Below are 46,030 nucleotides of genomic sequence, written 5' to 3' on the forward strand. Positions count from 1 at the left end.
CCACCCCACTCACCCCCCACCCGCACCCGCACCCGCACCCGCACCCGCACCCGCACCCGCACCCAAAAATACGCATCTCAGATACCAATTAAGGTAAGGAGCCCCCGTTGCTTTCCGAGAAGTCGACCGCGACCGTCCGCGCCACCCTCCCCGCCGTCGGGGCGGCCATCGGCGAGATCACGGAACTCTTCTACGCGCGACTGTTCACCGCCCACCCGGAGCTGCTGCGCGACCTGTTCAACCGCGGCAACCAGGCGGCCGGCCTCCAGAAGCAGGCGCTCGCCGGCTCGATCGCCATGTTCGCCACCCACCTCGTCGAGCGCCCCGACACCCGACCCGACGTCATGCTGAACCGCATCGCGCACAAGCACGCCTCGCTCGGCGTCACGCGCGAGCAGTACGCGGTCGTCCACGAGCACCTCTTCGCCGCGATCGTCGAGGTGCTCGGCGAGGCCGTCACCCCCGAGGTCGCCGAGGCGTGGGACGAGGTCTACTGGCTGATGGCGAACGCCCTGGTCGCCATCGAGGCCCGGCTCTACGCCGAGCAGCAGGTCGCCGCGGGTGACGTGTGGCGGGAGTGGCGGGTAGCCGGCCGGATCGAGGAGACCGCCGACTGCGCCACGTTCCAGCTGGTCCCGGCGGACGGCGCACCGGCCCCGGACTTCCGGGCCGGCCAGTACGTCTCCGTCCAGGTGGCACTGGCCGACGGCGCCCGGCAGATCCGCCAGTACAGCCTCTCCACCGCGCCCGGTTCCCCGGTGCGCGCCATCACCGTCAAGCGGGTCCACGGCGGCGCCACCCCGGACGGCGAGGTGTCGAACCACCTGCACGCGCACGTCCGGGCCGGCGACACCCTGCGGGTCTCCGCACCGTACGGCGACCTGGTCCTCGGCGACTCGACCGCCCCGGTGCTGCTCGCCTCCGCCGGGATCGGCTGCACCCCGATGCTGTCGATGCTGGAGCACCTCGCGGAGACCGGGCACCGGGCGCCGGTGGTCGTCGTGCACGCCGACCGCTCCCCCGCCGACCACGCACTGCGCGCCGACCACCGCCGACTGACCGGCAAGCTCGCCGACGCGGCCGCGCACTTCTTCTACGAGCAGGGCGCCGAGGAGGGCGACCGCACGGGGCTGGCCGACCTCGACGCCCTCCCGCCGCTGGCCCCGGGCACCCGGGCGTACCTGTGCGGGCCGCTGCCCTTCATGCGCGCAGTGCGAGAGCAGCTGCTGGCGCGGGGGGTCCCGGCCGCCGACATCCACTACGAGGTCTTCGGCCCTGACCTCTGGCTCGCGTCCTGACCGTGCGCCGCTGTGCCGCGCCCCCGCCCCAGGGGGCGCCGGCACCACCCCCTCATTCTCACGGAACGTGTCCGAATCGGCTCGCACGGTAACCGAACGAGGTTTGCCGGAACTTCCACTTCCGGTAGACCCGCCGTACGAGGCGGTGCGCGTCCGGCGGCCGCCACGTCGGCGAAGGAGGCCGCGATGTCCCAGCCCATGTCCGCGGACGGGTTCAAACGGGCGCTGGTCGGCGAGGGCCTGACGGTGGTGGAGGTGGGCCACTGGCGCACCCACAACCGCAACCACAAGGGCCCCTGGGGCCCGGTCCACGGGGTGATGATCCACCACACGGTCACCCGCGGCACCGCGTACACGGTCGCGCTCTGCCGCGACGGCGACAGCCGCCTGCCCGGCCCGCTCTGCCACGGCGTGATCACCAAGGACGGCCGGGTGCACCTGGTCGGCTACGGCCGCACGAACCACGCGGGCTCCGGCGACCACGACGTGCTGGCGGCGGTGATCGCCGAGAAGGGGCTGCCGCCCGACAACGAGCGCGGCACCGACGGCAACCGCTACTTCTACGGTTTCGAGTGCGAGAACCTCGGCGACGGGGAGGACCCCTGGCCGGCCGTGCAGCTCGACTCCATCGCCCGGGCCGCGGCCGCCGTCTGCCGCCACCACGGCTGGACGGAGCGCTCGGTGATCGGACACCGGGAGTGGCAGCCGGGGAAGGTCGACCCGCTGGGCTTCACGATGGCCTCGCTGCGGGCCCGGGTCCGCGAGCGCCTGAAGTGACCGGGCCCGTGAGCGGGCCCCTGAAAAGCCCCAGGGCCACGGTGTCGGACGGGACCCTCAACCCGCCCGGCACCGCAGCCCGGAGTTGCTTCGGCCGAAGGGTGTGCGGTCCCTGCGGCCGGTGGGGAGGCCACCTGCGCGGTCAGGGCAGAACGCGCGGCGTACCTCGCTCCGTCCTCCTGTGCGGGGAGGGCGGAAGCACGTCGTATCACCTTGCGACGACACGAGCATTGTGGACTAGACCATTCTGTCCTGTCCATCCAAGAACAGGGACCAGCGGCCCGTCACTTCCTCCAACATACGCGGCGCACCCCCGGTCTGGGTATTCCCCACGGCGATTCTCCCAGCGAAAGCCCAGGTACCCTCGGCCATGTGCCCTCCATGAACGACCTCGTACGCCAGCACACCGCGCTCAGTGAGACCGAGCTGGAGTGGCTGCACATGCTCGTCTCCGAGTGGCAGCTGCTCTCCGACCTCTCGTTCGCCGACCTCGTGTTGTGGGTGCCCACCCTGGACGGCACCCGGTACGTCTCCGTCGCGCAGATGCGCCCGAACACCGGGCCCACCTCCTACCAGGACGACATGGTCGGCCACCTGGTGCCGCGCGGCCGCCGCCCGCTGCTCGACGCGGCGCTCGACGAGGGCCGGATCGTGCGCGAGGGAGACCCGGAGTGGCGCGAGGAGGTGCCGGTCCGCGTGGAGTCGATCCCGGTACGGCGCGAGGGCCGGGTCCTCGGGGTGATCGCCCGCAACACGAACCTGCTGACGGTACGGACACCGAGCCGGCTGGAGCTGACCTACCTCCAGTCCGCCTCCGACCTGGCGCAGATGATCGCCGCCGGAACGTTCCCGTTCCCGGGCCAGCAGGTCGACATGGACGCCTCGCCGCGGGTCGGCGACGGGCTGATCCGCCTGGACGCCGAGGGCGTGGTCACGTACGCCTCCCCCAACGCGCTCTCCGCCTACCACCGCCTGGGCCTGGCCTCCGACCTGGTCGGCCAGCACCTGGGCACCATCACCGCCGAACTCGCCCCCTCCCGCGGACCGGTCGACGAGGCCCTGGTCAAACTGGCCAGCGGCTGGGCCCCGCGCGAGACGGAGATCGAGGCGAACGGCGGGGTGATCCAGCTCCGGGCGATTCCGCTCAAGCCCAAGGGAACCCGGATCGGTTCTCTGGTCCTGTGCCGGGACGTGACCGAACTCCGCCGCCGCGAGCGGGAGTTGATCACCAAGGACGCCACCATCCGGGAGATCCACCACCGGGTGAAGAACAACCTCCAGACGGTGGCGGCGCTGCTTCGCCTGCAGGCCCGCCGGATGGACTCCCCCCAGGGCCGCGAGGCACTCAACGAGGCGGTGCGGCGGGTCGGTTCGATCGCCATCGTCCACGAGACGCTGTCCCAGAACCTGGACGAGCGGGTGGAGTTCGACGAGATCGCCGACCGCGTGATCGCGATGGTCGCGGAGATCTCGCCGGGCAAGGTGGACTGCCGGCGGCTCGGCCGGTTCGGCATCCTCGACGCGGAGGTCGCCACCCCGCTCTCGATGGTGCTGACCGAGATCCTGCAGAACGCGCTGGAGCACGCCTTCGCCCCGGGCGAGCGCGGCACCGTCGAGGTCTCCGCGTCCCGCAGCGGCCACGGCCGCGACGACCAGCGGCTGCTGATCACCGTGCTGGACGACGGGCGCGGCCTGCCCGAGGGGTTCGACCCGCAGCGGGCGGGGAACCTGGGCCTGCAGATCGTACGGACCCTCGTCGAGGGCGAGCTGGGCGGCAGCTTCGACATGCTGCCCGGCCCCGACGGCGGCACCAAGGTGGTCCTGGACGTCCCGGCGACGTCCCAGAAGTAGCGGCGGAACCGGCCTCCCGCGGGCCGGTCACGCAGTGTGATCATGGCGGTTCCGCCGGCCGCCCCCGCACAGCACTGAGCCCCGGACCGTGGTGACGGTCCGGGGCTCAAGAGCACGTTGCTGAGCGCTACGGGTGCTACGCGCTGCGGCTCGAGGCTCGAAAGTCGATGTCAGGCGCTGGCGTTGCGCGCCCGGTTGCGAGCGGCGCGGCGCTTCATGGCGCGGCGCTCGTCCTCGCTGAGGCCGCCCCAGACGCCGGAGTCCTGGCCGGACTCGAGCGCCCACTGCAGGCACTGCTCCATGACGGGGCAGCGGCGGCAGACGGCCTTGGCTTCCTCGATCTGCAGCAGCGCAGGACCGGTGTTGCCGATGGGGAAGAACAGCTCGGGGTCTTCCTCACGACAAACGGCGTTGTGACGCCAGTCCATGGCTGCTACCTCTCTTGTGTGTCTTGCACGGTGCTTGTGAATGTGAACGCTTTCACGAATCCCTACGCGAGGGAAGGGCCGACGCCCAGGTGTTCCCTGGTGCGGTCCGATTCGTGGAGGGGTTCTGGCGGTTATGGGGGCCGGTTGTGCGGGCTGTCCCGATCGCCATGTAGAGATTCGCAAACCTCGGACGGGGATACAACCCCTTCCGGAAAGTTTTTTTTGATTCGTCGGTGTCGACTAGGTCACAGCCGTACTTCTATGGGGTGGACCCGCGCCTAAACGTTCGACTGAAAGGACTTTGGGCTCTTCTACTCACACAATCACACGCAGTGCACGGCGTACGCCTGTGAACCGCACGCTCGTACGCAGTCCGAGGTGGTCCCCGTCCATCTGGAAGGGAAGGGGTGCCTTCGAATGCAAGGTGAAGTCCGTCAGATCGTGCAGAGAGACCGCATGCTTGCCCTGCGGACCGCGCTCAGGAGTCGAGGTCAGGAGCTGCGTCGCGTACCGCGCGATCGCCGGAGTTGACAAACGGTCCAGGCCAAGCACGTCAAGTGCGGTGTCGAAGGACGCCTCCGGGGACGCATACAGGGGCTTGTTGCCCAAATAGGTCCACGGTGACGTATTGCACACTATCGACAGCACCAGGTCACGAACCGGCTCCGCGTCCGGCCGCTCCAGCGTGATCGTGCCGTGCCGCCGGTTCGGCTCCTCCAGGAACTGGCGCACGAGCTGCCGTACGTACAGGGCGTGCGTCGAGCGCTTCCCGCGCTCCCGCTGCTGCTCCACCCGGCCCACGACCCCCGCGTCGAAGCCGAAGCCCGCGCAGAAGGTGAACCAGCGCGCCGGCACCGACTCGTCCTCGCTCCCCGGCGCACCCGCCGCCAGGCCCAGCCCCACGGTCCGCTCCCGCCGCTCGCGCAGCGCGTCCAGGATCGCGCCGGTCGCCTCGACCGGGTCGTTCGGCAGCCCGAGCGCCCGCGCGAACACGTTGGTGGACCCGCCGGGCACCACGGCCAGACCGGGCAGCCGGTCGGGGTCCGGCCCCTCGTGCAGCAGTCCGTTCACGACCTCGTTGACCGTGCCGTCCCCGCCGAGCGCGACCACCAGGTCGACGTCGCCGCCCTGCGCCGCCTTCCGGCCCAGGTCGCGCGCGTGCCCCCGGTACTCGGTGGTCACCGCATCCAGCTTCATCTCGCTGGCCAGGGCGTGGATCAGGACGTCGCGCACGCGCGCACTGGTGGTGGTAGCCGCCGGATTGACCACGAGGAGTGCACGCATGAGCGCCAGATTACCCACCCGTCACCCCGGCGCACAGGCGGGTCGCCCGCCGCCCGCGGCTACCCTGCTGGGGTGAGTACGAAGCAGACCCCCACCCCCGCGGAGCCCGCCGCCCCCGGCCCGGTACCCGCCCGGCTGACCGCCGCCGCGGCACTGACGGCCTTGGAGGGCCTCGCGCTCGCGGGCCTCGGCGTCTGGATGCTGCTGGCCGGCGTCCTCGGACACGTCGACTCGGTCCAGCAGGCGGAGACCGGCGGCGTCACGCTCATCGCCCTCGCCGCACTGCCGCTCGCCGCCGCCCGCGGACTGCGGCTGCGCCGCAAGTGGAGCCGCGGACCCGCCATGATCACCCAGGTGATGGCGCTGCCGGTGGCCTGGACCCTGTACCAGACCGGCGGGGCGATGATCGCCGCCGCGGCCGCCCTGGCCGCCGCCGCCGGCACCGTCGCATGGTTGCTGGTCCATCCGGAGACCACCCTGGCCCTGACCACGACGGCGACCGCCGGGGCCGAGTAGGACCAGGAACGACGGGTCCCGGGACGGAACGACGCGACCCGGGAACGACGGATCCCCCGGGGAGGAGCAGTCCTTCCCGGGGGATCCGTCGTTCCGGGACCGTCCGGCCCCGGACGCGTACGCGTCGGCCCTCACTCCTCCACGAGGAGCTTGTCCCGCAGCTGCGCCAGCGTCCTGGCCAGCAGCCGCGAGACGTGCATCTGCGAGATCCCGACCTCCTGCGCGATCTGCGACTGGGTCATGTTGCCGAAGAACCGCAGCAGCAGGATCCGCTTCTCCCGCGGCGGCAGTCCCTCCAGCAGCGGCTTGAGGGACTCGCGGTACTCGACCCCCTCCAGCGCCTCGTCCTCCGCGCCCAGGGTGTCCGCCACCGCCGGGGACTCGTCGTCCGTGTCCGGCACGTCCAGCGACAGCGTGCTGTACGCGTTGGCCGACTCCAGACCCTCCAGCACCTCCTCCTCGGAGATGCCCAGCCGCTCCGCGAGCTCGTGCACCGTCGGGGAGCGACCGTGCTGCTGGGAGAGCTCCGCGGTGGCCGTGGTCAGCGCCAGCCGCAGCTCCTGGAGGCGCCGGGGGACCCGTACGGCCCAGCCCTTGTCGCGGAAGTGCCGCTTGATCTCGCCGACCACCGTCGGGGTGGCGTACGTGGAGAACTCGACCCCGCGGTCCGGATCGAACCGGTCCACCGACTTGATCAGGCCGATGGTCGCCACCTGGGTCAGGTCGTCCAGCGGCTCGCCGCGGTTGCGGAACCGCCGCGCCAGGTGCTCGACCAGCGGCAGGTGCATCCGCACGAGCCGGTTGCGCAGCTCCGCCCGCTCCGGGGAACCCTCGGGGAGCCCCCGCAGCTCGACGAACAGCGCCCGCGCCCCACTGCGGTCGCGGGGGTCGCTCGCCGCTGCCGCCACCTCGTTCTCGGATTGCTCGTTCTCGCTCATAGGGCCCGCCCGTCGCTCCGCCGAGTCCAAAAAGCCGTCGTCCGCGGGGTGCGGCCGGGCGTGCTGCTGCTCCGGGATGCCCCCGCCGGCGGCATGCGCCACCCGTGGCCGCCCCCGGAACCCGTCCGGAGGGACCCCCGCGCCCCGCACCGGGGCCTCCTCGCCGCTCACGCCGGACCGGGTCCCGCGCCGCGCTGTTTGTAGAGGCTGATACTGACCGTGCGGTCCTCGGCGACCGTCGACTCGACCTTGCCCGCCAGCGCGGACAGCACGGTCCAGGCGAACGTGTCGCGCTCCGGGGCGCGCCCGTCCGTGGTCGGCGCGGTCACGGTCACCTCCAGTGAGTCGTCCACCAGCCGGAAGACGCAGCTGAGGACGGAGCCGGGGACGGCCTGCTGGAGCAGGATCGCGCACGCCTCGTCGACCGCGATACGCAAATCCTCGATCTCGTCGAGGGTGAAGTCCAAACGTGCCGCGAGGCCGGCCGTGGCCGTACGCAGCACCGACAGGTATGCACCCGCGGCCGGCAGCCGGACTTCGACGAAGTCCTGGGTCCCGGGCTCGCCCGCGATCTGGGACACCCTCACCTCCAAGGTGGTACGAGCTGAAGTTCGCCGGTGACGCTATCGCGATCCGAGCGGTCGTGTCGCGGCGCCCCCATCCCGCGGACGTGACTGATGGTAAGCCCACGGGTACGCACAGTGGCTAGGGGTGTGCGGTCCCAAATCGGGGGAACCGGCGGAGGGTTGACCTACCCCGCAGCCAGGGGCCTCACACGGCCCCCGGAACACGGTCCCGGAGCACGGTCCCGGAGCACCGTCCCCGGACCGCCGGCCCGGACGTACCCGAGAAGGTCACGGCTCACACCAGGACGCAGTCCACGTAGCACCAGCGCCACGTCTCGCCCGGCTCGTGGCTGCGCATCACGGGGTGGCCGGTCTCGGCGTAGTGGGCCGTCGCGTGCCGCAGCGGCGACGAGTCGCAGCAGGCCACCTTCCCGCACTCCAGACACATCCGCAGCTGCACGGGGTCCGTCCCCGCCGCCACGCACTCGGCACAGGTCATCCCCTGCGGCACGGGCTCGGGGCGCGGCAGTACGGGAAGGTGGGGGCAGTCGCTCATGTTTGCCAGCGTACGTCGGTACGGTGGCAGCGCCGTCGCTGTACGGGGCCGGCGGGGTCGGGCGGGTGGAAGGAGAACGGAGCCGCGATGGACGCATTGCCGCTGGTGTGGCTGGTGGCGGGGAGCGCCGCGGTCGCCGGGATCGCCCGCCGGACGCCCGTACCGGCCCCGCTCCTGCTCGTGGTGGTGGGGCTGGCCGTCTCGTACCTGCCCGGGGTCCCCTCGTACGGGCTGGACCCGCACATCGTGCTGCCGCTGCTGCTGCCGCCGCTGTTGTACACGGCGGCGGTCGACTCCTCGTACCTGGACCTGCGGGCCAACGCGCGACCGGTGGCGATGCTGTCGATCGGGTACGTGCTCTTCGCGACGCTGGTCGTGGGGTGGGTGGCGTACCTGCTGGTGGCGGGGCTGCCGCTGTCGGCGGCGCTGGTGCTGGGCGCCGTGGTGGCGCCGCCGGACGCCGTGGCCGCCACCGCGATCGCCCGCCGGCTGCGGCTGCCGGGCCGCATCACGACGATCCTGCAGGGCGAGTCCCTGGTGAACGACGCCACCGCGATCACCGCGTACAAGGTGGCGCTCGCCGCGGTGGTCGGGGAGAGCGCCGGCTGGGCGGGCGGGATCGCCGAGTTCCTGCTGGCCTCGGTGGGCGGGGTGGGGGTGGGCCTGCTGCTGATGGTCCCGCTGCACTGGCTGCGCACGCATCTCCGCAGCGCCCTGCTGCAGAACACGCTGTCGCTGCTGATCCCGTTCGTGGCGTACGCGGCGGCGGAGCGGGTGCACGCGTCCGGGGTGCTGGCGGTGGTGGTGGTCGCGCTGTACCTCGGGCACCGCAACTGGCAGGTGGACTTCGCCACGCGGCTCCAGGAGGAGGCGGTGTGGAAGATGGTCGCCTTCGTACTGGAGTCCGTGGTGTTCGCGCTGATCGGCCTCCAGCTGCCGGTGGTGCTGGATGGGCTGGGCACGTACCAGGGGGCGGACGCGGCCTGGTACGCGCTGGCGGTGTTCCTGGTGGTGGTGGCCGCCCGGTTCGTGTGGGTGCTGCCGGCGGCCTTCGTGCCGCGGCTGCTGTCGCGCCGGAGCCGGACGCGGGCGCCCGCGCCGGACGACCTGTCGGGGAAGTCCGCGGTGGTCGTGGGCTGGGCGGGGATGCGCGGGGTGGTGTCGCTGGCGGTGGCCTTCTCGATCCCGCTGGCGCTGGAGGGGGGCGAGCCGTTCCCGGCCCGGAACCTGATCCTGTTCCTGACGTTCACGACGGTGATCGGCACGCTGGCGGTGCAGGGCCTGACGCTGCCGCTGCTCATCCGGGTGCTGCGGCTGCCGCCGCCCGACGCGCAGCAGCAGACCCTGATGGAGGCGCAGGCCCAGAACACGGCGTCGCTGGCGGCCGAGAGCCGGCTGGACGAGCTGCTGGAGGAGCCGCGCAACGCGCTGCCGAAGCCGCTGGCCGACCGGCTGCGCACGGTGCTGGAGCGGCGCCGGAACGCGGTGTGGGAGCGGCTGGGCGCGGTGAACGCGGAGACGGGCGAGTCGGCCGACGACACCTACCGGCGGTTGTCGCGGGAGATGATCGAGGCGGAGCGGGAGGTCTTCGTGGACCTGCGCGACAAGCGGCGGATCGACGACGAGATGCTCCGTACGCTGCTGCGCCGCCTGGACCTGGAGGAGGCCGCGGCGTACCGGGAGTCGGCGGACTGACCCGCCTGCCGGCGCGCCGGGCGAGCCCTGCGCCTCACGCGCCGGTGATCACGGCGGCGAGCCGCGTCCCCCGGGGAAACGCGCCCTCGGCCGTGAGCGCGGCGAGCCCGTACAGCAGCTTCGCGACGTAGACCCGCTCGACCCGCATCCCGTGCCGCTCCTCGAAGTCGGCGGCGAAGGCCTCGAGTTCGTCGCCGGTGCGAGCGTAGCCCCCGAAGTGGAACCGCCCCTCCAGCGCCCAGCTCCCCCGCGGCCCGCCGAAGGCCGCCGTCTGCAGGGCCCGTACCTCCGCCCCGAGGAAGTCACCCCGCAGCACGGGGACGCCGAGCGCCCGCTGGTCCGGGGCGAGGCCGGCGGCCAGGCCGGCGAGGGTCCCGCCAGTGCCGCAGGCCACGGCCGCGACGTCGACGAGGCCGCGCAGCTCCGCGCCGAGCTCCTGGCAGCCGCGGACGGCGAGGGTGTTGCTACCGCCCTCGGGGAGGACGTAGGCGTCCTCGGCACGGGCGTCCCGCAGCAGCCGCGCGAGCACGTCGGGCTCGGCCTTGCGCCGGTAGTCGCCGCGCGGCACGAAGTGCAGCCGCATGCCGTCGGCGGCGCAGCGGGCGAGGGAGGGGTTCAGGGGCCGGTCGGCGAGTTCGTCGCCGCGTACGACGCCCACGGTCGCGAGGCCGAGCAGCCAGCCGGCCGCGGCGGTGGCGCGGAGGTGGTTGGAGTACGCCCCGCCGAACGTGACGAGCGTGCGGCGGCCCTGCGCGGCGGCCTCGGCGAGGTTCAGCGAAAGCTTTCGCCACTTGTTGCCGGGCGGGTACAGGTCCATTGGCCCACGTACGTCCGTGTGCCACGGAACGGTGGTGTGGATCAGGTCGTCCCGCTTCAGCAGCAGCCGGACGCCGTACCGCTCGAACCGCTCGTCATGAATGTCCTGCAGCGGGGACGGCGGGCGCGGCTGCAGGAGCACGTCAAGGTTCGGGGGGCGGTTCACCCGTCCAAGTTACTGCGCCGACGTGGGCTCCTGGGTGGTGTGCGGTCCGGTACCGGCAGCCGCGGCTTGGGGCGCGCCCTCCGTGCGGGCCGCGGGTACGGGGCCCGGCGCGGTCGGGCCCGGGCTGCGGACCAGCAGGAACGTGAGCGCGGCGCCGAGCAGTCCGAGGACCGCGGAGGCGAGGAACGTGTCGCGCAGGCCCGTGACGAAGCCGTGGTCGATCGCGGTGGCCAGGCCGGGGTGCCCGGCCGCGACGGCGGAGCCCTGGCCGGAGGCGAGGGGGCCGGCCAGGTCGGCGGCGGGGCCGAGGCCGCGTTCCAGTCCGTTGTGGAAGATCACCCCGAGGACGGCGATGCCGAGGGCCATGCCGAGCTGTCGGGCGGTGTTCATCGCGCCGCCGGCCATGCCGGCCCGGGCCGGGGGCACGGCGGCCATGGCGGCGGAAGCGAGCTGCGGGGTGGAGGCACCGACGCCGAGACCGGTGAGGACGAGGCCGGGCAGCAGGCTGAGGGCGCCGTCGCCGGGGTCGAGGAGCAGGGCCTGGGCGGCGGCGCCGGCTCCGATGAGGAGGAGGCCGGTGCCGATGGTGACGCGGGGCGAGCGGCCGTGCAGGAAGCGGCCGGCCGCCGCCGAGACCACGAACGCGGCCAGGCTGAGGGGCATCAGCACCAGGCCGGCCGCGACCGGGCCGAGCCCGCGGGCGGACTGCAGCCAGAGGGAGACGTACAGCAGGTAGGAGAACGCGGCCACGGACAGCAGCAGGGCGGCCGCCATGATCCCGGTGAAGACGGGGTCGCGGAACAGGGAGGGGTCGACCATGGGGTGCGCGGACCGGGTCTCGACCCGGAGGAAGGCGGCGAAGGCGGCCGCGGCCACCGCGAAGCAGGTCAGCGGGAGGGTCCCGGTCCAGCCGTCCTCGGCGACCTCGATCAGGGCGTAGGTGAGGGCGGCGGAGCCGAGGGTGAAGGTGACCAGGCCCGGCAGGTCGAAGCGGCCGGCGCGGGGGGCCCTGGACTCGCGTACGGAGCGCAGGGTGACCAGGACGGCGAGGGCGGAGAGCGGCACGTTGACGAAGAAGATCCAGCGCCAGCCGACGTGCTCGCTCAGCAGGCCGCCGAGGATCGGGCCGGCGGCGGACGCGGCGCCGTTGACGGCGCCCCAGATGCCGAAGGCGACCGCCCGGTCGCGGCCCTGGTAGTGGGCGCTGAGCAGGGCCATGGTGGTCGCGAACATGGCGGCGCCGCCGATGCCCTGGACGGCGCGGAAGCCGATCAGCAGGACGGGGCCGTCGGCGAGGCCGCAGGCCAGGGAGGCCAGGGCGAAGACGACGAGGCCGCCGGTGTAGACGCGGCGGCGGCCGATCCGGTCGGCGAGGGAGCCGGCGCCGAGCAGGAGCCCGGAGAGGGCGAGGAGGTAGACGTCCATCACCCACTGCAGGTCGGCGAACCCGGTGTGGGTGTCGGCGGCGATGTCGGGCAGGGCGACGGTGACGATCGTGACGTCGACCAGCAGCATGAACGCCCCGAGGCAGACCGCGGTCAGCGGCGCCCACTTGCGCATGGCTCTCTCCTCGATGTGGTGGATGTCGTGCTTGCAGTGAAGGTCGTGCGTGTGGTGGGCGGGTCGCGGGTGGGTCGAGGGTGGTCCGCGGTGTCCCTCCCGGGGCCCGGGGGCCCGGTGCGCCGGGGTGCGCTCGTCCACCGTCGGGGGCCGGCGGCCCGCGGCCGCGCCGGGCGGGTTCCGGTGACGGATTTCGACACGACGGCGGCTGTGATGATGGATTCCATGAATCCGAAGGAGTCGGTGCGGGACGATCCGGTGCTGGACGATCTGGACCGTCGGCTGGTGCAGGCCCTGATGATCGACGGGCGGGCCTCCTTCACCCGCCTCTCCGAGGTGCTGGGGGTGTCCGACCAGACGGTGCAGCGGCGCTACCGCCGGATGCGCGGCGAGGGCCTGCTGCGGGTGGTGGGACTGCCCGTGGGCAGCCGGGTGGGGCTCTTCGAGTCCTGGCTGCGGGTGCGGTGCGCGCCGTCGGCGGCGCGGGCGGTGGCGAAGGCGCTGGCCCGGCGACCGGACATCGCCTGGGTCACGATCAGCGGCGGGGGCGGGGACGTCCATGCGATGACGCGGGCCCGGACCCGGCAGGACCGCGACACGCTGCTGCTGGACCGGCTGCCGCGGACCGAGCAGGTGCGGGAGGTCGGGGCGCACACCATCCTGCGGAAGTTCTTCGGGGGGCCCGATCCGTGGCCGGGGGTGGACTTCCTCTCCGTCGCGCAGGTCGCCGCGCTGACCCCGCCGGCCCCGGAGCCCTCCCCCGGCCGGTACGCCCTGGACGCGGCCGAGTCCCGGCTGATGGCCCTGCTCGCCCAGGACGGCCGGACGCCCCGTCCGGCGTTGGCGCGGGCCACGGGGCTGTCGGAGTCGACGGTCGGCCGGCGGGTGGACCGGCTGGTGGCGGAAGGGGCCCTGTTCTTCGACCTTGAGCTGATCCCGCGTCATTTCGGGTACGAGACGGAGGCCACGGTGCTGCTGACCGTGGACCCGGCCCGGCTGGCGGAGGTGGGGACCGCACTGGCCGGCCACGTGGAGGTGCCGTTCGCGGCGGCCGTGACGGGGTCCGCGAACCTGCTCGCGGTGGTGGTCTGCGCGGACACCCTGCACCTGTACACGTACCTGACGGAGCGCCTGGGCCCGCTGCCGGGGGTGCGGCAGCTCGAGGTGATCCCGGCCCTGCGGAGCCTGAAGCGGGCGGGGATGCTGGTGACGGACGACCGGCTGACGGACCCGCCGACCGCCGGTTCCTGGAGCGGCGCCTGAGGGCGGGGGGCGGGCGCGGTTCGGTCGTCGGCCCGGTACGCGTACGGGCCGCGGGGCCGCCGGGCCGCCGAGCGGACGCCCGCGGCCCCGGCGGCGCGGGGCGCGTACGGGTCCGGGCGCTCCGGGAGGCCGTGGCGGGCCGTGCGGAACAGGATGGAAGTCCGGGGCGGACCGGGTGCACGGGCCCCCGGCTCTGCTAAATTGTTCAGCAGATTGGTCTATACCACCAGAGCCCACCCCACTTCCTTCTCAGATCGGCAGGCCCAGCGTGGAAGTTGTCATCGTTCCGGACGCCAAGGCTGGCGGCGAGCTCATCGCGGAGGCCATGGCCGCCCTGGTCCGCCGCAAGCCCGACGCCCTGCTCGGCGTGGCGACCGGCTCGACCCCGCTGCCCGTCTACGAAGCCCTCGCCGCCAAGGTCCGGCGCGGCGAGGTGGACGCGTCCCGTGCGCGGATCTGCCAGCTCGACGAGTACGTCGGCCTGCCGGCCGGGCACCCCGAGTCCTACCGTTCCGTGGTGCTGCGCGAGGTCGTCGAGCCGCTCGGCCTGACCGAGGCCTCGTTCATGGGCCCCGACGGCTCGGCCGAGGACGTCGCGGCCGCCTGCGAGGCGTACGACCGCGCGCTGGCCGAGGCCGGCGGCGTGGACCTGCAGCTGCTGGGGATCGGCACGGACGGGCACATAGGCTTCAACGAGCCCTGCTCGTCGCTGGCCTCGCGCACCCGCATCAAGACGCTGACCGAGCAGACCCGGGTCGACAACGCCCGGTTCTTCGACGACGACATCGACCAGGTCCCGCACCACGTCATCACCCAGGGCATCGGCACGATCCTGGACGCCCGGCACCTGGTGCTGCTGGCGACGGGCGAGGGCAAGGCGGAGGCGGTCGCGCAGACCGTCGAGGGGCCGCTGTCGGCACTCGTGCCCGCGTCCGCGCTGCAGTTGCACCGGCACGCGACGGTGGTCGTGGACGAGGCGGCCGCGTCGAAGCTGAAGCTCGCGGACTACTTCCGGCACACCTACGCGAACAAGCCGGACTGGCAGGGCCTGTAGCCCCACCCGCCCCGCAGGCCGGCCCCCGCCCGGGGCCGGCCTTCGCCGTTCCCGGCCCGGCCGCAGCTGCTGCGGGCCGCTGCTCTGCGGGGCGGTTCCCCCACCTGCCCTTCCCCCGATCCCCGGAGCGGGCCCCGGGGAGGCCGGGGCGCGGCGGGTGCCGGCGGCCGCACGGGCCGGAGGCCGGGCCCCCGCAGTAAGGGTCCGGCCTCCGGGGTCGGGGGTCAGAGGGCGGCGACGGCCTCCGCGGCGGCCCGGGCACAGACCCGTGACGCCCCGTACGTGGCGACGTGCACCGCCCCCCGCGGCGCGGCCATCGGCAGGCCCATCTCGACCACGACCGCGTCGGGCCGGACCGCGAGCACGGCGTCGAGGGCCTCGCCCATCCACGGGTGCCGGTGGGCGTCGCGTACGACCACCACCAGCGCGCGGTCGCCGGCGGCGGCCAGGATCGCCGCGGCCGCGCCGGGCCCGTCGGCGTAGGTGTCGCCGGCGACGTCGCCGAGCAGCTCGGACAGCTCCCCCACCAGGCCCCACGGCGTCTCGTCACCGACGGCGATGTTCGCGACCGGCGACAGCCGGGCCACGTACGGGGCCTTGACGGTCACCTCGGCGGTACGGGTCAGCCGTACCGCCCGCCGGGCCGCGACGAGGCCGATCCCCGCCGGGCCGGACGCGCTCCCCTCCTCGCTGGGCGCGCCCGGCACGGCGGCTCCGGTGGCCCGGGCCCGCCGGGTCCACCCCGCGAGGGCGCGCACCCGGGCGGCGGCGTCGGCGAGCCGCTCCTCGGGCAGCGAGCCCTCGCGTACCGCCGCCACCAGCGCGTCGCGCAGGCGCAGGACGGTGTCCTCGTCGGCGAGGCCGCCGCCGACGCAGATGGCGTCGGCCCCGGCGGCGATCGCGAGGACGGAGCCGCGCTCGATGCCGTAGGTGCCGGCGATGGCGTTCATCTCCATGCCGTCGGTGACGATCAGCCCCCGGTAGCCGAGCTCCCCGCGCAGCAGGCCGGTGAGGATCTGCGGGCTGAGGGTGGCGGGGCGGGTCGGGTCGAGGGCGGGGAGCAGGATGTGCGCGCTCATGACGGCCTTGGTGCCGGCGGCGATCGCGGCCCGGAAGGGCACCAGCTCGCGGGCGTACAGGGTGTCGAGGTCGGCGTCGATGCGCGGCAGCGCGTGGTGCGAGTCGACGTTGGTGTCGCCGTGCCCGGGGAAGTGCTTGGTGCAGGCGGCGACGCCGGCGGCCTGGAGGCCCTCGACGTACGCGGCGGTGTGCCGGGCGGCGAGGTGGGTGTCGGCGCCGAAGGACCGTACGCCGATGACGGGGTTGTCCGGGTTGGAGTTGACGTCGGCGGACGGCGCCCAGTTGAGGTTGACCCCGCACTCGGCGAGCCGGCGGCCGAGCTCGCGGGCCACCTCGCGGGTCAGGTCGGTGTCGTCGACGGCGCCGAGGGCGAGGTTGCCGGGGAAGGACGAGCCGGCGCGGACCTCGAGGCGGGTGACGTCCCCGCCCTCCTCGTCGATGGCGACGAGGACGTCGTCCCGCTCGGCCCGCAGCTGCGCGGTGAGCGCGGCCAGCTGTCCGGGGGAGGCGATGTTGCGGCCGAAGAGGCCGACGGCGGTCAGGCCCTCGCCGACCCGGCGCAGCAGCCAGTCGGGGGCGGTGGTCCCGAGGAAGCCCGGCTGGAGCACGGCCAGGGCGTCGCGCGTGAGCGTGTCGACTCGGTGGTCGGTGAGCGTCATCGGGAGCGGTTATCCCTTCACTGCGCCTGCGGTGAGGCCCGCGGCCATCTTGCGCTGGACGATGAGGAAGAGCGCGACGATCGGCACGGCCATCATGGTGGAGCCGGCCATCATCGGGGCGAACTCGGTGCCGTTCTTGGTGATGAAGTTGCTGAGCCAGACCGTGGCGGTCTGGTTCTGCTGGCTCATGAGCATCAGGGCGTAGAGGTACTCGTTCCAGGCCTGGATGAAGCCGTACACCGACGTGGCCACCATGCCGGGGGCCAGCAGCGGGAAGACCACGCGCAGGAAGGCGCCGGTGGGGGTGCAGCCGTCGACCATGGCCGCCTCCTCCAGCTCCTTCGGGATGTTCACGATGAAGCCGCGCAGGGTCCACACGGTGAAGGGCAGGATGAAGGTCAGGTACGTGATGATCAGACCGGACAGCCTGTCGTACTGGCCGAGGTCGTTGAGCAGCAGGAAGACCGGGATGATCATCGCGACGAGCGGGACCATCTGGACGGCCAGGATGCCGACGATGACGACCTTGCGGCCGCGGAAGGCGAACCGCGAGATGGCCAGGGCGGCCAGCATGCCGACGACGATGCCGATGACGACCACGACGCCCGACACGACCAGCGACCGGCCCACCGGGCCCCAGAAGTCGGCGATGTCCAGGGCGCGCCGGAAGTTCTCCAGGGTCCAGCTCGTCGGGAAGAAGTGCGGGTTCGGGTCGATGGCGTCCTTGGCCGGCTTGAACGCCGTGTTGAGCATCCAGTAGACGGGGAAGCCGGCCGTGACGAAGACCAGCAGGCCGAGGAGGTTCCAGCCGAGCTTGGCCTTCTTGAAGCCCTTGGACGTGCGGGAGCCCGCGGACTTCGTGAGGCCCTTGCGGCCGGCTGCGCGCGGGGTCGCGGTGGTCGAGGTCACTCCACCTCTCCGATCTTGAGCATCTGGCGCATGTAGGCGGCGACGACGCCGAGCAGGAGCAGGACGGTCACGAGGGCGATCGCCGAGCCGCCGGAGTAGTCGTTGACCACGAAGGCCTGCTGGTACGAGTACGTGGTCAGGAGCTGGAACTCGGCCTCGGGGTTGCCGTTGCGCATCACGAAGACCTGCGGGAAGACGCCCATGTCCCAGATGACCGACAGGGTGGTCAGCATGACGATGACGGGCTTCAGGATGGGCAGCGTGACGTGGCGGAACACGCCCCAGGAGCCGGCGCCGTCGAGGCGGGCGGCCTCCTCCAGTTCCTTGGGCACCTGGGTGAGGCCGGCGCTGAGGGTGATGACCACGAAGGGCACGGCGCCCCAGACGACCAGGAGCATGATGACGGCCAGGCCCTGGGGGCCGCTGGCGAACCAGTTGTGGCCGACGAAGTCCACGCCCGGCAGCTTGCTGAGGAGGTAGTTCAGGACGCCGTAGTCGGCGTCGAAGAGCCATTTGAAGATGGCGGTGGACACCAGGATCGGCATGCCCCAACTGGCCACGAGCGCGACGTTGATCAGCGTCTTGACCCAGCCGGAGACCCGCTGGAGGAGCAGGGCCACCGCCATGCCGAGGACCATGGTGAGGACCACGGCGCCGACGGCGAAGAGCACGGTGCGCAGGACGACTTCCCAGAAGACGCCGTCGCCGAGGACCTTGGTGAAGTTCGCGAAGCCGACCCACTCGGCGTCCTTGAAGCCCCAGAGCTCGGACTTGCCGAAGCTCTGGAACGAGAGGGACACCAGGCGGTAGAGCGGATAGCCCATGACCAGCACGATGACGAGCAGGCAGGGGGCCAGCAGCGCCCAGGGGGTGGCCGCGGAACCCTTGCGGCGCGGCTTGCCCGGCGTACCCGCGCTCCCGGCCGCGGCGCCTGTGGAGGTCGGCTGCTTCGCCGGTGGCAGATCGGCGGTGGTTGTCTGTGCGGCACTCATCGCGCGCTCCTCGGGGGTCCCTCTCTGGTACGGGCAGCAGGGCCCCGCCGGTGAGGTGGCGGGGCCCTGCCCAGTCAGGTCACTTGGTGTTGATGACCTTGTCGATCGCGGCGTCGGCGGCCTTGGCCGCGTCCTCGACCGACTTCTTGCCGGTGCCGATCTCCTGGAGCATGGTCTGGAGCAGCTTGGCCTTCTCGACCTGGCCCCAGCCCGGAGCGGTGGGGACGAACCAGGAGGACTCCGCCGCGGTGGCCGCGACCTGCGTCTTCGGGTCGGCCTTCAGCGGGCCGAGGTCCGTCTTGTTGTTGGGGAGGTTGCCCTTGGCGATGAGGCCCTTCTGGCCCTGGGCGCCGGTGAAGGCGTTGATCCACTCGCCGGCGACGTCCTTGGCGTCGGACTTGGCCGGCACGGCCAGGTCGGAGCCGCCGAGGAAGACGGGGAGGTTCTTGCCGTTCGGGCCGGGCATCACGAAGTTCTCGAGCTTCTCGGCGAGCTTGCCCACCTTGTCGCTCTTCGGGTCGGCGGCGGTGGCGCCCTCCCAGGCGGCGGCGAAGATGGTGGCCGCGTTGCCCTGGCCGAAGACGACCGGGCGGTCGGCCTCGTCCTTGGTCTTGTCGGCGTGCATGTACTTGTCGAGGATCTCCTTGTACTGCTTGAGACCCTTGAGCGACTCGGGGGAGGACAGCGAGGCCTTCCACTGGCCGCCCTCGTTCTTGGCGATGGCGCCGCCCGCGTCGTAGACGAAGGACATGGCCGCGTACCAGTCCGGCGACGGCTGGTACCAGGCGCTGAACTTGGCGCCCTTCTTCTTCTGGACGGCGTCGAGGGCGGCGGTCAGCTCGGCCCAGGTCTTCGGGGCGGCCTTGACGCCGGCCTCGGCGGCCAGGTCCTTGCGCCAGGTGCCCACGCGGCCGCCGGCGTAGTACGGGACGCCGTAGGTCTTGCCGTCGTAGGTGACGGACTCCTTGAGGGCGTCGAGCCACGCGGCGGAGTTGTCGTACTTCGAGGCGTCGATCTCGGAGAAGGCGCCGGTCGACATGTAGCCGATCATCTCGGAGTTGCCCATCTCGACGACGTCGGGGGCCTTGTCCGTCGCGAGCACGGCGTCGAGCTTGGCGTTCTTGTCCGGCCAGCCGTAGTACTCGTGCTTGACCTTCAGACCGGGGTGCTTCGCGACGACCGCGTCGTCGGCGGCCTTCACGAGCTCGGGCCAGTTGTTCTGGGCGTCGACCGTGAGCCAGACGGTCAGCTCCTTGGCGGCCGACGGCTTGTCGCCGCCCTTCTCGCCGTCCGAACCACCGCACGCCGCGAGACCGACCACCATGCCCGCGACGCCGATCGCCGCGATGAGCTTGCGCTTCACGCCACCCTCCTCAGGGATGCCTGCACTCCCCCTGCCCGCCGCGTGAAATACGCCAAGTACTGCCGTGGGGCCGGGATCTGATCCATATTGGTTTAGACCAGTAGCCTGGAGCTTGGCCTAGACCTTTGGGGGTGTCAAGGGTCTAATAAACCAGGTGCGGCTCCGTTACCGGACCGACACCTCAGGGAGGGGCGACACCCGTGCTCCGGCCCGTGTCACGATGTGACCGCAACAAGACGGAGGAGCCGGTGACGGCGACGAGACTGGAGTCGGGAAGGCAGGCGGCCATGGCCACCGAAGGGGCGCTCACGGAGCCCGACGGCGGGGCAGCTACACGCACCGCGCGCGTGCCCAAGTACTACCGACTCAAGCGCCATTTGCTTGAAATGACCGAAACGCTCCCCCCGGGCACCCCGGTGCCCCCGGAGCGCACCCTCGCGGCCGAATTCGACACCTCCCGGACCACCGTCCGGCAGGCGCTCCAGGAGCTGGTCGTCGAGGGCCGCCTGGAGCGGATCCAGGGCAAGGGCACCTTCGTCGCGAAGCCGAAGGTCTCCCAGGCGCTGCAACTGACCTCCTACACGGAGGACATGCGGGCGCAGGGCCTGGAGCCCACCTCGCAGCTGCTCGACATCGGCTACGTCACGGCCGACGACACCCTCGCGGGCCTGCTGAAGATCGCGCCGGGCGGCCGCGTGCTGCGCATCGAGCGGCTGCGCCTGGCCAGCGGCGAGCCGATGGCCATCGAGACCACGCACCTTTCGGCCAAGCGCTTCCCGGCGCTGCGCCGCTCGCTCGTCAAGTACACGTCGCTCTACACCGCCCTCGCGGAGGTGTACGACGTCCACCTCGCCGAGGCCGAGGAGACGATCGAGACCTCGCTGGCCACCCCGCGCGAGGCCGGCCTGCTCGGCACCGACGTCGGCCTGCCGATGCTGATGCTCTCCCGGCACTCCCTCGACGCCGACGGCGAGCCGGTCGAGTGGGTGCGCTCGGTCTACCGCGGCGACCGCTACAAGTTCGTCGCCCGGCTCCAGCGGCCGGCGGTCTGACCGGGCCAAACCCCACGTCCGCCCCACCCGTTCTCCGCCGCAACGGGAGTTGACCCTCGTACCGGATTGCGGACGGGGTCTTACGTTCACCGGTCGGATCCCCGTAGATTCCCTGCGCATTGCGTAAATGATCACGAGGGGACGAGGGTCATGACGGAATCGGGACCGACCGGGTCGACGACCGGGTCGACGGGCACGGAACGGAACGGGGCGGGCGCGCCGGACGGGGCGGGCCCGCCCTCGCCGTCCGGCGGCCCGTCGCCGAAGTCCATCGCCATCTGGTCGCTGGTGGCACTGATCGGCGCGGCGGGCTGGGCCGTCCTCGCGCTCTCCCGCGGCGAGGAGATCTCCGCCGCCTGGCTGCTCGCGGCGGCCCTGGGCTCGTACGCCATCGGCTACCGCTTCTACTCGCGCTTCATCGCGCACAAGGTGCTGCGGGTCGACAAGACCCGCGCCACCCCGGCCGAGCGCCTCGACAACGGTGTCGACTTCCACCCCACCGACCGCCGGGTGCTCTTCGGCCACCACTTCGCCGCGGTCGCCGGCGCCGGACCGCTGGTCGGCCCGGTGCTGGCCGCGCAGATGGGCTACCTGCCCGGCACCATCTGGATCGTGGCCGGTGTGATCTTCGCCGGCGCCGTCCAGGACATGGTGACGCTGTTCTTCTCCACCCGCCGCGACGGCCGCTCGCTGGGCCAGATGGCCCGCGAGGAGATCGGTCCGGTGGGCGGCGCCGCCGCACTGGTCGCGGTCTTCGCCATCATGATCATCCTGCTGGCGGTGCTGGCACTGGTGATCGTCAACGCCCTGTCGCACTCGCCGTGGGGCGTCTTCTCCATCGGCATGACCATCCCGATCGCCCTCTTCATGGGCGTCTACCTACGCGTCCTGCGCCCGGGCCGGGTCACCGAGGTCTCCCTCATCGGCGTCGCCCTGCTGCTCCTCGCGCTGGTCGCGGGCGGCTGGGTGGCCGAGTCGTCCTGGGCCGACTTCTTCACCCTCAAGCCCACGACGCTGGTGCTGTGGATGGTGGCGTACGGCTTCCTCGCCTCGGTGCTGCCGGTCTGGCTGCTGCTCGCCCCGCGCGACTACCTGTCCACGTTCATGAAGGTCGGCACCATCGCCCTCCTCGCGGTCGGCGTGGTCATCGCGCTGCCCACCCTCAAGATGGACTCGGTCACCTCCTTCGCGAGCCGCGGTGACGGCCCGGTGTTCGCCGGGTCGATGTTCCCGTTCGTCTTCATCACCATCGCCTGCGGCGCGCTGTCCGGCTTCCACGCCCTGGTCTCCTCCGGCACCACCCCGAAGATGGTCCAGAAGGAGACCCAGGTCCGCATGATCGGCTACGGCGCCATGCTGACCGAGTCGTTCGTGGCCGTGATGGCGATCATCGCCGCCTGCATCATCGAGCCCGGCCTGTTCTTCGCGGTCAACTCCCCCGCGGGCGTGGTCGGCACGACCGTCCAGAGCGCCTCCGAGGCGGTGGCGCACCTCGGCTTCACCATCAGCCCCGAGGCGCTGGCGCAGGCCGCCAAGGACGTCGAGGAGGCCAGCCTGCTGTCGCGGACCGGCGGCGCCCCGACCTTCGCCCTGGGCATGTCCGAGATCTTCTCGGGCGTGCTCGGCGGGGCCGGGATGAAGGCCTTCTGGTACCACTTCGCGATCATGTTCGAGGCGCTGTTCATCCTGACCACCCTCGACGCGGGCACCCGGGTCGGCCGGTTCATGCTCCAGGACACCCTGGGCAACCTCTACAAGCCCTTCAAGCAGGTCAGCTGGAAGCCGGGCGTGTGGTTCGCCAGCGCCGTCGTGGTGGGCGCGTGGGGCTACTTCCTGTGGGTGGGCGTCAACGACCCGCTGGGCGGCATCAACCAGCTCTTCCCGCTGTTCGGCATCGCCAACCAGCTGCTGGCCGCCGTCGCCCTCGCGGTGTGCACCACGCTGCTGGTGAAGTCCGGACGCCTGAAGTGGGCCTGGGTGACGGGCGTCCCACTGGTGTGGGACGCGGCCGTGACCCTGACGGCCAGCTACCAGAAGGTGTTCTCCGACGACCCGCGGGTCGGGTTCTTCGCCCAGCGCGACAAGTACGAGGCGGGCATCGAGGCGGGCAAGGTGCTGCCGCCCGCCAAGTCGATGGACGACATGCACACCGTCATCACCAACTCCACGGTGGACGGCGTGCTCTCGGCCCTCTTCGCCGTCCTGATCGTCATCGTGCTGGCGGACGCCCTGTGGGTGTGCCTCAAGGCGGTGCGCAACCCGGACATGGTGGTGCTGCACGAGGCCCCGTACGTCGCGTCGCGGATCGTCGCGCCGGCCGGCCTGGTCGCCACCGCCGAGGAGAAGGCGGAGCTGGCCGCGGCCGGGCTGGACTCGGGCGGCGGCCGGGTCCCGGAATCGGCGTCCGTCTCCTCATGAGCGCCGCCGGCCTCCTGAGGCGCGTCCGGCACTACGTGCGCGAGTTCACCGGCGAGGCCGCGTACGAGCGGTACGTCGCCCACGCCCGCGGACACGACCCGGACGCCCCGGTACCCAGCCGCCGGGAGTTCGAGCGGGCCCGCACCGACACCCGCGAGACGGACCCGCGCGAGGGCTTCCGCTGCTGCTGAGGCGCCCGCGGGCGCCGTGCCGGACCGAGGGGGCCGCCCGGGAACGGGCGGCCCCCTCGCGGCTCCTGGGGCACACTCGTGCCATGGACATCGCGATCAGGGAAGCCCGGCCGGACGAGTACGCGGAACTCGGCGAGATCACCGCCCAGACCTACCGGGGCGACGGTCTCCTCGACCAGAACGAGACCGACTACTACTTCAACGTCCTGCGTGACGTGGCCGGCCGCGCCGCCCACGGCGAGATCCTGGTCGCCGTCCTCGACGAGCGCGTGATCGGCGGCGTGACGTTCGCCCCGCCCGGCAGCCCGCTGGCCGACATCGCGGGCGAGGGCGAGGCGGAGTTCCGGATGCTGGCCGTGGCGCGCGAGGGCCGCGGCCGGGGCGCCGGCGAGGCCCTGGTCCGCGCCTGCATCGACCGCGCCCGGGCGATCGAGGGCGTGACCCGCCTGGTGATGTCCACCCAGCCCGCCATGCAGGGCGCCCAGCGCCTCTACGAGCGCCTCGGCTTCGTCCGCTCCCCCGAACGCGACTGGTCCCCCGTCCCCGGCCTCGGGCTCCTGACGTACGGGCTGGAGTTGTAGGCCGTCTCAGAGCAGACCGAGCACCAGCTTCACGGCGTGCTCGATATCGGTCCACTCCTCCGGGTCGACCCGGCCCGCGAACTCGCCGAGACGCCCGGGGTCCACGGCCGTCATCTGCTCGACGAGCACGACCGTCGCCGTCCCGTCCATGTCCATGTCCATGTCCATGTCCAGCTTGGGGTGCAGCAGGCCCGGGGCGGCGCTGGTGGACGTCGGCGCCACGATCAGGGTGGAGGTGTTCACGGCCCCGGTCTGCAGCACCACCGCGTAGCGCGGGCCGCGCGGCTCATGACCCACCGCATCCTTGCGGGACCGGATCCGGTAGATGTCACCACGCACTGAGGTCGTTCAGCTCCTCCCGCACTTCTGCGATCTCTGCGAGGTACGCGGGGTCGTTACGCCATTGGTCCAGCTCGGCCGCAGCCTGGCGGTACTGGTCGCGCACGTACGCCTCGTGGATGGCGAGTCTTATGGCGTCCGAGGCGGTGATGTCGCGCGAGGCGGCCAGGGTCTCGAGTTCGCGGTGGGTCTCCGCGTCCGGACGGAAGCTGATCGTCTTGGGCGTCATGCGACCATCGTAATACGTTTCGCATTACGTCGCCGCACCCTGATAGCGGAGAGGCACCACACCGGGACTCCGTGTCGTCGGCGACACAACATCTAGGGGGTCACACGAGCAGGCGCCCCCACATGTATGCTCGTCCTCGCTGTCGCCGCAGGGGAATCCGGTGCGAATCCGGAACTGTCCCGCAACGGTATGAAGTGCACGCATCCGCGCACCACCAAGTCCGAGGACCTGCCGACGGCGCTCACGGTTCAGCCGAACCGGAGCCGACCACGTCCGGGCCCCGCGGTTGGGCCGGTGGACGCCATGCGGAGCACGCGTAACCCGCCACGCCCGCATGCGCCTCCCCGCGCCCGCGCCGGCCCCGGAGCCGAGCGAGGGAGAGCCCCCACCGTGACCATCGCGCCCGCCGCGCCGCGCGCCGAGTCCGACCCGTCCCAGGAGCCCCAGGGCCCCGGAGCCGCGCTGCTGCGCACCCTCACGGAGCTCACCTCGGACCTCCCCGACACCGACCCCGGCCGGGTCGCCGCCGCCGCGCTGCGCGGCCGCAGCGCCACCTCGGACGAGGCCGAACTGCGCGGGCTGGCCACCGAGGCGGCCGCGGGGCTCATCTCCGAGGACCCGGCGTACTCCAAGCTCGCCGCCCGGCTCCTGACCCTCGCCATCGCCGACGAGGCGGCCGGCCAGGGCGCGGTCTCCTTCTCCGCCTCCGTCGAGGTCGGCCACCGCGAGGGCCTGATCGCCGACCGCACCGCCGAGTTCGTCCGCACCCACGCGGTCCGCCTGGACGCGCTGGTCGACGCGGCCCTGGCGGCGGGCGCCGACGACCGGTTCGGCTTCTTCGGCCTGCGCACCCTGCACAGCCGCTACCTGCTGCGCCACCCGATCACCCGCCAGGTCGTCGAGACCCCGCAGCACTTCATGCTGCGCGTGGCCTGCGGCCTGGCCGAGGACGACAGCGTGCGCGCCGTCGAGGAGGTCGGCTCCCTCTACGGCCTGATGAGCCGGCTGGACTACCTGCCGTCCTCCCCGACGCTGTTCAACTCCGGTACGCGGCACCCGCAGATGTCCTCCTGCTACTTGCTGGACTCCCCGCTGGACGAGCTGGACTCGATCTACGGCCGCTACCACCAGGTCGCCCGCCTGTCGAAGCACGCCGGCGGCATCGGCCTGTCGTACTCCCGCATCCGCGCCCGCGGTTCGCTGATCCGCGGCACCAACGGCCACTCCAACGGCATCGTGCCGTTCCTGAAGACCCTCGACGCCTCCGTCGCCGCCGTGAACCAGGGCGGCCGCCGCAAGGGCGCCGCCGCCGTCTACCTGGAGACCTGGCACGCGGACATCGAGGAGTTCCTGGAGCTGCGCGACAACACCGGCGAGGACGCCCGGCGCACCCACAACCTCAACCTCGCCCACTGGATCCCGGACGAGTTCATGCGCCGCGTGAACTCCGACGAGGACTGGTCGCTGTTCTCCCCCTCGGACGTGCCCGAGCTGGTCGACCTGTACGGCGACGAGTTCGACGCCGCCTACCGCAAGGCCGAGGCGGCCGGCCTGGCCCGCAAGACCATGCCGGCCCGGGACCTGTACGGCCGCATGATGCGCACCCTCGCGCAGACCGGCAACGGCTGGATGACGTTCAAGGACGCCTCCAACCGCACCGCGAACCAGACCGCCCTGCCGGGCCGCGTGGTGCACTCCTCGAACCTCTGCACCGAGATCATCGAGGTCACCAACGACGACGAGACCGCGGTGTGCAACCTCGGCTCGGTCAACCTCGGCGCCTTCGTGGCCGGCGACGACATGGACTGGGAGCGGCTGGACGAGACCGTCCGCACCGCCGTGACCTTCCTCGACCGCGTCGTGGACATCAACTTCTACCCGACCGAGGAGGCCGGCCGCTCCAACTCCAAGTGGCGTCCGGTGGGTCTGGGCGCGATGGGCCTGCAGGACGTGTTCTTCAAGCTGCGGCTGCCCTTCGACTCGGCCGGGGCCAGGGCGCTGTCCACGAAGATCGCCGAGCGCATCATGCTGGCCGCGTACGAGGCCTCCTGCGACCTCGCCGAGCGCAGCGGCCCGCTGCCGGCCTGGGCCGAGACCCGCACCGCCCAGGGCGTGCTGCACCCGGACCACTTCGACACCGAGCTGTCCTGGCCGGAGCGCTGGGCGGCGCTGCGCGCCCGCGTCGCCAAGAGCGGCATGCGCAACTCGCTGCTCCTCGCGATCGCCCCGACCGCGACCATCGCCTCGATCGCGGGCGTGTACGAGTGCATCGAGCCGCAGGTCTCCAACCTCTTCAAGCGCGAGACCCTCAGCGGCGAGTTCCTCCAGGTGAACGGCTACCTGGTCGAGGACCTCAAGAAGCTCGGCGTGTGGGACGCCCAGACCCGCGAGGCGCTGCGCGACTCCTCCGGCTCGGTGCAGGGCTTCGGCTGGATCCCGGCCGAGGTGCGCGAGCTGTACCGCACCGCGTGGGAGATCCCGCAGCGCGGCCTGATCGACATGGCGGCGGCCCGTACCCCGTTCCTCGACCAGAGCCAGTCGCTGAACCTGTTCCTGGAGACGCCCACCATCGGCAAGCTCAGCTCGATGTACGCGTACGCGTGGAAGCAGGGCCTGAAGACCACGTACTACCTGCGCTCGCGCCCGGCGACGAAGATCGCCCGCGCCGCGTCGGCCGCTGCCGCCGTCCCGGCCGCAGCCTCCCCCGCCCAGCTCCCCCAGGCGCTCGACGCCGAGGCGCTGGCCTGCTCCCTTGAGAACCCCGAGTCCTGCGAGGCCTGCCAGTAATGACCACCACCCGTAAGCAGAACCTTCTCGACCCGGGCTTCGAGCTGACCCTGCGCCCGATGCGCTACCCGGACTTCTACGAGCGCTACCGGGACGCCATCAAGAACACGTGGACGGTGGAGGAGGTCGACCTCCACTCCGACGTGGCCGACCTCGCCAAGCTCACCCCGGCCGAGCAGCACATGATCGGCCGCCTGGTGGCGTTCTTCGCGACCGGCGACTCGATCGTGGCGAACAACCTGGTGCTGACGCTGTACAAGCACATCAACTCCCCGGAGGCGCGCCTGTACCTGTCGCGCCAGCTCTTCGAGGAGGCCGTGCACGTCCAGTTCTACCTGACGCTGCTGGACACCTACCTGCCCGATCCCGAGGACCGGTCGGCGGCCTTCGCGGCGGTGGAGAACATCCCGTCCATCCGCGAGAAGGCGCAGTTCTGCTTCAAGTGGATGGACTCGGTCGAGAAGATCGACCAGCTGGAGACGGCCGCCGACCGCCGCCGCTTCCTGCTGAACCTGATCTGCTTCGCCGCGTGCATCGAGGGCCTCTTCTTCTACGGCGCCTTCGCCTACGTGTACTGGTTCCGCAGCCGCGGCCTGCTGCACGGCCTGGCCACGGGCACCAACTGGGTGTTCCGGGACGAGACCATGCACATGAACTTCGCGTTCGAGGTCGTGGACACCGTCCGCAAGGAGGAGCCCGAGCTCTTCGACGAGGCGCTCCAGCAGCAGGTCACCGACATGCTGAAGGAGGCCGTCGAGGCGGAGCTGCAGTTCGGCCGGGACCTGTGCGGCGACGGCCTGCCGGGCATGAACACCGAGTCGATGCGCGAGTACCTGCAGTGCGTGGCCGACCAGCGCCTGGTCCGCCTCGGCTTCGCCCCGGTCTACGGCTCCGAGAACCCCTTCTCCTTCATGGAGCTCCAGGGCGTCCAGGAGCTGACCAACTTCTTCGAGCGCCGCCCCTCGGCCTACCAGGTCGCCGTCGAGGGCACGGTCGACCTCGACGAGGACTTCTGAGCCGGACGGGACGCACCCCGCCCCACCGCCACGCCGGGCCGACCGGCAGCCGCCCCGCGCAGCTGCCGGTCGGTCCGGCGTTCGCGCAGGGCGCCGTACACGGCGGGCCCGGCCAGCAGGACCGCGACGGAGAGGACGGCAAGGGCGTTCAGGATTGCGTTCATGGGTCCACTGTCGCGAGGGCGACGGAATCCCGACAGTGGCAGGACTGTCGCAAGGCAACGAATTACTGCCACACTGGGGGCATGCTGAACAACGTGGCCGTCGCCCTGGTCAACGGAGTCGCCCCCTTCGAACTCGGCATCTTCTGCGAGGTCTTCGGGATCGACCGCAGCGAGATGGGCCTGCCCGTCTACGATTTCGCGGTCTGCGGCGTGGAGGAGCCGGAGGTCTCCAGCGGTGACCGGCTGTTCACGATCAGCACCCACCACGGCGTCGAGCGGCTCGCCGAGGCCCACCTGATCTGCCTGCCCGCCGACCGGCAGGCAGCCGTACGGGACTACCCCGAGCCCCTGCTGGCCGCGCTCCGGGCCGCCGTGGACCGGGGCGCGCGCGTGCTCAGCGTGTGCAGCGGCGCCTTCGTCCTGGGGGCGGCCGGACTGCTCGACGGCCGCCGGTGCACCACCCACTGGATGCACTCCGCCGCGCTGCGGGAGAAGTACCCGCGGGCCCGGGTGGACCCCGACGTGCTGTACGTGGACGAGGGCCCGGTGATCACCGCTGCCGGCACCGCCTCCGGCATCGACGCGTGCCTGCACGTGGTGCGCCAGGAGCACGGTGCGGAGGTGGCCAACACCATCGCCCGGCGCATGGTCGTGCCGCCGCACCGGGACGGCGGCCAGGCGCAGTACATCCAGCGGCCGCTGCCCCGCAGCTCCTGCGACACGGTGGGTGAGGTCCTGGACTGGATGAACCGGCACCTCGCCGAGGACATCACCGTCGAGCAGCTGGCCGAGCGGGCGCACATGTCGCCGCGCACCTTCGCCCGCCGGTTCCTGCAGGAGACGGGCACCACGCCCTACCAGTGGGTCCTGCGCCAGCGGGTGCTGCTGGCACAGGAGTTGCTGGAGTCGACGGACGAGACGGTGGACGCGATCGCCGGACGGTCCGGGTTCGGCACCGCCGCCGCACTGCGCCACCACTTCCTGCGCGCCCTGGGCACCACGCCCAACGCGTTCCGCAGGACCTTCCGCGGCCCGCGGGCCGCCTAGTGTCCGAACCCGGTGACGGGCACTACGCGTTCGGGACGGTCTCGTAGCGCGGCGTGCCCTCTTCCATCTGGCGCAGGGCGTCCTTGCGGTCGCGCTTGGAGAGCCGGTCGATGTACAGGTAGCCGTACAGGTGGTCGGTCTCGTGCTGGAGGCAGCGGGCGAAGTAGCCGGTGCCACGCACCTTGATCGGGTTGCCCTGGGCGTCCTGGCCGGTCACCTCGGCGTAGTCGGGGCGGGCCAGGGCCGCGTACGCGGTCGGGACGGACAGGCAGCCCTCGTTGGAGTCGTCCAGGACGCGGCGGTCGGCGGGCAGGTCCACCAGCTTGGGGTTGACCACGACGCCGACGTGGCGCACGCCCTCGTCGTCCGGGCAGTCGTAGACGAAGACCTTCTGGTCCACGCCGATCTGGTTCGCGGCCAGCCCCACGCCCTCGGCGGCCCGCTGGCTGGCGAACATGTCGTCGATCAGCGCGGCGAGCTCGGGGCCGAACTCGGTGACGTCCTTGCACTCGCGGTGCAGGACGGGGTTGCCCACGACGGTGATCGGGCGGGCCGTGCCCCGCTCGCGGTAGGCCGCCTCGCGCGCCTCGCAGTCCTCGGTGTCCACGACGTACCCGTCGTTGACCTCGCCGTCGAGCTGCTCCGTGTCCTGCTGCGCCATGTCCGCCGTACGCCTTCCTCGAGTCACCGTGTGTACCCGTACAGCCTACGGGCAGGCGTCAACACACCTCTTCGAGGTCGCGCCATTCCCGGGTGTCCGGGCTGTCCGCCACCCAGCCGTCCAGCAGCCCCCGCACCAGCCCCGCGGGCGCGGCGATGCCGCACTCGCGCTCCGGCACCCACAGGGAGCCCGAGCCGGCCGTGCGGTGCCCCAGCGGGCCCGGGTGGCCCGGCTCGCTGTGGTCGTGCGGGTCGACGTGCTCCCCGTCGCCCTCACCGCTCGGCATGGCGCTCTCCGAGCAGGTCCGGCACAGCAGCCGCACCGACGAGGACCAGTCCTCCGCGGCGAACCCGGCGTCCGAGGCCAGCTGCTCCAGCGCGTCCCGGTCCGCCTCGGTGGCGGCCTCCAGCAGCACCACCCACGTCGGCACCGGCGAGGGCGCCCACAGCTCGATCTCGTCGAAGACGGGGTACGAGGGACCGGCCGCGGTCACCCGCTCGCCGTGCGGCACCCCGTCGTGCAGGACGACCTCGCCCCAGCGCCGCCCGGACGACGGCAGCGGGATCGAGAGGACCTCGATCCGGGCCGGATCGAGCCTGCGCCCCCACACGACCTCGGCCTCGCCCTCGGGCGACAGCCGGACCGCCGCGCTGCCCAGCTCCATGCCCACCGGCTCGCCCGTCCCGGACCCGCCGCGCGGGTCGCCGGGCACCTTCAGCCCGTACGCCTGCCAGGCCCGCCGGGCCAGCGGCCAGTCCTGCAGGGCGGTGGCGGCGATGCCCACGTTCCACCAGTCGGGGGCGCCCGTCTCGCGGTCCAGCAGGGCCACCGCGCGCAAGCCGGCGGCCCGCGCCTGCTCCCAGTCGTGCCGGAACTTGTGCAGCAGGGCCAGGTTGAACCACGACTCCGACAGCCAGGGTTCGAGGTCCGCGGCACGGGTCAGCAGCGCGCCGGCGTCCTCGTACCGACCGTCGCCGATCAGCGTGAACGCACGGTCGGTGGCCTGCCGCCACGAGGCGGAGGGCCGGTGCCTTACCTTTCCGAAGATCCTCACGATTCCCGCCTGCCTGGGGGCGCCCCAGCGGTGGCTGGGGGTCTACGGTGCAGCCTTGCGGACACTCTCACTTCGCATCCAACCATGCCCACTCGGACGGCCGCTCATTACCCATGGGTTACCCCCCGGGATAGGCCGTGACTCCGGCCCCCGCAGCGGCCCCCGCGGGCCGCCCGCCGCCACGCTGGAGGACCCGGGCGAGGCACTCCACGACCCGTGGCTCGTACTCGTGGCCGGTACCCAGCCGCAGCTGCTCCAATGCCGCCAGCGAGCCACCGGGGTGCCGCGCCCCGCCGACCAGGTCGTCGTACGCGTTGACGGCCCGGACGATCCGGGCGGCCACGGGCTGCTGGCGGTACGGATCGGCCTGCCGCTCCACCACGACGGCCACCTCCGCGGGCACCCCCGTCTGCCGGGCCACCTCGCCGCCCAGCCGGGCGATCCGCTGCCGCTCGGGGGCGGGGAGCGGGGCCGTGGCGCCGCTGGGGACCGGGTCGACGAGGGAGAGCTGGCCGATGTCGTGCATGAGGGCCGCGTACTCCAGCACGGTCAGGTCCCGCTCGGTCAGGCCCAGCTCGCGGCCGACGGCGCAGCTGAGGGCGGCCACCCGGCGGGCGTGCCCCTGCCGCGTGTAGCCGGCGATCTCGGTGGCCCGGGCGAGGGAGGTGATGGTCTGCCGGTACGTGGTGCGGACGGCCCAGATGCGGCGGAAGGACAGCTGGGTCAGCAGCAGGGGCACGCTGAACACCGGCAGGGCCCACGGGCCGACCACCGCGGTGCCGAGGGCCATCACCACCCCGCTGGCGCAGATCGCCGAGCCGATGCCGCGCAGGGCGCGCAGCTCGTCGCGCAGCAGGGGCCCGTACGGCCAGCCGGTCCGGGCCGCGGCCAGCGCGGCGGCGAGCACCGCGTCGCACAGGGCGGTGAGCCCGAGCAGGGCGACCAGGTAGCCGACGAGGTACGGGCTCTGGCCGAGCCACCGGTCCAGGCGGCCGGAGTTGTAGAGGGGCTGGAAGCAGGCGGCGGCGAAGGCCACGGTGAGCACGCGCCGGGCCACGTGGTCGAGGGCGGGTGCGCGGCCCGTCGCCACGTGCGGGACCACGCCGACGAGCGCCGCGGCCACCACGACGGCCACGATCTGGAGCACGCCGTGGTGGGTGGGGCGGCCGGCGTTCTGGCCGAGCAGGGCGTAGGCGAGCGCTCCCGCGGAGCCGAGCGGCGCGGGCTGGCGGCCGCCCGCCAGGGCGTGGCCGGCGGCCTCGGGGGCCTCCCTGCGGGCCAGCTCGCCGACGGTGATCAGGACGCCGAAGGCCAGGGCGGTGGCGGGTTCGACGACCCCGTGCCAGAGCGTCCAGCCGAGGGCGAGCGCGGTGAGGGCCGCGGCCGCGCCGCGGACCAGCGCCACCGCCGCCGTCCCGCCGCGACAGGGCCCGGGGCCGTCGCCGCCGGGCACCGCGGGCGTCACCGGCCCTCGCCGGGCCGCCGCCGCGGGGCGCCCGCTGCCCGCGCCCCGGCGCCGCTGCCGCCCTGGCCGGGCACCAGCCCGCCGGGCGTGGTGGCGGTACCGGGCCCGGCGACCGGCCCGTCCGCCGCGACCGGCCCCTCCGCCGCCCGCGGCCCATCCCCGGCCCGCGGACCGTCCGCCGGCCGCGGTCCGTCCGCCGCCCGCGGTGCGGCCACCGACACGGTGTCCTCGTCCGAGGTGACCGCGGGGTTCCACCCCTCCCGCTCGACCGCCCGCACCAGAGCGCCCACCATCGCCGGGTCGAAGTGCGCCCCCGCGCACCGCCGCAGCTCCGCCACGGCGGTCGCCACGGGCCGGGCCCGGCTGTAGCAGCGGGTGGAGGTCATCGCGTCGAAGGCGTCGGCCACCGCCACCACCCGGGCCAGCTCCGGGATCTGGTCCCCGGTCAGCCCGTAGGGGTAGCCGGAGCCGTCCACCCGCTCGTGGTGGTGCAGGATCGCCGCCCGGGCCTCGCCGAGGAAGCCGATGCCGCGTACCATCTCGTGCCCGTACTCGGGGTGCAGCTCGATGACGCGGCGCTCGTCGGCGGTCAGCGGCCCGTCCTTGCGCAGCAGCCGGGTCGGCACCCCGAGCTTGCCGACGTCGTGCAGGATCCCGGCGAACCGGACCACCTCCAGCCGCTCTTCCGGCATGCCCAGCTCGCGGGCGATCATCGCGGAGGCCTGGCCGACGCGCTCGCTGTGGCCGCGGGTGTAGCGGTCCTTGATGTCCACGGCCTGGACGAGGGCGCGGATCGTGGCCTGGTGGGCGGCCCGCTCCTGCTGGTACTGGGCGAACACCCAGCAGGAGATGTACATGGGCAGCAGGACGAGCAGGGCGGCGGGCGCCCCGTAGGGGCTGTGCCACAGCACGGCCATCATCAGCCCGGCCAGCCCGTGCACCCAGAAGGGCACGAGGGCCCGGAACACCAGCCCGCGCCAGGCGGCCCGGACCGGCCGCCGCTCGGCCGCGGCGAGGACCAGACCGTCGAGGGCGGTGAGCACGAGGCAGAAGGCGGCCGCCGCGACGGCGGCGGGCAGCAGCACGTACGGGAAGTGCGGCCCCTGGCCGGGGTCGGCGCCGCCGAGCGCCGCCGGCCCGCGCAGGACGGCGTACGTGTGCCCGGCGGCCCAGGCGGCCAGGGCCTGCTGGGCCGCGTGCCACCCGCGCCGGACCCCGGCGGGCCGCTGCTCGACGCGCCCGGCGAGCGCGCCGGGGACCGCGACGAGCGCGGCGGCGGCCGGGGGCAGCAGGAAGACGGCGGCCAGGACGACGGGCAGGAAGGCGCCCAGGCCCTGGGGGACGCGGGCGTCGAAGGCCCGGCAGGCACGGACCAGTTCCACGCAGAGGTAGAGGGCGGCGAGGACCGCGACGGCCGGCCAGGGCGTACCGGCGGCGGTCAGTGCGGGGGCGGCGCAGAGGGCCGCGCCGGACAGGGCGCACAGAATGAGGACGCGCGCCCCCGGCGGAAGTGCCCGCATGGCGCTCTCCTCCCCGTGCACCCGGGAGAAACCCGGTACCGAATCGGTGCGGCGGCACCGATTGGGGAGAATAGGTGGGGCCCGGTCGCTGCCGGGCCCCATTTTCGTATTGCGCCGTCCGGGTAGCCCCGGATTAGCACCTTCGGGTGAACGAAGTGATGCGTTCGGGGCGGCCGTCCGGGTGAATCGGCGGAACTCAGCCGGTGGCGGGCGGAGCGCTGACGTCCTGCTCGGGGACGGCCTGGCCGGAGCGGATCAGCTCGATCCTGCCCATGACCTTCTGGCGCAGGTCGGTCGGGACGTCGTCCGACCCGCAGCAGCGCTTCACCAGCTTCTTCACGGCCTGCTCGAGCCCGTACTTCTCGAGGCAGGGGTTGCACTCCCCGAAGTGGGTCTCGAACTTCGTGCAGTCGCTGTCCGGCATCTCGTGGTCGAGGAACTCATAAAGGTGGTCCAGGACCTCAGAGCAGTCCGTCTCGTGCGGCTCTCCGCAGCTCATGAGCCCGAGCCTTTCCGATCGTTCGACTCTCCGGCGCCAGCCGGGACCAGCCCGCGCTCACGGGCGTAGTCCTCGAGCATTCCACGGAGTTGGCGGCGGCCACGGTGCAGTCGCGACATGACCGTACCGATGGGTGTACCCATGATGTCCGCGATCTCCTTGTACGCAAAGCCCTCGACGTCGGCCAGATAGACGGCGATGCGGAACTCCTCGGGAATGGCCTGGAGCGCTTCCTTGACATCCGAATCGGGCAGGTGGTCGAGCGCCTGCGACTCGGCGGAGCGCAGACCGGTCGACATGTGCGACTCGGCCCGGGCCAGCTGCCAGTCCTCGATCTCCTCGGCCGCGCTGCGCTGCGGCTCCCGCTGCTTCTTGCGGTAGGAGTTGATGAAGGTGTTGGTCAGGATGCGGTACAGCCACGCCTTCAGGTTGGTGCCCTCGCGGAACTGGTGGAAGGACGCGTACGCCTTCGCGTACGTCTCCTGCACGAGGTCCTCGGCGTCGGCCGGATTGCGCGTCATGCGCAGCGCGGCCGAGTACATCTGGTCGAGGTAACCGAGTGCGTCCCGCTCGAAGCGCGCATTGCGCTCGGCGGTCGTCTCCTCCACGTGGCCGTCGTCGGTCCCAGAGACAGGACCCACCTCCTCCAACACCGGGGCGAGGCCGTGGGCGGACCCGCTCGAATCGGAGAATAGTCGACCATCCTGGCCGTCCGCCGCCCGAGCAGGGGCGCGCTTGGGCCCCGGCAGCACCGTCCACTCCAGGTCGGCGGCCTGCGGACGGTTCGGGCAGATGGTCGAACCCATGCGGTCCCTCTCCTCTGGCGTGCGTGCGTACGTTTACCGACGTCTGGCACAACAGAGGGGCCGGTCGGCGCATTCCCAGGCCGGGCGGCGCGGGCGGGTGTCCGTCACCACACCGCCGACGGGAATGGAACCGCGGCCTCCGCAATCAGCCGGGCAGCTTCTCCAGCCAGTCCCCGACGGCCCCGGCGATGAGCTCCAGCGCCTCGTCCTGACCGATGTCCGCCCTCTTGGGCACGGCGAACCCGTGGTCCCCAAAAGGTACCTCCACCAGGGAGAACCCGCCTTCCGGGAACTCCTCGGGCCGGCCGAAGGCGTCCCGGCCGCCCTGGACGACGAGGGTGGGCAGACCGGCCTCCGTCAGCTCCTCGGCCCGGGACTTCTCCGGCTTGCCGGGCGGGTGCAGGGGGAAGGCCAGCGCGAGGACGGCCAGCGCCCCGAGCTCCCGGCCGGTGCGGCAGGCCACCCGGGCCCCGGCGCTGCGGCCGCCCGCGACCACGGGAAGGCCGGGCGCGGCCAGCGCGGGCCACAGACCCCGCCACCCCTGATCGAGGACCTTGGGCGCGGACGCGACCTTCTTTCCGGCGACCCTCCAGGGCTGCTCGACCAGCGCCACGGTCACGCCGCGGCCGGGCAGCGCCGCGGCGAGGGCCTGGAGGTCGCGGGCCTCGATGCCGCCGCCGGCGCCGTGGCCCACGGCCAGCACCAGGCGGGCGTCCGCGGCGGTGTGCCAGGTGATCCGGGCCTCGCCCGCGGGCGTCTCGACGGATTGCGTGCGGGTGCGCGTCATGGCGCCATCCTGCCCCGTCACCACAGGGTGCCGAGCTCAGGCGCGTCGAGCTCGGTCATCAACTCGGGGCCGTTGTTGCGCACGTTCGACACGGCCGTCGGCACCGGGTAGGCCCGCATGAGCCCCTCGGGCGGCGGGGCGAGCAGTTCGCGCAGCCCGTCGGTGTCGGTGCGGCGGGGGTCCAGCCAGGCGTCCCAGCGGTCGGGGGTGAGCATGAGGGGCATCCGGGGGTGGATCTCGGCCAGGGACCGCGGCCCCTCGGCCGGGGCCACGCCCAGCGGGGCGGCCTCGGCGTCGGTGGTGATCACCGAGCAGGTCGCCCACCAGGCCTGCGGGTGCTCGCCGGGCAGCGTGCGGTCCCGCCAGAACTCGTATATGCCGGCCATCGCGAAGACCGAGCCGTCGGCGGGGAGCACGAAGTACGGCTGCTTGCGGGGCCGCTTCCGCTTCCCCTCCACCTCCAGCTCGCGCTCGTCGCTGCCGGTGACCCACTCGTAGTAGCCGTCGGCGGGGACGATGCAGCGGCGCTGCGCGAAGGGCCTCCGGAAGGACGGCTTCTCGTGGAGCGACTCGGCCCGCGCGTTGATCATCCGGGCGGCGCCGTCGGGGTTCTCGGCCCAGGACGGGACGAGGCCCCAGCGCAGGACGCGCAGCTGGCGAACCGGGCGCGGGTCCCGCGCGTCTTTCAGGGGGCGGTCGAGGACGACGTACACCTGCTTGGTGGGCGCCACGTTGTAGTCGGGTGCCAGTGCCTCCGCGGGCTCCCACCTCTCGATCCCGAAGCGCTCCACCAGCTCTTCGGGCCCACGACTCGATGCATACCGTCCGCACATGCCTGCAACACTGCCACGGCACGCGAGACCTACCGCAAGGAGACGGCCACATCATGGACAGCAGCGCACTGGGCGGGCTCTGGGATCGGGTCACGGGACTGCAGGCCGCGCCCGAGCCGTGGCTGGTCGTGGCCACGGGCCTGGTCGCGCTGGCCGCCGTGGTACCGCGGCCGGCCTGGCGGATATCCCGCAACGCGATCACCATCGCGCACGAGGGCGGGCACGGCCTGGTCGCGGTGCTCACCGGCCGCCGGCTGTCCGGGATCCGGTTGCACTCCGACACCAGCGGCCTGACCGTCAGCCGCGGCCGCCCGTCCGGCCCGGGCATGATCCTGACCGCCGCCGCCGGCTACACCGCCCCGTCCCTGCTCGGCCTGGGCGGGGCCGCACTGCTCGGCGCGCACCGCGTGACGCTGCTGCTGTGGGCGGCGACCGCGCTGCTGCTCCTGATGCTGGTGATGATCCGCAATGCGTACGGGGTGCTGACCACCGTCCTGACCGGGGGCGCGTTCCTGCTGGTGTCGTGGCTGGCTCCGACGCAGGTACAGGCGCTGTTCGCGTACGGGGTGGTGTGGTTCCTGCTGCTGGGCGGGGTGCGGCCGGTGTTCGAGCTGCAGCGCAAGCGGCGGCACGGCGGTGCGCCGGACTCGGACGCCGACCAGCTCGCCCGGCTCACCCACGTGCACCCGGCAATGTGGCTGTTCCTCTTCCACGCGGTCTCGCTATGCTCCCTGATCGGCGGCGGGCGCTGGCTGCTGGCCCCGCTGCTCGAGGGCTAGGGAGCGCGCTTTCGATCATGAAGGTGCCCGCCCGGGGCGGGGGCCTTCCGACCCCTGAGACGGGCCCGGTTCCGGGCAAGGGGGCGGGGTCCCGAGCATCTAGAGTGAGGGCATGACCCAGACCCCCGCGCTCCCCGCCCTCTGGCCCGCCCCGCTCGCCGACGGGCCCGTCCGTGCCACCGTCACGGTGCCGGGGTCCAAATCGGTCACCAACCGCGCCCTCGTGCTGGCCGCGCTGGCCGCGGAGCCGGGCTGGGTGCGCCGTCCGCTGCGCTCGCGCGACTCGCAGCTGATGTCGGACGCGCTGCGCGCCCTGGGCGTGGGCATCGAGGAGACGGTCTCCTCCAGTTCGGGCGGTGCGGGGGACACCGGCGAGGCCTGGCGGATCATCCCGGCCGGCCTGCACGGCCCGGCCACCGTGGACGTCGGCAACGCGGGCACGGTCATGCGCTTCCTGCCTCCGGTCGCGGCCCTGGCGGACGGCCCGGTCCGGTTCGACGGCGACCCCCGCTCGTACGAGCGCCCGCTCGGCCAGGTCATCACGGCACTGCGCGCGCTGGGCGCCCGGATCGACGACGGCGGTCGCGGCGCGCTGCCGCTGACCGTGCACGGCGGGGGCGCCCTGGAGGGCGGCACCGTCGAGATCGACGCCTCCTCGTCCTCCCAGTTCGTCTCCGCGCTGCTGCTGTCGGCGCCGCGCTTCAACCAGGGCGTGGAGGTGCGGCACGTGGGCGACACGCTGCCGTCGCTGCCGCACATCCGCATGACGGTGGAGATGCTGCGCGCGGCCGGCGCCCAGGTCGACACCCCCGAGGCCGGCGGCGAGAAGAACGTGTGGCGGGTCTCGCCGAGCGCCCTGCTCGGCCGCGACCTGGTGGTGGAGCCGGACCTGTCGAACGCCCAGCCGTTCCTGGCGGCGGCCCTGATCACCGGCGGTACGGTCACCGTCCGCGACTGGCCGCGCCGCACGACCCAGCCGGGTGACGAGCTGCGCCGCATCTTCACGGAGATGGGCGGTTCCTGCGAGCTCACGGACGAGGGCCTGGTGTTCACCGGCTCCGGCCGGATCCACGGCATCGACGTGGACCTCGGCGAGGTGGGCGAGCTGACCCCGGGCATCGCGGCGGTGGCCGCCCTGGCCGATTCCCCCTCGACCCTGCGGGGCGTGGCGCACCTGCGGCTGCACGAGACGGACCGGCTGGCGGCGCTGACCAAGGAGATCAACGAGCTGGGCGGCGACGTGACCGAGACCGCCGACGGCCTGCACATCCGCCCGCGCGCGCTGCACGGCGGGGTGTTCCACACCTACGACGACCACCGGATGGCCACCGCGGGCGCGATCATCGGCCTGGCCGTACCGGGGGTGGAGATCGAGAACGTGGCGACGACGGCGAAGACGCTGCCCGACTTCCCGAACATGTGGACCGGCATGCTCGCGGGCTCGGAGGCCTGAGCGATGCGCCGGTACGGCAAGCACACCGACGAGGACGACATCCGGTCCCGCCCCAACCCCAAGGGCAACCGGCCCCGGACCAACATCCGGCCCAAGCACGAGGACGCGGCCGACGGCTTCGTCCTGACCGTGGACCGCGGCCGGCTCACCTGCCTGGTCGAGGACCGCGAGGTGCTGGCCATGAAGGCCCGCGAGCTGGGCCGCAAGGCCGCGGTCGTGGGCGACACCGTCTCCCTCGTCGGGGACCTGTCCGGCAAGAAGGACACGCTGGCCCGCATCGTGCGGATCGGTGAGCGGAAGTCCGTGCTGCGCCGTACCGCCGACGACGACGACCCGTACGAGCGCGTGGTGGTCGCCAACGCCGACCAGCTGGCGATCGTGACGGCCCTGGCCGACCCGGAGCCCCGGCCCCGGATGATCGACCGCTGCCTGGTGGCCGCGTACGACGCCGGCCTGGAGCCGCTGCTGGTGCTGACGAAGTCGGACCTGGCGCCGGCGGAGAAGATCCTCGACACCTACGCCACGCTGGGCCTGGCCCACGTGGTGGTCAACCGGGACGAGCTGGAGACCGGGGACGCCGCCGACCGGGTCCGCGAGCACCTGACGGACCGGGTCACCGCGTTCGTCGGCCACTCCGGCGTCGGCAAGACCACGCTGGTCAACGCCCTGGTCGCCAAGGGCCGCCAGCGCGCGACCGGGCACGTCAACAAGGTGACCGGACGCGGCCGGCACACCACCACGTCGGCGCTGGCGCTGCCGCTGCCGGACGGCGACGGCTGGGTCATCGACACCCCGGGCGTGCGCTCCTTCGGCCTGCACCACGTCGACCCGGCCCGGGTCATCCTGGCCTTCCCCGACCTGGTGGACGGCACGGAGGGCTGCCCGCGCGCGTGCAGCCACGACGAGCCGGACTGCGCGCTGGACCAGTGGGTCGAGGAGGGCCGTGCGGACCCGGCGCGGCTGTACTCGCTGCGGCGGCTGCTGGCCACGCGGGAGCGCCGCGAGGGCGACTGACCGGCCCTTTCCGTGACGCTGCGGGGTTTGGCGGGCGGGAGGTCTGGTAAATGCATAATCGCACCAAGTGAGACGAAGCAGTCACCGAGTGTGCGGGAGGCAGGTGCGTCATGGCGTGGCTGCTGGTCGTGGTCGCGGGGATCCTGGAAACCGGCTTCGCCGTCTGCCTGAAGCTCTCGCACGGCTTCACCCGGCTGTGGCCGACGATCGCGTTCGCGAGCTTCGCCCTGGGCAGCTTCGGTCTGCTGACCCTCGCCCTGAAGAAGCTCGACGTCGGGCCCGCGTACGCGGTGTGGACCGGGATCGGGGCGGCCGGCACCGCCATCTACGGCATGGTCTTCCTCGGCGACCTGGTCTCCACCCTGAAGATCGTCTCGATCACGCTGGTGATCCTCGGGGTCATCGGTCTCCAGCTCTCCGGCTCCGCCCACTGAACCGCCGCGGGTCCGGGACGCGCCGGCCGAGCGGGCCCGGCCGGTCGGGCGCGGGGGCGGACGGGCCGGGCGGGAGTCCGAGCAGCTCGCGCAGGGCCTCGCCGCCCTCCTCGGCGGGGGCGATCACGTAGGAGAGCGCGAGGCGCACGGCCAGTTCGCTGCGCCGCCGGGCGGCCTCCCCGGGTTCGAGGGCGGCCGCGGTGCGGTCCCGTACCGCGCGGGCCAGGTCGGCGGGACCGGGGACCCCCGCGTCGGCCCTGCGCTGGGCCGGCACGGCCGAGGACCGGCGGTCCGGGTGGGGCCGCGGGGCGGGCAGGGCCGGGTCCCAGCAACCGGTCAGCAGGGCCCGCAACAGCGGGTGCGCGCGCGCCGCCCGTACGGTCCACTCGGCGACCGCCGCCAGCCGCTCGCGTCCGCCGGATGCCGCGTACAGCACCCGGTCGACCCCGTCGAGGTACCAGTCGGCCTCGCGCCGCAGGAGGGCGCGGGCCAGGCCCTCCTTGCCCCCGAACTCGTTGTAGAGCGTCTGCCGCGAGACGCCCGCGGCGGCGGCCACCTCGACCATGCGCACGGTGGGCCAGGGCCGTATCGCGAGGGCCGCTCCGGCGGCGTCCAGCAGGGCTTCCCGAGCCGTCGGCATCTTCGCCTCCCCTCCCCCGACGCGGCCGGGGGACGCCTTCCCGGTCAGGGTTGACGGGCCCGGCGGAGGTGTCAAGGGGGTGCGCGGCGCGACCCGCCGGGGCGCGTGCCCGTCCGCATCGTGGGCCGATACTGTTTCGGCCATGCCCGCTTATGACGATGATCTGCGCCTTGCCCACCGCCTCGCGGACGCCGCCGACGAGGTCACGATGGCCCGCTTCCGGGCCCTGGACCTGAAGGTGGAGACCAAGCCGGACATGACGCCGGTGAGCGAGGCCGACACCGCGACGGAGGCCGAGGTCCGGCGGCTGATCCAGGAGGCCCGGCCGGCCGACGCGATCCTCGGCGAGGAGTACGGGCTGGTCGGCGAGGGCCCCCGGCGCTGGGTGGTGGACCCGATCGACGGGACCAAGAACTACGTGCGGGGCGTCCCGGTGTGGGCCACGCTGATCTCCCTCATGGAGGAGGACGCGACCGGCGAGTTCCGCCCCGTGGTCGGCGTGGTCTCGGCGCCGGCACTGGGACGCCGCTGGTGGGCGTCCGAGGGCGCGGGGGCGTTCACGGGTGGCGCGCTGGGCGCGGAGGGCCGGATCGGGGTGTCGAAGGTGGCCTCGCTGGCCGACGCCTCGTTCGCGTACTCCTCGCTGACCGGCTGGGAGGAGCGGGACCGGCTGGCGGGCTTCCTGGACCTGACCCGGGCCTGCTGGCGCACGCGCGGGTACGGGGACTTCTGGCCGTACATGATGGTGGCCGAGGGCTCGCTGGACCTGTGCGCGGAGCCGGAGCTGAACCTGTGGGACATGGCCGCCATCGCGGTCGTGGTGCAGGAGGCCGGCGGCCGCTTCACCAGCATCGACGGGGTCGACGGCGTGCACGGCGGCAACGCGGCGGCGTCCAACGGCCTGCTCCACGACCAGATGCTGGGGTACCTGCGCCCCCGCGGCTGACACGTGCGTCCCCGCGCGCCGTGCGGTACGCCGCGTGCGGTAACGACCGCGTGCGCCCTCTTGATGACACTCAGTGGTCGTGGGAATCTGAGAATCCTCCACTTGTGCGCTTGTGAATCCCTTCTCTAAGCGCTCCGCCGAGCGGAGGACCTCACCCCAGGAGGTGGCTGACTCCATGCTCGTCCGCGACGCCATGAGCACCCTGATCCTCACCCTCGGGCCCGCCCACACCCTTCGACAGGCCGCGTGCCTGATGTCCGGCCGCCGCGTCGGCGCGGCGGTGGTCCTCGACCCCGAGACCAGCGGCATCGGCATCCTCACCGAGCGCGACATCCTCAACTCGGTGGGCGCGGGGCACGACCCCGACCGCGAACTCGTCTCCGCCCACACCACCAACAACGTCGTGTTCTGCACGCCCGAGGCCACCCTGCAGGAGGCCGCGGAAGCCATGGCGCACGGCGGTTTCCGGCACCTGATCGTGCTGGCCGACGGCGGGCCGGTGGGCATCGTCTCGGTCCGCGACGTCATCCGCTGCTGGGCCCCGGCCCGGCGGACCGTGGCGGCCTGACGCCGGACGCACGGGGCGGCGGGCCGGTCCTGGGGTAGGGTTCCGGCCCACCGTCGCATTTCAGCCCACACTGGAAGCCATCCAAGTCGAGTGCCCATCCAATTCCGTAACCGTTCGGGATCTACACCGGGTCACCCTCGCTGTTAGGCTGGTGTTCATGAGTGACCTGCTGGAACGGCTCCGCGGACGCGGCTGGCGCATGACCGCGCAGCGGCGCGTCGTGGCCGAGGTGCTCGACGGTGACCACGTGCACCTGACGGCCGACGAAGTACACGCCCGCGCGGTGGAGAGGCTCCCCGAGATCTCCCGCGCCACGGTCTACAACACCCTGGGCGAGCTGGTCTCCCTCGGCGAGATCCTGGAGGTCTCGACCGACCGCCGCGCCAAGCGGTACGACCCCAACGCGCACCGGCCGCACCAGCACCTGGTCTGCGCCGGCTGCGGCGCGATCCGCGACGTGCACCCGGCGGGCAACCCGCTGGCCGACCTCCCCGACTCGGAGCGCTTCGGCTTCGTCGTCTCGGACGTCGAGGTCACCTACCGGGGCCTGTGCCCCAACTGCCGGTAGGGAGGAGCCGAACCGCGGGGCCCCCGGGCCCCGCTCCCTCCGCGGCAGAGGGCGAACACGACGAACACGGCGAACAACACGACGAAGGCCCGGATCCTGAGGATCCGGGCCTTCGTCTTCAGTAGCGGGGACAGGATTTGAACCTGCGACCTCTGGGTTATGAGCCCAGCGAGCTTACGCGCTGACCTCCTCCGCCAGCGCCTCCCGCAGCTTCCCGGCCCGCTCCGCGACCGACTCGGGCCCCAGCTCCATGGCCCGGGCGCACCACTTCTGCCCCTCGGTGAGGTCCCCGTGCCGCGCCGCCAGCAGCGCGAGCCGCAGCGCGGCCCGGCCGTGCCCGGCCACGGCAGCCCGGGTCCACCACAGGGCGGCCTCCGGCTCGCTGCCCTCCCGGGCCAGCAGCAGCCCGAGGTTGAAGGCTCCGTTGCGGGAGCCCGCCTCGGCGGCCTCCCGGTACCAGCGGGCGGCCTTGCCCAGCTCGCCGCGGGTGGCCGCGAGCATGCCCACGCGCACCTGGGCCCGGCGGTGACCCTGCTCGGCGGCCCGCTCGTACCACTCCTCGCTCTCGGTCCGCTCGGCCCGCTCCCCCAGGCCGACGGGCCCGGGAGGGGGCTGGAGGGACTCCAGCAGGGAGGCCAGTCGGAACGCCGCCTCGGCGCTGCCGCCGCCCGCCGCGCACCGCAGGTGGCGCTCGGCGGCCCGCTCCTCGCCGTCACGCACCAGGGCGATGCCGACCTGGAGCGCCGCGTCGGTGTGGCCGGCGGCGGCGGCCCGCTCGTACCACTTCAGGGCAGAGCGGTCCTCGTCCCGGCTGGCGAAGAGGATGCCCAGGTTGAAGGCGGCGTCGACGCTGCCCGCCTCGGCGGCCTTGGAGAACCACGGCTCGGCCCCCGCGGCGTCGCCGGCCTGGAGCAGCAGGATCGCGAGGGCGTTGGCGGCCTCGCGGTGGCCCGCGTAGGCGGCGCGCCGGTACCACTGCTCGGCCTGCGGCACCCGGTCCTGGGCGGCGCAGAGCAGCCCGAGGTTGTACGCGCCGTTGTGGTCGCCCGCGTCCATGGCGGCGCGGTACCAGCGCTCGGCGGTCTCGGTCTCGCCGCGGGCGGCGTGCAGTGCGCCCAGGGCGTTCGCCGCGTTGCCGTCGCCGTCCTCGGCGGCCCGCAGCCACCAGGTGGCCGCGCCCTCCTCGTCGCCGGCGTCGCGCAGCAGGAAGCCCAGCGCGCAGGCAGCCCGGGCCTCGCCCTGCTTGGCCGCGGACAGGTACCAGCGCCCGGCCTCCTTGAGCTCGCCGCGGGCCTCCAGGAGGGAGCCCAGGTGGAGGGCGGCCCGGCGGTGGCCGCGGGCGGCGGACTGCCGGAACCACTGCTCGGCCTCGGTGGGGCGCTTGGCGCGCAGCCGTCGGGCCAGGCGGTACGCGGCCTCGCGGTGGCCCTGCTCCGCCGCGGCCCGCAGCCAGCGCTCGGCGCCCGCGTCGCCGCGGTGCTCCAGGAGGTCGGCGAGGGCGTACGCGCCGAGGGCGTGGCCGGACTCCGCGGCCTGGCGCAGCCAGTACTCGGCGGCGGGCTCGTCGCCGCGCTCGCGGTAGTGGCGGCCGAGGGCGTGCGCGGCGGGGGACGAGCCGGCGACGGCGGCGACCCGCCACCAGCCGGCCGCTTCCTCGGGGTAGCCGCGCTGGAGGAGCAGGACGCCGAGGTTGTTGGCGGCGGCGCGGTCGCCCTCGCCGGTGGCCGCGCGCAGGAACGGCTCGGCGCCGTCGAGGTCGCCGCGGCGCAGGAGGAGGGCGCCGAGCACGCTCATGGCACCCGGGTCGCCGGACTCGGCGGCGGGGCGGTACCGGGCCTCCAACTCGGCGTCGGACACGGCCTCGTCCGTGACGGCCTCGTTGACGGCGTCGGCCAGTGCGGCCTCGGCCGCGGCGCCGGTCGGTGCGCCGTCGGCCGGTCGCGCGTCAGGCCCCTGGCCCGCCACGTCCACCGCCTTCACTTCGTCGGAATCCGCCCGCACAAACCGCCCTGTCTCCAGCAGAGTTGACCTGTCCCCCATAAATCCCATCGTCGCATCACCTGCTACCCGCGTACACCGGGAACGTCGCAGCCAGTGAGGTCCCTACAGCGTTTTGTCGACATGCCCACAGAGAGACAAGTCAAACACGACCATGCCCCAACTCACCCCACACGGGGGACAGATCGCGGATACGGCATATGACGGGTGCCGAACCGTGACAAACCGATGCCGGGACGGTGGCAGAAGAGACCGTACGACGACGGTCTGACAGCGGACCGGGTACGGCACGACGAAGGCCCGGATCCTTCAGGATCCGGGCCTTCGTCTTCAGTAGCGGGGACAGGATTTGAACCTGCGACCTCTGGGTTATGAGCCCAGCGAGCTACCGAGCTGCTCCACCCCGCGTC

At 72.9% G+C, this 46,030-nt stretch carries 45 protein-coding genes, 1 tRNA gene and 1 riboswitch; of the genes, 21 read left to right on the plus strand and 25 right to left on the minus strand.

Annotation, left to right across the window (positions count from 1 at the left end):
- The first annotated feature begins 107 nt into the window (after positions 1-107).
- The 3 genes from IF43_RS0128815 (at position 108) to IF43_RS0128830 (ending at position 3,926) form a co-directional block, all read left to right on the plus strand.
- Positions 108-1,298: a globin domain-containing protein gene (locus IF43_RS0128815; RefSeq protein ID WP_030207173.1), complete on the plus strand. Its 1,191-nt coding sequence runs from the start codon at positions 108-110 to the stop codon at positions 1,296-1,298.
- A 186-nt stretch (positions 1,299-1,484) separates the two neighbouring features.
- A complete protein-coding gene (locus IF43_RS0128820) occupies positions 1,485-2,075 on the plus strand; it encodes an N-acetylmuramoyl-L-alanine amidase (RefSeq protein ID WP_030207176.1) in 591 nt (196 codons plus the stop codon).
- A gap of 381 nt (positions 2,076-2,456) precedes the next feature.
- On the plus strand, positions 2,457-3,926 hold the full coding sequence (locus IF43_RS0128830; RefSeq protein WP_030207178.1) for a sensor histidine kinase: 1,470 nt from the start codon (positions 2,457-2,459) through the stop codon (positions 3,924-3,926).
- 170 nt (positions 3,927-4,096) lie between these two features.
- Here the strand turns inward: IF43_RS0128830 and IF43_RS0128835 are convergent, their stop codons facing one another.
- Positions 4,097-4,354 carry a WhiB family transcriptional regulator gene (locus IF43_RS0128835; protein WP_003953983.1) on the minus strand — a complete coding sequence of 86 codons (258 nt, stop codon included), beginning with the start codon at positions 4,352-4,354 and terminating at the stop codon, positions 4,097-4,099.
- Positions 4,355-4,669: 315 nt separating this feature from the next.
- Positions 4,670-5,638, minus strand: a complete 969-nt coding sequence (locus IF43_RS0128840; RefSeq protein WP_030207182.1) for a diacylglycerol kinase family protein — start codon at positions 5,636-5,638, stop codon at positions 4,670-4,672.
- A 72-nt stretch (positions 5,639-5,710) separates the two neighbouring features.
- Here IF43_RS0128840 and IF43_RS0128845 point away from each other — a divergent pair, with 72 nt between their 5' ends.
- Positions 5,711-6,154: a hypothetical protein gene (locus IF43_RS0128845; protein ID WP_030207185.1), complete on the plus strand. Its 444-nt coding sequence runs from the start codon at positions 5,711-5,713 to the stop codon at positions 6,152-6,154.
- Positions 6,155-6,285: 131 nt separating this feature from the next.
- Here IF43_RS0128845 and IF43_RS0128850 read toward each other — a convergent pair whose 3' ends face one another.
- From IF43_RS0128850 to IF43_RS0128860, 3 genes are all read right to left on the minus strand, one after another.
- A complete protein-coding gene (locus tag IF43_RS0128850; RefSeq protein WP_030207188.1) occupies positions 6,286-7,194 on the minus strand; it encodes an RNA polymerase sigma factor SigF in 909 nt (302 codons plus the stop codon).
- A gap of 65 nt (positions 7,195-7,259) precedes the next feature.
- On the minus strand, positions 7,260-7,673 hold the full coding sequence (locus IF43_RS0128855; protein WP_030207196.1) for an anti-sigma regulatory factor: 414 nt from the start codon (positions 7,671-7,673) through the stop codon (positions 7,260-7,262).
- A 280-nt stretch (positions 7,674-7,953) separates the two neighbouring features.
- Positions 7,954-8,214, minus strand: a complete 261-nt coding sequence (locus IF43_RS0128860; protein ID WP_030207199.1) for a UBP-type zinc finger domain-containing protein — start codon at positions 8,212-8,214, stop codon at positions 7,954-7,956.
- An 87-nt stretch (positions 8,215-8,301) separates the two neighbouring features.
- Between IF43_RS0128860 and IF43_RS0128865 the strand changes: the two genes are divergently transcribed.
- On the plus strand, positions 8,302-9,909 hold the full coding sequence (locus IF43_RS0128865) for a Na+/H+ antiporter (RefSeq protein WP_030207202.1): 1,608 nt from the start codon (positions 8,302-8,304) through the stop codon (positions 9,907-9,909).
- Between the two features lie 34 nt (positions 9,910-9,943).
- Here the strand turns inward: IF43_RS0128865 and IF43_RS0128870 are convergent, their stop codons facing one another.
- Both IF43_RS0128870 and IF43_RS0128875 read right to left on the minus strand, forming a co-directional pair.
- On the minus strand, positions 9,944-10,891 hold the full coding sequence (locus IF43_RS0128870; RefSeq protein WP_030207208.1) for a 1-aminocyclopropane-1-carboxylate deaminase/D-cysteine desulfhydrase: 948 nt from the start codon (positions 10,889-10,891) through the stop codon (positions 9,944-9,946).
- A gap of 9 nt (positions 10,892-10,900) precedes the next feature.
- Positions 10,901-12,451 (minus strand): MFS transporter, encoded by a 1,551-nt coding sequence (locus IF43_RS0128875; protein WP_051796375.1) that lies wholly within the window; start codon positions 12,449-12,451, stop codon positions 10,901-10,903.
- Between the two features lie 225 nt (positions 12,452-12,676).
- Here IF43_RS0128875 and IF43_RS0128880 point away from each other — a divergent pair, with 225 nt between their 5' ends.
- Both IF43_RS0128880 and nagB read left to right on the plus strand, forming a co-directional pair.
- Positions 12,677-13,714 carry an Lrp/AsnC family transcriptional regulator gene (locus tag IF43_RS0128880; RefSeq protein ID WP_051796377.1) on the plus strand — a complete coding sequence of 346 codons (1,038 nt, stop codon included), beginning with the start codon at positions 12,677-12,679 and terminating at the stop codon, positions 13,712-13,714.
- 268 nt (positions 13,715-13,982) lie between these two features.
- The gene (gene nagB / locus IF43_RS0128885; RefSeq protein ID WP_030207213.1) at positions 13,983-14,768 is read left to right on the plus strand and encodes a glucosamine-6-phosphate deaminase; all 786 of its coding nucleotides are present in this window, start codon (positions 13,983-13,985) and stop codon (positions 14,766-14,768) included.
- A 224-nt stretch (positions 14,769-14,992) separates the two neighbouring features.
- Here nagB and IF43_RS0128890 read toward each other — a convergent pair whose 3' ends face one another.
- The 4 genes from IF43_RS0128890 to IF43_RS0128905 form a co-directional block, all read right to left on the minus strand.
- Positions 14,993-16,507: a glycoside hydrolase family 3 protein gene (locus tag IF43_RS0128890; protein WP_030207219.1), complete on the minus strand. Its 1,515-nt coding sequence runs from the start codon at positions 16,505-16,507 to the stop codon at positions 14,993-14,995.
- 9 nt (positions 16,508-16,516) lie between these two features.
- Positions 16,517-17,299: a carbohydrate ABC transporter permease gene (locus IF43_RS0128895; RefSeq protein WP_107048615.1), complete on the minus strand. Its 783-nt coding sequence runs from the start codon at positions 17,297-17,299 to the stop codon at positions 16,517-16,519.
- Positions 17,300-17,412: 113 nt separating this feature from the next.
- A complete protein-coding gene (locus IF43_RS0128900) occupies positions 17,413-18,408 on the minus strand; it encodes a carbohydrate ABC transporter permease (RefSeq protein ID WP_030207221.1) in 996 nt (331 codons plus the stop codon).
- Between the two features lie 79 nt (positions 18,409-18,487).
- A complete protein-coding gene (locus IF43_RS0128905; RefSeq protein ID WP_030207222.1) occupies positions 18,488-19,771 on the minus strand; it encodes an extracellular solute-binding protein in 1,284 nt (427 codons plus the stop codon).
- Positions 19,772-20,058: 287 nt separating this feature from the next.
- Between IF43_RS0128905 and IF43_RS0128910 the strand changes: the two genes are divergently transcribed.
- The 4 genes from IF43_RS0128910 (at position 20,059) to IF43_RS0128925 (ending at position 24,013) form a co-directional block, all read left to right on the plus strand.
- Positions 20,059-20,823, plus strand: a complete 765-nt coding sequence (locus IF43_RS0128910; protein WP_030207226.1) for a GntR family transcriptional regulator — start codon at positions 20,059-20,061, stop codon at positions 20,821-20,823.
- A gap of 150 nt (positions 20,824-20,973) precedes the next feature.
- Positions 20,974-23,241, plus strand: coding sequence for a carbon starvation CstA family protein (locus tag IF43_RS0128915; protein WP_078910540.1), 2,268 nt, complete (start codon positions 20,974-20,976; stop codon positions 23,239-23,241).
- Positions 23,238-23,432, plus strand: a complete 195-nt coding sequence (locus IF43_RS0128920) for a YbdD/YjiX family protein (protein WP_030207237.1) — start codon at positions 23,238-23,240, stop codon at positions 23,430-23,432. The genes IF43_RS0128915 and IF43_RS0128920 overlap by 4 nt, the downstream gene beginning before the upstream one ends.
- Positions 23,433-23,515: 83 nt before the next feature.
- A complete protein-coding gene (locus IF43_RS0128925) occupies positions 23,516-24,013 on the plus strand; it encodes a GNAT family N-acetyltransferase (RefSeq protein ID WP_030207239.1) in 498 nt (165 codons plus the stop codon).
- Between the two features lie 6 nt (positions 24,014-24,019).
- Here the strand turns inward: IF43_RS0128925 and IF43_RS0128930 are convergent, their stop codons facing one another.
- A complete protein-coding gene (locus IF43_RS0128930) occupies positions 24,020-24,310 on the minus strand; it encodes a type II toxin-antitoxin system PemK/MazF family toxin (protein ID WP_234332575.1) in 291 nt (96 codons plus the stop codon).
- Between the two features lie 31 nt (positions 24,311-24,341).
- Positions 24,342-24,581, minus strand: a complete 240-nt coding sequence (locus tag IF43_RS0128935; protein WP_030207244.1) for a hypothetical protein — start codon at positions 24,579-24,581, stop codon at positions 24,342-24,344.
- A 109-nt stretch (positions 24,582-24,690) separates the two neighbouring features.
- Positions 24,691-24,832: riboswitch (cobalamin riboswitch) on the plus strand.
- Between the two features lie 139 nt (positions 24,833-24,971).
- Here IF43_RS0128935 and IF43_RS0128940 point away from each other — a divergent pair.
- Positions 24,972-27,368, plus strand: a complete 2,397-nt coding sequence (locus tag IF43_RS0128940; protein ID WP_030207247.1) for a ribonucleoside-diphosphate reductase subunit alpha — start codon at positions 24,972-24,974, stop codon at positions 27,366-27,368.
- The gene (locus IF43_RS0128945) at positions 27,368-28,384 is read left to right on the plus strand and encodes a ribonucleotide-diphosphate reductase subunit beta (RefSeq protein WP_030207249.1); all 1,017 of its coding nucleotides are present in this window, start codon (positions 27,368-27,370) and stop codon (positions 28,382-28,384) included. The genes IF43_RS0128940 and IF43_RS0128945 overlap by 1 nt, the downstream gene beginning before the upstream one ends.
- Here IF43_RS0128945 and IF43_RS39955 read toward each other — a convergent pair.
- Positions 28,336-28,548, minus strand: a complete 213-nt coding sequence (locus tag IF43_RS39955; protein ID WP_078910542.1) for a hypothetical protein — start codon at positions 28,546-28,548, stop codon at positions 28,336-28,338. The two genes, IF43_RS0128945 and IF43_RS39955, sit on opposite strands and share 49 nt — an antisense overlap.
- A gap of 81 nt (positions 28,549-28,629) precedes the next feature.
- Between IF43_RS39955 and IF43_RS0128950 the strand changes: the two genes are divergently transcribed.
- Positions 28,630-29,595 (plus strand): helix-turn-helix domain-containing protein, encoded by a 966-nt coding sequence (locus tag IF43_RS0128950; protein WP_030207252.1) that lies wholly within the window; start codon positions 28,630-28,632, stop codon positions 29,593-29,595.
- A gap of 22 nt (positions 29,596-29,617) precedes the next feature.
- Here the strand turns inward: IF43_RS0128950 and def are convergent, their stop codons facing one another.
- The 8 genes from def to IF43_RS0128990 form a co-directional block, all read right to left on the minus strand.
- A complete protein-coding gene (gene def / locus IF43_RS0128955) occupies positions 29,618-30,256 on the minus strand; it encodes a peptide deformylase (protein WP_030207255.1) in 639 nt (212 codons plus the stop codon).
- A 58-nt stretch (positions 30,257-30,314) separates the two neighbouring features.
- A complete protein-coding gene (locus IF43_RS0128960; protein WP_030207258.1) occupies positions 30,315-31,310 on the minus strand; it encodes a hypothetical protein in 996 nt (331 codons plus the stop codon).
- A gap of 118 nt (positions 31,311-31,428) precedes the next feature.
- Positions 31,429-32,709 (minus strand): HD-GYP domain-containing protein, encoded by a 1,281-nt coding sequence (locus IF43_RS0128965; protein ID WP_051796379.1) that lies wholly within the window; start codon positions 32,707-32,709, stop codon positions 31,429-31,431.
- Positions 32,710-32,771: 62 nt separating this feature from the next.
- Positions 32,772-34,295: an HD-GYP domain-containing protein gene (locus IF43_RS0128970; RefSeq protein ID WP_078910543.1), complete on the minus strand. Its 1,524-nt coding sequence runs from the start codon at positions 34,293-34,295 to the stop codon at positions 32,772-32,774.
- Between the two features lie 196 nt (positions 34,296-34,491).
- Entirely contained in the window at positions 34,492-34,794 is a 303-nt protein-coding gene (rsrA, locus tag IF43_RS0128975) for a mycothiol system anti-sigma-R factor (protein WP_030207267.1), read from the minus strand.
- On the minus strand, positions 34,791-35,600 hold the full coding sequence (locus tag IF43_RS0128980; RefSeq protein WP_078910544.1) for a sigma-70 family RNA polymerase sigma factor: 810 nt from the start codon (positions 35,598-35,600) through the stop codon (positions 34,791-34,793). Before IF43_RS0128980 ends, rsrA begins: the two co-directional genes overlap by 4 nt.
- Positions 35,601-35,745: 145 nt before the next feature.
- On the minus strand, positions 35,746-36,387 hold the full coding sequence (locus IF43_RS0128985) for an alpha/beta family hydrolase (protein WP_030207270.1): 642 nt from the start codon (positions 36,385-36,387) through the stop codon (positions 35,746-35,748).
- Positions 36,388-36,404: 17 nt separating this feature from the next.
- Positions 36,405-37,220 (minus strand): SOS response-associated peptidase, encoded by an 816-nt coding sequence (locus tag IF43_RS0128990; protein WP_030207274.1) that lies wholly within the window; start codon positions 37,218-37,220, stop codon positions 36,405-36,407.
- 53 nt (positions 37,221-37,273) lie between these two features.
- Between IF43_RS0128990 and IF43_RS0128995 the strand changes: the two genes are divergently transcribed.
- The 4 genes from IF43_RS0128995 to IF43_RS0129010 all read left to right on the plus strand — a co-directional run bounded on the left by IF43_RS0128995 (position 37,274) and on the right by IF43_RS0129010 (position 40,900).
- Complete coding sequence (locus IF43_RS0128995; RefSeq protein ID WP_030207276.1) at positions 37,274-37,999, plus strand: M50 family metallopeptidase; 726 nt, start codon at positions 37,274-37,276, stop codon at positions 37,997-37,999.
- A 112-nt stretch (positions 38,000-38,111) separates the two neighbouring features.
- Positions 38,112-39,452, plus strand: coding sequence for a 3-phosphoshikimate 1-carboxyvinyltransferase (gene aroA, locus IF43_RS0129000; protein ID WP_030207279.1), 1,341 nt, complete (start codon positions 38,112-38,114; stop codon positions 39,450-39,452).
- 3 nt (positions 39,453-39,455) lie between these two features.
- Positions 39,456-40,466: a ribosome small subunit-dependent GTPase A gene (rsgA, locus tag IF43_RS0129005; RefSeq protein WP_030207282.1), complete on the plus strand. Its 1,011-nt coding sequence runs from the start codon at positions 39,456-39,458 to the stop codon at positions 40,464-40,466.
- 110 nt (positions 40,467-40,576) lie between these two features.
- A complete protein-coding gene (locus tag IF43_RS0129010) occupies positions 40,577-40,900 on the plus strand; it encodes a multidrug efflux SMR transporter (RefSeq protein ID WP_030207292.1) in 324 nt (107 codons plus the stop codon).
- Here IF43_RS0129010 and IF43_RS0129015 read toward each other — a convergent pair.
- Complete coding sequence (locus IF43_RS0129015; protein WP_063753414.1) at positions 40,866-41,540, minus strand: TetR/AcrR family transcriptional regulator; 675 nt, start codon at positions 41,538-41,540, stop codon at positions 40,866-40,868. The two genes, IF43_RS0129010 and IF43_RS0129015, sit on opposite strands and share 35 nt — an antisense overlap.
- Positions 41,541-41,682: 142 nt before the next feature.
- On the opposite strand from IF43_RS0129015, the gene hisN reads away from it, so the two are divergent.
- The 3 genes from hisN to IF43_RS0129030 all read left to right on the plus strand — a co-directional run bounded on the left by hisN (position 41,683) and on the right by IF43_RS0129030 (position 43,622).
- On the plus strand, positions 41,683-42,486 hold the full coding sequence (hisN, locus tag IF43_RS0129020) for a histidinol-phosphatase (RefSeq protein ID WP_030207299.1): 804 nt from the start codon (positions 41,683-41,685) through the stop codon (positions 42,484-42,486).
- 175 nt (positions 42,487-42,661) lie between these two features.
- Entirely contained in the window at positions 42,662-43,054 is a 393-nt protein-coding gene (locus IF43_RS0129025) for a cyclic nucleotide-binding/CBS domain-containing protein (protein WP_030207303.1), read from the plus strand.
- 157 nt (positions 43,055-43,211) lie between these two features.
- The gene (locus IF43_RS0129030) at positions 43,212-43,622 is read left to right on the plus strand and encodes a Fur family transcriptional regulator (RefSeq protein WP_030207307.1); all 411 of its coding nucleotides are present in this window, start codon (positions 43,212-43,214) and stop codon (positions 43,620-43,622) included.
- Between the two features lie 174 nt (positions 43,623-43,796).
- Here the strand turns inward: IF43_RS0129030 and IF43_RS39960 are convergent, their stop codons facing one another.
- Complete coding sequence (locus IF43_RS39960; RefSeq protein WP_030207311.1) at positions 43,797-45,671, minus strand: tetratricopeptide repeat protein; 1,875 nt, start codon at positions 45,669-45,671, stop codon at positions 43,797-43,799.
- Positions 45,672-45,954: 283 nt separating this feature from the next.
- Positions 45,955-46,028: transfer RNA gene (locus IF43_RS0129045), tRNA-Met, on the minus strand.
- Positions 46,029-46,030: the final 2 nt, after the last annotated feature.

It is taken from the genome of Streptomyces sp. NRRL S-87 (assembly GCF_000719335.1).
Taxonomy (GTDB): domain Bacteria; phylum Actinomycetota; class Actinomycetes; order Streptomycetales; family Streptomycetaceae; genus Streptomyces.

What these genes read in the sequence shown, in the direction of transcription:
- aroA (WP_030207279.1), top strand. Translation starts at nt 38,112, where the DNA reads ATGACCCAGACCCCCGCGCTCCCCGCCCTCTGGCCCGCCCCGCTCGCC.
- IF43_RS0128990 (WP_030207274.1), bottom strand. Translation starts at nt 37,220, where the DNA reads ATGTGCGGACGGTATGCATCGAGTCGTGGGCCCGAAGAGCTGGTGGAG.
- IF43_RS0128880 (WP_051796377.1), top strand. Translation starts at nt 12,677, where the DNA reads ATGAATCCGAAGGAGTCGGTGCGGGACGATCCGGTGCTGGACGATCTG.
- IF43_RS0129015 (WP_063753414.1), bottom strand. Translation starts at nt 41,540, where the DNA reads ATGCCGACGGCTCGGGAAGCCCTGCTGGACGCCGCCGGAGCGGCCCTC.
- IF43_RS0128865 (WP_030207202.1), top strand. Translation starts at nt 8,302, where the DNA reads ATGGACGCATTGCCGCTGGTGTGGCTGGTGGCGGGGAGCGCCGCGGTC.
- IF43_RS0128900 (WP_030207221.1), bottom strand. Translation starts at nt 18,408, where the DNA reads ATGAGTGCCGCACAGACAACCACCGCCGATCTGCCACCGGCGAAGCAG.
- IF43_RS0128915 (WP_078910540.1), top strand. Translation starts at nt 20,974, where the DNA reads ATGACGGAATCGGGACCGACCGGGTCGACGACCGGGTCGACGGGCACG.
- IF43_RS0128925 (WP_030207239.1), top strand. Translation starts at nt 23,516, where the DNA reads ATGGACATCGCGATCAGGGAAGCCCGGCCGGACGAGTACGCGGAACTC.
- IF43_RS0129030 (WP_030207307.1), top strand. Translation starts at nt 43,212, where the DNA reads ATGAGTGACCTGCTGGAACGGCTCCGCGGACGCGGCTGGCGCATGACC.
- IF43_RS0128950 (WP_030207252.1), top strand. Translation starts at nt 28,630, where the DNA reads ATGCTGAACAACGTGGCCGTCGCCCTGGTCAACGGAGTCGCCCCCTTC.
- IF43_RS0128830 (WP_030207178.1), top strand. Translation starts at nt 2,457, where the DNA reads ATGAACGACCTCGTACGCCAGCACACCGCGCTCAGTGAGACCGAGCTG.
- IF43_RS0128820 (WP_030207176.1), top strand. Translation starts at nt 1,485, where the DNA reads ATGTCCCAGCCCATGTCCGCGGACGGGTTCAAACGGGCGCTGGTCGGC.
- IF43_RS0128935 (WP_030207244.1), bottom strand. Translation starts at nt 24,581, where the DNA reads ATGACGCCCAAGACGATCAGCTTCCGTCCGGACGCGGAGACCCACCGC.
- IF43_RS0128875 (WP_051796375.1), bottom strand. Translation starts at nt 12,451, where the DNA reads ATGCGCAAGTGGGCGCCGCTGACCGCGGTCTGCCTCGGGGCGTTCATG.
- IF43_RS0128970 (WP_078910543.1), bottom strand. Translation starts at nt 34,295, where the DNA reads ATGCGGGCACTTCCGCCGGGGGCGCGCGTCCTCATTCTGTGCGCCCTG.
- IF43_RS0128860 (WP_030207199.1), bottom strand. Translation starts at nt 8,214, where the DNA reads ATGAGCGACTGCCCCCACCTTCCCGTACTGCCGCGCCCCGAGCCCGTG.
- def (WP_030207255.1), bottom strand. Translation starts at nt 30,256, where the DNA reads ATGGCGCAGCAGGACACGGAGCAGCTCGACGGCGAGGTCAACGACGGG.
- IF43_RS39955 (WP_078910542.1), bottom strand. Translation starts at nt 28,548, where the DNA reads ATGAACGCAATCCTGAACGCCCTTGCCGTCCTCTCCGTCGCGGTCCTG.
- IF43_RS0128890 (WP_030207219.1), bottom strand. Translation starts at nt 16,507, where the DNA reads ATGACGCTCACCGACCACCGAGTCGACACGCTCACGCGCGACGCCCTG.
- IF43_RS0128980 (WP_078910544.1), bottom strand. Translation starts at nt 35,600, where the DNA reads ATGGGTTCGACCATCTGCCCGAACCGTCCGCAGGCCGCCGACCTGGAG.
- rsrA (WP_030207267.1), bottom strand. Translation starts at nt 34,794, where the DNA reads ATGAGCTGCGGAGAGCCGCACGAGACGGACTGCTCTGAGGTCCTGGAC.
- IF43_RS0129010 (WP_030207292.1), top strand. Translation starts at nt 40,577, where the DNA reads ATGGCGTGGCTGCTGGTCGTGGTCGCGGGGATCCTGGAAACCGGCTTC.
- IF43_RS39960 (WP_030207311.1), bottom strand. Translation starts at nt 45,671, where the DNA reads ATGGGATTTATGGGGGACAGGTCAACTCTGCTGGAGACAGGGCGGTTT.
- IF43_RS0128840 (WP_030207182.1), bottom strand. Translation starts at nt 5,638, where the DNA reads ATGCGTGCACTCCTCGTGGTCAATCCGGCGGCTACCACCACCAGTGCG.
- IF43_RS0128920 (WP_030207237.1), top strand. Translation starts at nt 23,238, where the DNA reads ATGAGCGCCGCCGGCCTCCTGAGGCGCGTCCGGCACTACGTGCGCGAG.
- IF43_RS0128985 (WP_030207270.1), bottom strand. Translation starts at nt 36,387, where the DNA reads ATGACGCGCACCCGCACGCAATCCGTCGAGACGCCCGCGGGCGAGGCC.
- rsgA (WP_030207282.1), top strand. Translation starts at nt 39,456, where the DNA reads ATGCGCCGGTACGGCAAGCACACCGACGAGGACGACATCCGGTCCCGC.
- IF43_RS0128995 (WP_030207276.1), top strand. Translation starts at nt 37,274, where the DNA reads ATGGACAGCAGCGCACTGGGCGGGCTCTGGGATCGGGTCACGGGACTG.
- IF43_RS0129025 (WP_030207303.1), top strand. Translation starts at nt 42,662, where the DNA reads ATGCTCGTCCGCGACGCCATGAGCACCCTGATCCTCACCCTCGGGCCC.
- IF43_RS0128910 (WP_030207226.1), top strand. Translation starts at nt 20,059, where the DNA reads ATGGCCACCGAAGGGGCGCTCACGGAGCCCGACGGCGGGGCAGCTACA.
- IF43_RS0128835 (WP_003953983.1), bottom strand. Translation starts at nt 4,354, where the DNA reads ATGGACTGGCGTCACAACGCCGTTTGTCGTGAGGAAGACCCCGAGCTG.
- IF43_RS0128945 (WP_030207249.1), top strand. Translation starts at nt 27,368, where the DNA reads ATGACCACCACCCGTAAGCAGAACCTTCTCGACCCGGGCTTCGAGCTG.
- hisN (WP_030207299.1), top strand. Translation starts at nt 41,683, where the DNA reads ATGCCCGCTTATGACGATGATCTGCGCCTTGCCCACCGCCTCGCGGAC.